Genomic DNA, 57014 nt, shown 5'->3' on the forward strand with positions numbered 1-57014 from the left:
CCTGACCAAATTGCCGGGCTCGCATGTAGGCTATAAAACGCGGCATCAATATGAACACAATAAGGGCGGAAGTAAAGATGGCACAAATAGTCCTAAAAGTAATGTAGCGAAAAACATTAAAAATAAAGTGCCATTCATGTAATGAATAAAGTAAGTGGTAAAGCATCTAAGTTTTTTCCTCCAAGAGCCAATCGACAATTTTTTCCATAGCCATGGCGCGCGAGCCTTTCACAAAAACAAGGCTCCCCTGATTAACGACTGACCTTAAAGCTGAAAAAAGGGCCTCTTTATCAGAAAAGATGTTAACCTTTTCGCCACCTCCGCGGGCAATGTCTCTGGCATATTCGCCTACGGCCAGTATTTGGTCACAAACCTGGGCCAGCACCCGCCCCACCTCTTCATGATAAAAAGGAGCTTTCTCGCCAAGCTCTTTCATGTCTCCTACCACGGCCACTACCCGAGAAAATTCCTGCCGAATAGCTTTTAAGACCTCGGCCGCGGCCTTAAAAGAAGCGGGGTTGGCGTTGTAGGTATCGTCTAAGATGATAATACCTCCCGCTTGCTTAACTTCCATGCGGTGAGGAGCAGGTTTTAATTTTTCAAGTTTGGGCAAAAGTTCTGGCAAGCTCAGGCCTGCGGCTAAAGCCCCGGCCAAGGCCGCCAGGGTATCAAAGACAAAAGGTCTTCCAAGAAGAGGAATTTCTACATCGTAATCCTCTCCCTCAAAAGAAATTTTTACTCGAGTGCCTTTTAAACTAACCGAGAGAATCCTTCCCCTTAGGTCAGATCCTTCTTCAAAACCAAAAGAAATCTCACGGCCTTTATGTTTAAGCGAGTAAACATGTTCCTTTACTTCTTTCTGGTCATAAGGATAGACCCACACTGCTTGTGGCGCTTTAACAAAAACGTCTATCTCTTCTTTGAAGACATTTTCCGGCGTGCCCAGACCTTCCAGATGAGAAGGTGCAGAGCCCAGAAAAATGGCTACCTCAGGTGAGGCTATCTCCGTTAACCTCGCAATTTCTCCAGGAAGATTGGTGCCAAGCTCAAGTACCAAAAATTCAGCCTCGGGTAGGGTATTCAAAATGGTCAAAGGGAGCCCGATAAGGTTATTCCAGTTCCAGGGAGTCTTAAAAGTTTGATAGTCTTCAAGCAAAGTAGCCAGAATTTCTTTGGTGGTGGTTTTACCGCAGGTGCCACTTATGGCTATTACCTTGGCTTTGAGCTTTTTACGCCAGTAAGCCGCAAGATCTTCCAGAGCTTTTACAGTATCAGAAACTTTTATTACCGAGATAGCCTTATGCAGTTTAAAAATATTTATCTCCTCGGGCCAATGAGAAACCAGCAGACCCCTAGCACCATTTTCAATAGCTTCAAGCACAAAGTCGTGTCCGTCAAAACGTGGACCTTTTATGGCCACGAAAAGCTCTCCCGGCTTTATAGTCCTGGTATCATGGCTAACCCCGGTAAAAGACACACCCATATCCCCATTAAGGAGTATTCCACCAGTAGCCCTAACCACGTCTTCAGTAGAAATCATGCTTCCTCCTCAGTGAGCAGTTCCCGCAGGACCTCGCGGTCGGAAAAAGGAATACGTTTGCCAGAAATTTCCTGATAGTCTTCGTGGCCTTTGCCGGCCACTAAAAGCACATCGCCTTTTTCCAAGGCAGAAACGGCTTTGACCATAGCCTGGTAACGATCAGGTTCCACTAAAAAGGGAGTCTTTTTCATCCCTGCCATGATGTCGTTTATTATGTCTTCTGGCTTCTCGGAACGAGGATTATCAGAAGTAAGAATGACGATATCTGCCAGGTCTTCAGCCACCTGTCCCATAAGTGGCCGTTTTCCTTTATCTCTATCGCCTCCACAGCCGAAAAGAACTATAAGCCTCCTGGCCATGGGTTTAAGGCTCTTTAAGGCCACGGCCAGGGCCTCTGGGGTATGGGCGTAGTCAACAAATATCAGGGCCCCGTTCTTCTGGCCGACGGGCTCAAGCCGCCCTGGAGGAGGCTTAAGCTCACGAGAACAGGAAAGGAGGTCTTCAAAAGAAAAGCCGAGGGCCAGGCCGCATCCTATAGCTATGAGGAGATTTTCCAGTTGAAAATCTCCGTAGAGGGTCGTCGCCAAGGGATACTTTTGGTGGCCGTATTCCAAAAGAAAGGAGTAGCCCGCTTGAGAACGCTCTGTCACCATCCCCCTAAGATCCTCCCCTATCTTAATAACGGGCGCAGAGATTTCCTCAGCGAGCCTCCTTCCCCATGGGTTGGCCACGTTTATCACGGCCTGGCCCGAAGCTCTCAAGTATTCGGTAAAAAGTTTTTTCTTGGCCTGGTAATAGGCCTCCATGGTGCCGTGGTAATCAAGATGGTCGCGGCTAAGGTTGGTAAAACCCGCCACGTGATAGGCAAGACCGGCCACTCTATCCTGATCAAGGGCGTGGGAAGAAACCTCCATGACCACGTGCCGATAATCAGCCTGGCGCATAGCCGCCAAAAGGGCTCTTAGTTTTACCGGGCCTGGCGTGGTAAGCGAGGCCCTTGAAAGCCCTAGCCCGGTATCATAAAAAATCGTACCAATGAGCCCTACCCCGCCGGTGAGCTTGACCAAAATCTGGTAAAGAAAATAAGTAACCGAGGTCTTGCCGTTGGTTCCAGTAACCCCTATAAAAATAAGGTCTTTTTCCGGGTAATCGTAAAAAGCGCTGGCCAGCTCAGGAAGGGCCTTACGTGTGTCAGGTAAAACCACCTGGGCAATGTTGTCTGGCAAATCGAGCTTTCTTTCCGCCAAGATGGCCACGGCCCCGGCCTCAAGGGCTTGCGGGATAAATTTATGCCCATCAGCCGAGGTGCCCCGGCAGGCTACAAAGGCATACCCCGGCTTTACTTCGCGAGAATCATCAGTTAAGCCAGCTATCGGCGTCTCTGGCCGATGCAAAAACTCGGGCCTTAAATTTTTTATAAGCTCTTCAAGACGCTTCATCTAAGAACCAGCCTGCATTTGGTAATTTTTTTAAGAGGAGTGCCAGGAGCAGGCCACTGGCTAACTGTAACTCCAAAACCCTGAAACTCAGCCTCAAGCCCAAGAGCTGAAAGCGTCTCCAGGGCCTCTTTTAAAGTCAGGCCTCTGAGGTCTGGCATCCTGTTTTCGGGAATTTTTCGGGGAGGTTTCTTTTCATTAGCAACCTTATAAAACCGGCTATCTTTCACCGCCTGAGGAATAAAACGGGTGTAGTAACACGGAAGCCCGTAAGCCTTAACACCTTCCAGATAAACCAAGAAGGCCTCTTTAGGATTTTTCCGCGGCCAGAGCCCGGCTATCACAAAAGAGCCCACTTTGTAACTTCCGCCCCACCACCACACACCGCCTCTTTCAAGAGGCGTAATCTTATCAAGGTTTTTGGTTTCTACCGAAATAGTTTCTTCTTCCTTGCCAATCCTGATTTCTTTGGCAAGTTTAGGTGAAAAAAGTTTTCCTGTGGAAAGCGCCGCCAAAGCCCTTACCAGCTGAACTCCAGAAGCCCTAACGTCTTCTAAAGAAGAGATAGCAGGAGGCAAAAGCCCCGGCTCTTCGTTAGGCAGGTCAATACCAGTGGCCTCACCAAAACCCAAATCCCTCAAGAACGAGGCCATATCTTCATAAGAGCTTTTTTCAAAATTACCTTCAAATACCTTGCCTAAAACCTCCAAAGGGATGCGAGGTTTAAACAAGATTTCTTTGTCTCCTTTACTTACCAGAGCCTTTATCCTTCCTGTTTCTAAATCAAGGATAATGGCTCCGCCCCTTTTAGCCCTAAGTCTTTTTAGGCTACGGTTCAGGTCTTCAAAAAGGGCTTTTTGCTTTTCTATTTCTATGGAGGTTACGAGGTAAGACCCTTTACGTCTCAAAAGCTTGTAATAATAAGCCTCAACTCCTGAAAGCCCATCATCGCCAAGAAAAGCACTGCATATATCTTTATATGGATAACTTCTTTCAAAATAATTTTTAGGGAAAACCCCTTCTATTTCAGGCACGAACTTCACCCTTTGAAACAAAACCGGCTCTTTGTGGGTAGCCAGAAACAGAGAGAGTTCCTCTTCTTTTTTACCAAGGGCCTTGGCTAAAGTTTCTATATTTTTAGGCGAGGGCGAAAAGGCCCCTGGCACCAGAAGTAATCCGGTACGGGTTATTGACTCGGCAAGAGTACGTCTCTCAAGGTCATAAACCGGTCCAAGGGATCTTACACCACTTTTTTCAGGAAGAATTGGCTCAGGGGACGAAAAAAGATAGGCCTTTTCTCCTGCCAAAATAAGTAAAGCTATTCCTATCAGGCCCAAAAGCCAGACTTTTTTCATTTTACCTCAACCTAACCACCTGTTCTTTTTTAGGAGGATGGAGGCCAAACTCTTTGGCCTTTTTCAAAACTACTTCTTTTGAAGTAAGGGTTTGGTATTCGCGGTCAAGCATAGTTACTTGATGCGAAAGAAGGGCTACTTCTTTTTTCAAACTCCTGTATTGAAAGTACTTTTGCCCTAGTAAGGCCCCTCCCACCAAAAACAAAACAGCAAGCATCCCTAAAACAAATTTTTTAGCCCAGACTCCCCATAGAGAGAGGGTTGTGGCCTGGCTTTTTCTGGTTTTATGGTTAAGCACATAGGCTGTTCTTGCTCCCATTTTTCCCTCCTAAATCCTTTCAGCGGCCCGAAGTTTGGCACTCCGAGCCCTGGGGTTTCGTCTAATTTCTTCTGGCGACGGGGCAATCGGCTTCTTGGTGAGCACTTTTAACCTCTCGTCAGCTTTAAAGGCCTGTTTGACCAAACGGTCCTCAAGAGAGTGGAAAGAAATAATCACTAACCTTCCGCCTGATTTAAGAAGGTCCGGAGCTTCTCGCAAAAACTTGGCCAGATTATCAAGCTCTTTATTCACGGCAATGCGCAGAGCCTGAAAAGTCTTGGTGGCCGGATGCGTCTTTCCACGTCTGGCCTTTGGCGGATAAGCCCGCCAGACAATATCTGCCAGTTGCTTGGTGGTCTTTATAGAATCTTTTTTCCTTTCTTCACAAATAGCCCGGGCAATACGGCTGGCAAAACGCTCCTCACCAAAAGATTTAAGAAGTTCTTCTAACTGAATAACACTGAGCTGATTTACTAAATCTTTAGCGGTTTGAATAATTCTTTTATCCATACGCATATCAAGGGGTTCGTCGAGCTTGAAACTAAAACCACCGCCGCTTCCTTCAAGCAAATAAGACGAAATACCCAGGTCTAAAAGAATGCCATCAACAGGGAGGCGCGAAAGGTCTTCAAGTACCTTCCTAAGATTGGCAAAATTTTCACGCACAAGCACATAGCGGCCCTTAAAAGCTTTGAGCCTTTCTTCGGCAAGGGTCAGGGAGTCTTCATGCCAGTCAAGCCCAATAAGAAAGCCATCAGGCGCACTACGCTCCAAGATTGCCAGACTGTGCCCCCCCAGCCCCACCGTGCCATCTACGTAAGTGCCACCTGGGGCTACTTTTAACCACTCAAGCGCCTCGTCAAGCAAAACGCTCTCATGCCGGGTTTTTGGGCACAAAGTAGCCGGCGACTGAGGCGCTGATTTCTGGGTAATTTTCGCGCACCCGGTTAAACTCATTTTCAAGACGCCCTGGACTCCAGATTTCAAAGTAGTTAATCATGCCAAGGAGGACGACTTCTTTGTCTATACCGACCTCCTGCCTCAAGTGCTGAGGAATCAAGATTCGCCCCTGGCGGTCTGGCTGGCACTCTTCCGCTGAACCAAGAAAATACCTCTTGTAAAGCCTAAGCTCTGGCGGATCAAAAGGCGAAATCAAAAGCTGCTCTTCAAGTTTTTGCCACTCAGGCCAGGGATACACCTGCAAACACTCCGGAGTATTGGTAACAATAAGGGCAGCGTTCCCATATTTTTGTTTAAGCACCTCCCGAAAGCGCGCCGGAATACTCAAGCGCCCCTTCGGGTCAAGGTTATGGGTGGAACGCCCCCGAAAACTCAAAACCACCTCCGACCACTTTTTACCACTTTATACCACTCAAGCTAGTAAAAATTTATCGGAAATGTCAAGAGAAACTTTAAACACAAAATATATGGCTTATTTTTATCGAATAACACACTATTTTGTGGTTATCTGGAGGTAATAGGTGGTAAAAAGTGGGGATAAAAATGAAACGTCACTACAATGACAAAATAAAGGGCTCGGCTCGCAATGACACCCCCACCCGTCACTGCAATGACACCCCTCACCGGTCACTGCAAGGAGCCGGTCCCTACTGTCACGGTGAGCGCAGCGAAGCAGTCTCAGAGATTACTTCGTCGGCGCTACGCGCCTCCTCGTAATGATCCGGGTCCGTAATGACCCGGTTGGGCCACATCGTCGGCTCTACGGGTATCCTCGCGTGCATAAGTAAGTAAGAAGTAATAATTATTTACCATCAGCCACCACCCATCAGCCATCAGCCATCAACCAGCCTGTCACTGCGAGGAGCCGAAGGGAGATCCCTTCGCTGGCGCTCGGGACAGGCGAAGCAGTCTCAGAAAACCTTTGCCCTGAAAAAGCTCAGTAATAATTTATGAAATCTGTTATAATGTTCGTATGAAAAGGCTCCCTGTAGGCATCCAGAGTTTTGAAAATATTCGCACGGAAAATTATTACTACGTTGACAAAACCCAGTTCGTAAAAAAACTGGTTGACGAAGGAAAATATTACTTCCTGTCCCGCCCGCGGCGTTTTGGAAAAAGTCTTTTCCTCGACACTCTTCGCCAAGCCTTCCTGGCCAAAAAAGAGCTCTTCCAAGGCCTTTATCTGGAAAATAACTGGGACTGGGCAATAAAATACCCGGTTATTTACATTTCGTTTGGCAGTGGAGTGCACAGGAGTGTTCAGGAACTCCAGGAAACTGAAAATGTCATTCTTAAAAAACATGAAGAAAAATACCAAATTCAATCGGACTTTTCTTCCATTAAAGACAGATTTGCAGACATTATAGAAAAAATTTACCAAAAATACGGCCAAAAAGTAGTAGTTCTCATTGACGAATACGACAAACCCATCCTTGACAACATAAACAAAATAGAAATTGCTACCGAAATACGTGAAGAACTTAAAAACTTTTACTCCGTCTTAAAAGACGCTGACCCGTTTCTCAAGTTCGTCTTCATCACCGGTGTTACCAAGTTCAGCAAGGTCTCTCTCTTCTCTGGCCTGAACAACCTTGAAGACATAACCATTTCGCCGTCTTTTGCCGCCATTTGCGGTTATACGCAAAAGGAATTTGAGATCGTTTTTGCCGACCGCCTTGACGGCGTTGACCTGGACGAAGTCCGCCGCTGGTATAACGGCTACTCCTGGCTTGGCGAGCCTGTTTACAATCCTTTTGACATCTTGCTCTTTCTGCGGGACAAAATCTTTAGGCCTTACTGGTTTGAGACGGGCACGCCAAGTTTTCTCATAAAGCTGATTATTGAAAAGCGTCTTAGTGTGCCAGCTTTTGAAAACCTTGAGCTTGGTGACGAGATTATTGAAAGCTTTGATGTGGATAGAATTTATCCTGAAAGCCTTCTTTTTCAGACAGGCTATCTCACCATAAAGGAAGTTAAAAAACGAAGGGCTATTTTGAAGTACCGCCTTGGCTGGCCAAACCTTGAGGTCAAAGTAAGCTTTAACAATTATCTCTTGAATACCTTTCTTGACCTTATAGAAAAAGAAAAGAATCTAGACCGTGTTTACGAGGCGCTTGAGAAAAACGACATCGAAGGCCTAAAGGAAGCTTTCCGGGCCTTTTTCGCCTCCATACCCCATGATTGGTACAGGAAGACCGAACTTCACCATTACGAAGGCTTTTACGCCAGCGTGTTTTACGCCTACTTTGCGGCGCTAGGGGTTGAGGTGAGAGTAGAAGATGCCACCAGCCACGGCCGTTTAGACATGGCCGTATTGTTTGACGGAATATGTTATCTTTTTGAATTCAAAGTAGTTGAGCTTGAGGGAGAAAGCAAAGCCCTTTCGCAGTTAAAAGCCAAAAAGTATCACGAAAAATACCTTGGCAGGTGCCAGAAAGTTTATCTCATAGGCGTTGAGTTCAGCAAGAAAGAGCGAAACATCGTCGGCTTTGAGTGGGAAGAAGTTTCTTCGTAAATAGCTTTGCCTGTCCCTGAGATTGCTTCGCTCGCTAACGCTCGCTCGCAATGACGAATTAGAAAATCGGGCTCGCAATGACTCACTTCTGGTGTCACTGCGAGCGCAGCGAGCAGTCTTTAGTACCATCAGCCATCAGCCATCGGCCATCAGCCAGCAGCCATCAACCAGCCCGTCACTGCAAGGAGCACTCCCCCTTCTGTCACTGCGAGGAGCCGAAGGCGACGAAGCAGTCTCCTGCACCATCAGCCACCAGCCATTAGCCATCAGCCAATTTGCCTGTCCCCAAAACCTGGTACCCAAATTGCAAATAAAAATGCACAAAAACTGTGGGAGAGTGTTATGGAGTTTTACTTCGTTGAAAAGGACCAGGTGCTAGAGTTAAACATTGACGGCGAGCAAGTAACTTACGTATTCCTCAAAAACGAGCCAGGCAAAATAACCTCTGATAGACTTTATTTTGCCCCTTCAGACGAAATCAAACGCGTTATAGACCGCTTCCGCGAGGCAGGCTATAAAGACTTTTCCGTCAAAGTCTTCACCGATAAGAGTCAAATTTTTGGCATTTCAAGTAAAGACCGCAACATAGCTTTTTTTGAGGGGGGCAAACTGTGCTAGACGACAAAGTGATTCTTATCACAGGCGGTACTGGTTCTTTCGGGTATAAGTTTACGGAACTAACCTTTAAAAAATTCAAACCAAAAAAGATTATTATTTTTAGCCGTGATGAATACAAACAATTTGAAATGGCTAAAGTTTTTCCAGAAAAAAAATATCCCATTCGTTTTTTTATAGGAGATGTAAGAGATAAAGAACGCCTTTACCGCGCTTTTGACGGCGTAGATATCGTTATTCACGCGGCAGCTCTTAAACAAGTACCCACGGCAGAATATAACCCATTTGAAGCTGTAAAGACGAACATTCTAGGAGCAGAAAACGTTATCAACGCTGCCATAGACAGAGGTGTGAAAAAAGTAATAACATTATCCACAGATAAAGCAGTAAGTCCCGTAAATCTTTACGGAGCAACAAAACTCGTAATGGAACGCTTATTTGTAGCTGGTAATGCTTACGCAGGATCTAAAGAAACCAGTTTTTGTGTAGTACGTTACGGAAACGTAGTGGGTAGTAGAGGAAGTGTAGTTCCGTTTTTTTTGAAATTAGCTAAAGAAGGAAAAAAAGAATTCCCTATCACGGACGAAAGAATGACCAGATTCTGGATAACATTAGAAGAGGGAGTAAAGCTAGTTTGGAAAGTAATAGAAACTGCTAAAGGAGGAGAGGTATTTGTTCCCAGAATACCTTCTATGAAAATAGTTGACCTTGCTAGAGCAATATCTCCAGAATGTAAATTTAAAATTATAGGTATTCGTCCAGGCGAAAAAGTTCACGAAACTTTAATTTGTGAAGAAGAAGGGCGTAAAACTAAAAAATTGGATGATAACACTTTTGTTATTCTTCCTCAATTTCAGTGGAGAGCAAACCTTTTAAAACAATATGAAAAACTACCATCCGTACCGGAAAAATTCATTTATAGAAGCGATAAAAATGATTGGTGGCTTTCCGTAGACGAACTCAAAGAAATGTTAAAAGGGGTAAAGGTTGATTAAGTATATTCCTTACGGAAAGCAATACATAGATCAAGACGATATTAAAGCCGTTGAGGAAGTTTTAAAAGCAGACTTTATTACTCAGGGGCCAAAAGTTCCTGAGTTTGAAAAAAAACTTGCTGAATACTGTGACGCAAAGTACGCAGTAGTTTTTAATTCTGGAACCTCGGCTCTTCATGCAGCTTACTTTGCCGTCGGCCTAAAAGAAGATGATGAGTTTATTACTACTCCCATTACCTTTGTAGCCACAGCTAACGCTGGACTTTTTTTAAGAGCTAAACCCATTTTTATAGATGTGGAAGCTAATACGGGAAACATAGATGCATCCAAAATAGAAGGAAAAATAAGTTCACAAACAAAACTAATAGTTCCTGTTCATTATGCAGGGCATCCTTGCGACATGGAGAAAATTAAAGAAATAGCTGATAGATATGGTCTTTCTATAGTTGAAGATGCTTGTCATGCATTAGGAGCAAAGTATAAAGGATCCAAAATAGGAAGTTGTAAATATTCTGATGCTACTGTTTTTAGCTTTCATCCCGTTAAACACATAACAACCGGTGAAGGTGGAGCTGTTTTAACTAATAGAGATGATATTTATGAAAAACTTTTAATGTTTAGAAATCATGGAGTAACAAAAGAGGAAGAAAAATTCGTTAAAATGAAAGAAGGTGATTGGTATTACGAAATGCAGTTTTTAGGTTTTAACTACCGTATGACCGATATTCAGGCAGCTTTAGGGATTTCTCAGTTAAAGAAACTTGATAAATTTGTAGAAAGAAGAAGAAAAATTGTAGAAATTTATAATAAGGCTTTTGATTATAATCCATATTTTGATATTCCAGTTGAAAAAGATTATGCTTATCACTCTTATCATTTATATCCTATAAGATTAAAAAACAACTATAAGGACAAGAAAAAAGAAATATTTCAGCTTCTAAGAAGGAAGGAATTGGGTGTTCAGGTTCATTACATACCGGTTTATATGCATCCATACTATCAGCAGTTAGAATACAGAGAAGGAGAGAGTCCAGTAGCAGAGGAGTTTTATAAAAGAGAGATAAGTTTGCCTTTATATCCTGCTATGACGGAAGAGAATGTAAACTTCGTTATAGAAACTGTTTTTAATATGTTTAAAGAGGCAACTAAATGAAAATAGGAGCAATTATTCAAGCAAGGACGACATCTACAAGATTACCAAAAAAGGTTTTAAAGGAACTTCCATATGGTAGTGGTATTACTGTTTTGGAACAGGTTATACGTAGAGTAAAAAGATCAAAACTACTTGATGAAGTAATAATAGCAACTACAATCAATTCTGAAGATGACCCAATAGTTGAGATTTCAAAGAGAGAGGGAATAAAATGCTTCAGGGGAAGCGAAAAAAATGTTCTTGAAAGGTACTATTTGTGTGCCAAGGAGAACAAAGTTGATGTAGTAGTAAGGATAACAAGTGATTGTCCTTGCATTGATTGGGAAGTTATAGATAAAGTGGTAGATAGATTACTTGAAAAAGGTTTAGACTATGTAGGAGTGGAGAGAAGCTATCCTCATGGATGTGGGGATGTAGAAGCGTTTACCTTTAAGACTTTAGAAATAACATATAAAGAAGCAAATAATGATTTTGAAAAAGAGCATGTTTGTCCTTATATTTACTTTACTAACAAAGATAAATTTAAAATTAATTTTTTAAAAGCACCTTCGTATTTAACTGCTCCAGATATAAGAGTAACTCTTGATACAGAAGAAGATTACGCTTTACTCTGTGCAGTTTTTGATTATTTATATTCTCGAAACAACTACTTTCAAGCAGTTGACATAATTAACCTTTTCAAAGAGAAGTCTTGGCTTAAACTAATAAACAGGAAAGTTTTACAGAAAAAGATTTTCCATTCCTTAGAAGAAGAACTTGAAGAAGCTAGAAAACTGTTAGAACTACAGGAATTAAACAAAGCAAAAGAAGCAATAGAAAAGTGGATGGTTTGAGGGTCTATATCCTTACAGAAGGTAGCAGTAGTATAGGTTTTGGCCACGTCACAAGATGCTTATCTTTATACCAAGCTTTTGAGGAAAGAGGTATAAAACCAAAGTTTATTGTAAATGGCGATAAATCTATAGTAGAACTTCTAAAAGGCACAAATTATGAAATAGTTAACTGGTTAAAAGAACAACAAAAAATCTTTAAAATAGTGAAAGATTCGGATATAGTCGTTGTTGATAGCTATTTGACAGATAAAAACTTTCATGAAAATTTATCTAAACTCGTAAAACTTCCTGTCTATATAGATGACAACAAGCGAATAGATTATCCAAAAGGCGTAGTTGTTAATGGAAATATTCATGCAGAGGGCTTAAACTATCCCAGAAGAAAAGAGGTAATATACTTACTTGGGACTAAATACATTCCTTTAAGAAAGGAATTCTGGGAAGTTCCAGAAAAAGAGATAAGAAAAACAATACAAAGTGTTATGGTAACCTTTGGAGGAGATGATATAAAAAAGATGACCCCAAAGGTCTTAAAATTACTAAATGAAAATTATCCTGAACTAAAAAAGAATGTCATTATAGGAAAAGGATTTCATAATGTTGATGAAATAAAAACTGTAGCTGATGAAAATACGAACTTAATATACTATCCTAATGCAGAAGAGATAAAACAAGCAATGCTTGACTATGATATTGCCATTTCAGCAGGTGGTCAAACACTATACGAGCTTGCAAGGGTTGGCGTTCCTACGATTGCAGTTGCTGTTGCTGATAATCAACTTAAAAATGTAAAAGGGTGGGAAAAAACAGGTTTTATAGAATATACTGGATGGTGGAAAGATAAATATGTGTTAGACAATATTATTTTTTCAATAGAAAAGTTGAAAGGGTTTGATGTTAGACTAAATAGATATATTATAGGAAGGAGACTTGTAGACGGTATCGGAAGCCTAAGAAATATAAGTAAAGTTCTAAAAATTCTAATAAATAAAGAATTAATCTTTAGAGAGGTAAAAGAAAGAGATATTTGGGACATATATGAGATTTCTAATGATAATACTGTAAGGCAAGTATCGTTTAATTCTAATCATATAGATAAAGAAGAACACAAAAGATGGTTTGCAAATAACTATAGGAACAACTTTTATGTAATTGTGTTTCGAAGGAAAGTAATAGGTCAAATAAGATTTTCCGTTAAGAGTGAAAACAATGAAGCAATAGTCAGTATTAGTTTACATAGAAATTATAGACAATTGGGATTAGGAAAATTTCTTTTGAAAAAAGGTCTTAAGAAATTCCTAGAAGGAAATAAAAGTATAACTAAGATTATAGCTCTTATAAAGAAGTCAAATTACAAATCTAAATCTTTATTTGAAAGTGTAGGTTTTGAGAAAGCAGAAAATAACGGTGAGTGGTTTAGATATGAACTTACGAGGGATAAACATGAAGGAATTTAAAATTGCTAATAGGAAAGTGGGAAATAATGACTCTGTATTAATAATCGCTGAGCTTTCAGCAAACCACAAACAGGATATTGAACTTGCCAAAGATACGATCCATGCTATGAAAGAATCAGGAGTTGATGCTGTAAAACTTCAAACTTATACACCGGATACTATTACTATTGATTGTAGTAGTGAATATTTCCAGATTAAAGGTGGAACTCTATGGGATGGAAAAACTCTATATGAACTTTATAAAGAAGCTTATACTCCATGGGAATGGCACTATGAGTTAAAAGAACTTGCTGAAAAGTTAGGACTTATTTTTTTCTCCACGCCCTTTGATAAAACAGCAGTTGACTTTTTAGAAAAGTTAAATGTCCCTGCTTATAAAATAGCTTCTTTTGAGATAACAGATATTCCACTTATAGAGTATGCAGCTTCAAAAGGAAAACCGATGATAATTTCTACTGGGATAGCAACTCTTTGTGATATTCAAGAAGCAGTTGAAGCTTGTAAAAGAGTTGGAAATGAACAAATAATACTCTTAAAATGTACTTCTGCTTATCCTGCACCTTTAGAAGAAGTAAACTTGAAAACAATTCCAAACATGGCAGAAACCTTCAACTGCATAGTGGGACTGTCAGACCACACTCTTGGAATTTCTGTTCCAATTGCAGCCGTGGCTCTTGGAGCGAAGGTTATAGAAAAACACTTTATCTTATACAAAGAAATAGAGACACCAGACAAAGAATTTTCTCTGACTCCAGACGAATTCAAAGATATGGTAAATGCCATAAGAGAAGTTGAAAAAGCCCTGGGCCAGGGATCTTACGAAATTACAGAAAAAGTAAAAAAAGCTAAAGAGTTTGCAAGGTCTTTATTTGTCGTAAAAGACATTAAAGAGGGAGAAACTTTCACAGGAGAAAATATTCGTTCCATACGTCCTGGTTACGGTTTACATCCAAAATATTTAAAAAACGTTATTGGTAAAAAAGCTAAGAAATTTCTTAAGAAAGGCACACCTTTAAAGTGGGAACACATTGATTTTTAATTGAAACCTTTGCAAATTATGACAAAAAGGCTTGCAATAATAGGGCAAGCTGGCACTGTTTAATTATCCCCCTTAACTAAGCCAAAACGTAGAACACCGGTTCTACTTTTGACGGAGGTAGCACGTTTGGTTTTATTTCTTCTAGCTCGCCAGCGGCTATTTTATCTCTCAAAACTTCAAGGTTTGCCAGAGCCTTGTCAGCAAATTCGATAAAAACCTTTTTGGCCCCTTCCACAAAGCCCTGAAACTTTTCCGGCGGAAGTTTAAAACTACAGGTTAAAAGCAAGTGCTGAAAGTGCTTAACACTACCCCCAAACATTATGTGGCTAATTTCGTTTTCTTTTTCCCAATTTTTCTGAATCTCCCAAAGGTTGTCTATCAAAACGAACAGATCGTGTGGTGTTTTAAGCTCGGTTGAAAAAGCCTCTTTCATTAACTTAAGGTTTCTCGCCGAAGAGGCTAGAACAAGCTCAGCTATTTCTAAAGGTTTAATTTTGGCCTGATACCGATTGCTGGCAAGCTCTTCTAGCGGAATAAGGTCTTTTCGGCCGTTTGGGCAGGCCTTATCAATAGAAACAGGAATGGTACCTTCAATGGGTAAGGTATCGCTGAGATTATAAACCTTGACGGGATATTGCTTCAAAAGGAACTCCATCACCTGCTTGGTATAAAGGAAAATGCCTGTAGTATAAACGATTTTCCCGTCTTTGCGCTCATAAGGGATGGTATCTTCAAGTTTTTTGATGTTAAAACGGCTCTTTTCGTCGTAATAAATGGTTTTGGTGGAGTGGTGCCTTTCAGGCTCAATAAAACCTAAGTCAACTCCTGCCAGGTAAATCTCTTTAAAACCCATATTTATGGCCAAAGCCAAACCGGTATTGGTCACCGTAGGATTACAAAAGGCAAGCTCTTCAAACTTGCCGTAACGGTAAAGTATCTTTCCGCCAACATCGTTATACTTGGGAAACATGATTGGCTCTCTGGTAAGGGAAAAAATCCGCGAATCCACATTACAGGAAGCTATTATCGGAATCTCCTCCAAAAATTCCTTTTTAACTAAATTAAGAGCGGTGTAATTAACAGCCGTTCTTTCAAGCTCTACGTGAAAATCAGGTTTAATATCTGCCTTTTCCAAGGCTTTGGTGGCGGTGCCGCAGGAAAAAATAACCAGAGAGTTTCTCTTTTCTCTAAGCCATTCAAGCTGAGCGTCAAGCGAAGGCCCAGAACCTACTATACAGGCCGAGCAATTAGGAACCAGCTTCTTTTTGAGATTGATAACGGGAACCTGCTGGCTAATGTTCTTCAAGGTGTGTATTAGAGAGACTACCTCGTCGTCGTAAAATCCCCAACCCCTGAAAAACGCCTGCAGAAAATAGAGAAACTTTTCTTCAAACTTCTCCCAGAAAGGGCTCCTGAACATGCTAAAATTGTAAGCAAAAGAGAAATACAAAAAGCTGACGTCTTCTATAAAAAGCCGAATAAGGGCCTTGGCCAGGTTTTCAGGGTCGTCTTCAATGAGGATGTCGAGCCGGCGGCCAGGTTCTTTAAAGTATCTGGCTATTTTGGGCCAATCAAGTACATAAAGGCTCGGTTTGAAAAGCTCCACGTCCATCTCAAGGATAACGAGATTTTTAATGTTAAGCCTATCTAGCAGGAACTCAAGTTGATAACCAAAAAGGAGCCCTTCCATCAAGAGGCATTGCATATTTTGCCCGTCAAAGGAAAAATCATTTTCTTCCTTGCCTCCCAAAGAGGCAAAGCTATCACAGAGCTTCCGTAAATAGGTATGAACAATGGTTTCTAATTCGGGAACACTTAAAGACGCGGGAGACTTGAGGCTCCGCGGACTTTTTAAAAAATTTTCAACCTGCGTTAGAGAAAAGTGTTTAGGGCTTACGGGGTAAACATAAGCGTTATCCACTATCAGGTTGATCTGGGTGGTTGAAATAATATCAATTTCAACCTTGGGCTTACCTTTAGTGAGTAGCTTTTCGTAAATTTCAGGAAATTCTTTTTCAAAAAATGCCAGATTTTTTTTAAACTTTTCTTCAAGTTGTTTTTGGATATTCATAGGCGGATTCAATTATAACCCGGAAAATTTTATAGAATAAAACTTCATTATAAAGCTATGTAGCCAACAGTAATAAGAATTTAAAATTTTTACTCACTCTTAACCTTTTGCATCTTTAGTTAAATTACTTAGCCCTTCACTGTGGCAGTCCCATTATTGGCACGGCTCATCCGTAAGAGCAAAAGCAATCATTTAAAATGGAAGACTTTTAGTTTTATAGGAGATTACCACTCTTGAACGGAAATGCAATAAAATTAAGGGCCGGGTACACCCGGCCCTAAGATAAACGGCGGGCTAAAGCCCGCCTCGTTTTATCTACCCTGCAGGAGCTGGACTGCCATCTGCGGGATGGTGTTGGACTGGGCCAGAGCAAACATACCCGCCTGCATGAGCACCTGCATCTTGCTAAAGTTTGAGCTTTCTGCCGAGAAATCAACTTCGCGGATACCCGCTTCAGCGGCTTTCAAGTTCACCTGAGTTACGGATATGTTAGCCACCGTGGATTGTAGCTGATTCTGAGCAGAACCGAGTTCCGCCCGAATGCCGTCTATGTCAGCAATAGCTGCATCAACGATGGTAAGTGCGACCTGCGCCCCTTCGTAAGTAAGTACATTTATATCTGAAAGCTTTTTAGTCTCAACCTGCCCTATTTCTCCTGTAGATTTAAGAACTACACTTGAATTTATACCAGCTGAAGTATCTGTATTTAACATGCTCCCTGCTTTGAGCACCATGTCGTTTGTAAGGGTTACTTCATCACTACTAGTAGATACGACATATTGAGAGTTAACTGTATCTAAAGTATAATTAGTACCAACTACATACATGTCCTGCTCAAGCACTGTACCTGCTGTAACCTTTACTACAGAGCCGTCACCAGTATTAAGCTCCCATCTAGTATCATTTGAATCATAAGTAAATTCAGCCGTTGAAAGATACATATCCTGATTCACAACTGTTCCCGCCGCAAGCTTAGTTCCGGTGATTAACTTAGAGCCAGCACCTATAACGGTATCCTGGTTAAGAGTGGTGTCTGAAGCTACTTCCACCTCATCGGCGTCGTTAATAACCGAGCCCTGCGCCAGAACAGAACCTGCTTTTAACGTAGAACCCTGTACTAACCTTGATTCCTGCGTGGTATTTATTGTTGCACCTGTAGCTACTGTAACATCTCCACCAATAATGGAACCGGCTTTAAGGGTAGAACCATCTGCAATAGTAGAGCCGGCCAGAAGCTCCATGTCGGCATTAAAAGTAGCATCAGCTGTTATTTCAAAATCTGCCCCCAAGATACTTCCAGCCGCTATTTTACTGCCACTTGCAATTTGAGTGTTAGTCACAGAGCTGTATTTTAAAACTATGTCTGTATTAAGGGTTACGTCATTTGCTAGGACAGCGCCTCCATCACCTATGACCGTACCGTCAGCCACGTTAAGGGCCTCTGCCAAAGTACCGTAAACCACCGTCCCCGCACCAATAGTTGTGCCAGCCTTAAGCTGGCTTCCAGCTTTAACTAGCATGTCGGAATTAAGAGAGGCCTCACTTACGGTAATATCTCCAGTAATCTGAGTGCCTTCAGCAATTATTGAACCTGTTTTAAGCGTTGAACCAGCTTTTACCAGGGTTACCTGGGTAGTAGTGGAAGCTCCACTTATAGTGAGATCTCCTCCAACCAGAGAGCCTGCCTTTAAAGTTGAACCACTTAATATGGTAGAACCCGCAGCCAGCACGGAATCGTCGTCAAGGGTTACATCTCCGTTGAGCTCAATGTTGGCCCCGATACCTAAGCCCCCTGCACCCTTAATCTGAAAGTCAGCCACACCCTTTTGAATCAAGCGAATGTGGCCTAGAGTGGAAAGATCTTGCCCACTTTTACCGAGAACAGTTGAAAGGCCACTGTCAGCTTCTACCTTTATGGCCCGTCCGTCAACCGAATTTAACACCAGTTTACCATCTTCAGTAACGGTGGCTTCAACTCCAGTTTGAAGGCTTTTGGCATTGATAGCCGAAACCAAAGCACCATCGGCATCAGCCGCTTGAACCGTAATATCCCCAATATCTACGCCGTTTATTTTGAGACCGGAAATAGTGCCTGCCTGAATGACATCAGACTGAGATTCCACCACCGCCACCGCGGTAACTCCAGTAACACCGGAATAGCGGTTAATCTCATTGGCCAGAGCTCCCGCACCGTTGGCAGGATTGTTGTTGTAGTTTAGCTCTATGGTTTCCGTAGTAACAGAAAGACCTGAGGCCGCGTTGGTAATGGTAAGCTGCATAGGGCCGATAGTGTTAAGATTCATTATAGCGGTTTTGGTTCCGCCAACGGCATTTGTTTCCGCACTGCGGATGCTGAGTGAGGCCGTAACGTAAGAAGCCGAACCGATCTGAAACTTCTTGTTCACGAAAGAACCGGAAAGGAGCTTCTGCCCGTTAAACTCCGTGGTGCGGGCAATGTTGTTTAGCTCGGTAAGCAACTTGTTAATGTCACGCTGGATGGACTTGCGGGTCTCAGCGTTCTGAGTGGCGTTAGCCGCCTGGGTAACCTTTTCTTTCAAGGTGTTCAAGATGTTACCGTACTCAATAAGCGCACCGTCAGCCACCTTGATGAGCGAGATACCCTCGTTGGCGTTACGAATGGCTTGCCCCAAACCTGTGGCCGTCATCTTAAGGCCGTCAGCAATAGCGAGCCCTGCGGCGTCGTCCGCCGCCCAGTTAATACGAAGACCTGAAGACAAACGCTCAAGAGACTTCTGCAAGGACTGCGAAGTTTTGTTGAGCTGGTTTCTGGCCCTTAGGGCCGCAATGTTAGTGTTGATGTTGAGTGCCATAACTCTACCTCCTTGTAGTTTTTTTATTTTTGTTTGGGCTTCCCTGCCCTTCTGTATTTACTTTTCGGCACCTGTTCGGAGAACTTTAAAAAATTTTTTAGGGTGTGAGACTGCTTCGCTGCGCTCGCAGTGACAGGCTGGTTGATGGCTGATGACCGATGGCTGGTGGTGCTTGAGACTGCTTCGCTACGCTCGCAGTGACAGGTGGGGGTGCTCCTCGCAGTGAAGGGATGGAGACGGCCTCGCCTTAGGGACGGCTCCTCGCCGTGACAGGATGGAGGTAACACAGTAATCAAATCTGAAAAGAACTGTAGTTTTTAAAGGCTTTAGATTTTTGCGAAAATTCTTTGATGTAACTAGAAATTTTATCACGTAACGCCAAAAGGAGTTCCCGACTCTTTTCTTCCTGTTTCAAAATGACTTCCAAATAATCTATAAACTCCCGTTGCCAGGGCAGATTACGCAAAATAGCACTATATTTTCTTCTTTCGTAGAGAAAAGCATTCAAGGCTTCAAGGTCTTTGGTAGAAAATTGCCGCTGACCCAAAAGTCTTTCCAAAAAAGAGGCCTCTTCTTTCTGGAAAGAAATAAATGCCTCAAGGTTTTGCACATCTTTGAAATTTTTCATAATATCAATCCAAGTATTTAATCGCTAGTCCACAATCGCCGCTACTATTAATCCGAGTGTTTTTTTACACGACAAAGTATCGCCGCTGACATAATCGCTAAAGCAAAGTAACCTTCGCTGTCACTGCGAGGCCTCGTTAGAGGTCGAAGCAGTCTCAGGGATTGCTTCGCTTCGCTCGCCACAACCAGACGTATTTCGCGACGATAACTCAAAATTGCCACTTATCTTACTCCTATAATAACTCCGGGAGCAAAAACCCCCGGAAATTAGCCAGCATTTACAGCCAACCTTTCAGAAGCTTGAGATGGCTTAGTCTTTTCCTGGGAGGGCAGGTTTAATACTTGCTCTACCCAAATACGCTTTAATTCAGAAAGATAGCGAATGCTCCTCTCTATAACCTCCTCGGCTTGTTTGTAGTTACCGTTAAGTTGAGATAACTCGCGTATAATGGCACCATAAAGACCATAAAGAAATTCGGCGGCTTCGCCACCCTTTTCAAGGTTTACACCGGCCTGCAACTCGCCAACAAGCGCAATGGCTCGACCTAAATGCTTACCTCTTTTAAGGGGTTCATCAAAAAAATTTTTAGTCAAACTAAGTTCCTTAATGGCCTCCTCAAAAAGGAGTTTAACAATCTTTTGAGGGTCCTCTACTGTAGTTACCGCATTCTTACGATAAGCATTTAAAGCAGCGTTATACATAAACAACCTCCTTGTTTTTTTAACGTCCTTCCCTGAACGTTTATTTTCGTAGTAACCTCTCCAAACTTATTTATTAATCCGAGTGTTTTTTTACACGACAAAGTATCGCCGCTGACATAATCGCTAAAGCAAAGTAACCTTCGCTGTTACTGCGAGGCCTCGTTAGAGGTCGAAGCAGTCTCAGGGATTGCTTCGCTGCGCTCGCAATGACTCAATTGTCGCCTATTTAGTGATACCATTAATAATTAACGTTTTATTTAACGAACTGCTCCCCCCCGGCTGGCTCGCCGTGACAACGTAGAAAAGCCATTGCGAGGGGCGAAGCGCCGAAGCAATCCCTATTTTCTAAGTTTTGCAAAGAACTCATATTATTTCTTCTGGTTCAGCCCCATCATGCTCTTAAATTGAACGTCTAAATAAGAAGAAAGATTATTTAACTGCTGAACATACTCATCAAGGGCCATAAACTGGCGCTGAAGCGTAGCTATATAACGGTCTACTCTTTCCTGAGACATAGCAATATTACGCTTAACATCTTCTATATTTCTTTCAGTGGTTTTCTGCTCAAGCGCAATAAACCCTGTTGGCCCTATATATTTTTGTAAAGTATCATTTATTTTTTCGGCAATTCCTTGAAAATTATTATCGTCATCACCAAGAAAAAGCTTTTTAATCTCTTCAGGGTGTTCGGCAAAAGCCTTTTCTAACTTTTTCTCATCAAGAGTAATACTACCATCACGATTAAAATTTAGACCCAGGTCAAAAAGAGATCTTATGTGTTCATTACCACTAAAAGAAACCGTTAATACGTTTCTAATGTCTCTCATTAAGCTTTCTGCTGCATTACTACGATAAAGAGGCCCTTCTTCGCCAGTCTCCACATCAAAAGACATTTTATCTCCAAGCTCCTTAACAAAGGAGCTTATTTCATCTATAAAAGACTTAAACTTTTCTTTTATATCGTCATAATTTGCTGAAACACTTAAAGAAGAAGTTCCTATTTCTTTTAAATTAATAGTTACTCCGGGAATTATATCATTAATGGAATTGCTATTTCGTTGGTAAGAAATACCATCTACTGTTAAAAAGGCATTTAAACTTTCTCCGTTACTATTAACCTCAGAAAAGAGAGTCGGTGTGTCAGGGCTTTGAGTAACAGAAATAGCATCAGGAGAACGCAATTGAACAGTATAATTGCCGTCTGAGTTCCTCATAAGGTAAGCCTTAAGAGAAGAGTTATCACTGGCATTGTTTATCAGATCCACCAGGCCACTCAGGGTGGTCCCGTCAGGGACATCTACAGTAATAGATGCTTCCCCTACGTTTATGTTTAAAGTGATTGTACTGCCGGTGTTATTAATAACATCTTCGGGATTGGTATATTGAGCTGAACTCCAGATATTCGGTGTTCCGGTAATTTCTTCAAAACTCACGCCTGAAAGTTCCTGAGTAACCACTATGCGGTGGTCTTCGCCTGCATCTTTGGCTTTAAGAACCAGACGATAGGGATTGGTGGCCGCTCCGGTATTTACTACCTTGGCTTCTACGCCAGGATTATCTTCGGAGTTATTTATAAGATCAGCCAGGCCTTCTAGAGTTGTTCCCTGGGGGACTAATACCGAAAAGTTCTTATCACCTACTTGAATTTGTAAGACGTCGTCTCCTGAGGGAGTAATAACGCTACTGCTCTCAGCAAAACCTTGAGACTGCCACAAGCTCTTTCTGGCCAGTTGATTAACTTCTACGGTATAATTCCCTTCTAAAGCACCGACATCGGCTTCAGCGGTAATAGCGCTACCAGATACAGAAACCTGCCGGGTTAGATAAGTGCTTTCCAGCGAAAAATCGAGGCTTTTAGACTTCAGGGAAAGCACTTTAGTATTAAGCCAGTCAAACTCGGTGAGCCGTTTTTCATAAAAGTCTTTCTTGGCCTCGAGGGCTTTGATGGGCTTTTCTTCAATAGTGCGTAGGTTGTCTAAAAGGCCCTGCAAGTCAAGGCCTGAACCTAAGCCTAAAACATTTATTTTTCCAAAAACTTCATCTGCCATCGTTGCCCTCCCTTATACCTTCATCGGCACGCACCACGGATAAGTTTAAAATTCCGCCTCTGCCTGAGCGGGGTTTTCTTCCCCAGATTTATTAAAACGGCTCAAATGTGGCCTAAGAGGCTCTTTTAGAGGATATCGCCTGGCATCAAGAACCACCTGTTTGGCCAGCTTTCGTGGAATATTAACGGCAATGGGCCCTAACAAATTGACGGTTATGTCTGCGGGATTCTCTTTAGGTATGGTAACAATAGTTAAAAAACCGAGTTCATCGTTGCTTTTTATGTGCAGTTCCTTGCGAGCTTCTTCGGGTATCTCCGGCCGATAATCCGGGAAAAACAATTCAGGATTTATAACCACAAAGGCAAGTTCAGGCACATCAACCGCCTGTAACCACAAAAAGGGAGAGTCTTCCCTGTGCGGAATCAAAACGTAGCGTTTGGCTTCGGGAAACCCCAAAATGCCGCTGGTAAAAAATATTATCTTATCTTCTTCTATTTTTATTTTCCCAAACCTGGTGGTTTCAATTTCCATGTTTCCTCCTAATCAAAACATTTTTACACGACAAAACATCAAGTGAGGCGACCTAGCCGCAGCGAAATATTTGCTCTCTGTCACTGCGAGAAGGCCGTTTGGCCGACGAAGTAGTCTCTTTGCCAAGATTACTTCGCTCGCCGTGACAGCCCAAAATTATCATCTGTTTTATGCTCCCAGTAACAACCTACTTTTTCCCTTCACTAAAAAAATCAAGATCATCAAGGCCTACTGAAATATGAGCCGCCCTAACGTTTTCGTCTTGTATTTTCTGATAGACTTCCATACGATGTACTGGTACGTGAGAAGGGGCCTTTATGCCTAGTTTTACCTGTTTGCCTTTGACCTCTAGAACCACTATTTCTACCTCATGCCCAATAGCTATGGACTCTCCTGTTTTGCGAGTTAATACCAGCAAGTCGGACTCCTTTAGCTCAGATAGTTAACCAGACTTAGGTTCATAACCTTGGCGGTAGCGGCCAAGGCCGCCTGGTAAGCCGTTTCCTTGGCTTTAAGCCTGGTGGCCACTTCTAGTAGATCAGCGTCTTGAGCATCGCTTAGGTTCTCTTTGATGGTAGTTTTCAAGTCATCATAAAGGTTACTTTTTAAATCAAGATGATCCATCCGCGCCCCTAAAGCCGCTCGTTCGTTGGTCAGGTGAGTTAATACCTTGTCAAGTCGGTCTATATGAACCCCGAGTTCTTCTAACTCCCTGTGGGGGTCCGATTGATTGTCAGCCTCAAGGGTCTTTTTAAGGCCTATGAGGGTATCAAAAATACCTGAAGTCATAATGGCCTCTCTTCCGTTTCGGCCAATTAAAAGCTTGCCATCGGGAGAATACGAAAAATCCATATCTTCTTCGCCACCGCGGTATACTACATATTCTTTCACTTCTCCGTTTGGTAAGGCCTCCTTTATCAACTCAAAAGGAGGATGCCCGTCCTCATAACCCGTAGGCTTATCGCCGCCAAAAACGTAGCGGTTACCGTGGCGGGTGTTAGCCAGGGCTAGGGCCTCAGAAAGTAAGCTGTCAACCTCTTTGGCTATGGCCTCTCGGTTGGCCGGAGACATGGTGCTATTTCGGGCCTGAATGGCCAGTTGTTTAGCCCTGGTAACTATGTCTTCAAGCCCCTGATATGCCCCTTCCATGGTCCTTAAGTAGGCCTTCCCTTCCCTGATAGAAGTCTGATAGCGGTCTATTTCCTCAAGGGATTTGCGATAACCAAGGGCCCTTACCAAGTCCACCGGGGCATCCGAAGGCTTTTCGTACTTGACTCCAGAGGCTATCTGCGTCTGAAGCTTACGGGTACTTTCAGTCAGGTTGTTTAACTGATACAACATGCTGTCATACATGGTTTTCATGCCAACTCTGAGAGGCATCTTTTACCCTCCCGCTTATCTCTTGCTCTGTATTAACGTATCGAGCATTTCGTCAGCCACCGTTAATATTTTGGCCGAGGCCGAAAAGGCCTGTTGATACTTGATTAAATTGGCCATCTCCTCGTCAAGGGAGACCCCTGAGATGCTATCGCGCATCATCTTTAGTTGGTTAATCAGGTCTTCCATAAAGGTCTTTGAGTTTTTAACGGTCTTCGTGGCAATGCCCACTTCGCCTACAATAGCCGTGTAGTAGTCAGAAATAGAAGCCTCACCAAGCTTTTCGCGACTGGCGTCGGAAAGGGCAGAAAGCCTCAAGGCATTGCGATTGTCTCCCGGCTGGGGCGCAAAACCCTGAAGGTCGTCTGTCATTGTGCGTGTTTTTATAATGTTCTTCCTAGCGAGATAGGTGGTCAGGTTACCTTCCGGTGTATTTAAAGAACTTGTCAGCTTAAAAGATACCCAATCATTCTCACCGTCGTTGTCAAGATCCGGGTCGTTTACTCGAATGAAAAGTCTGCCAGAATCGTCTATTTCGTAAGAAAAATCAGCTATGCCATCGCTATCATAATCAAGACTGGTTAAATTGTTTAAAAAATCTTCTAAGGTAAAACTATTGCTAAACGAAATGGTTTCAGTGTGATAAGAAGTTCCATTGGGCTTAAGATAATCTACGGTTATATCTTGAGCCGGAAAAGTAGCGTTTTTGTCTACCGAAAAGTCCGTAGAAAATAGATAAAGCCCTGTGTTGGAATCAAACCTGTTGGCTTGAAGGGTGGTATCAAAAAGCCCGGAAATACCGGCGTCGTCTAAAACAAAGCTTCTGGTGTCGTAAAGGCCTGAAGTGTTTACCACCAGCCTTCCTTGACTATCGAACTCAGAGGTAAGCCCGAACTTGGCATTGGCCTCACTGTTGTATTTTTGAAGAATCTGAACCACACCTGCTGAAGCGTCTAGGTAAAGACGAAAAGGATCTATTGTTTCATTAGCTTGGTCGGCGTCTATGGGCTTGCCATTTTCGTCGTAAAGCCAGTTTTCAATAATCCCTACGGGAAAGACCAGATCCTGATAACTATCGTCTTTCTGGTCGGTAGTTCCCTGAGTGTTTAGAAAGGTCAATCGCCCCCAGGAGTGCAGGGGGTCATTTCCTTCTATTACGAAATAGCTGGTACCTGCCGGGGCTCCACTATCAAGACTTACTACCAGCTCGTCGTTATTCACATAGGCCTTGAGTTCAGGACTAGCGTCAAAAGCAGCTGCCAGATCATCAAGGTCAATTTGTCCGTTCCCGTTGGTATCAGTTATATTTGGACTGGTGCCCAAAGTCTTAAAGTTTATACTTTTGAGTTCGTTTCCCTGGGCGTCAAAAAAACGCACCGTAGTCTGACCAGAAAAAATTAGATTTTGGGGGTCAGCTCCGTTCAACTTAACCACGTATCCACCAGGATGCGTAAAGGGCTCTAGCCCTGAAAAAATCTGTCTATCAGCGATATTTTGTAAAGATAGTTTAGTTCCGTCCGAAAGATTAAGCTCACCGTCACCGTCCCCTCCGGAAACAGACATTTTAAAAGAAACCGATCCCTCTGGCGGGTTTTCAAGAGAAATAAAAAGTTTTCCGTGATCTCCTTCGGTAAACCCGGCCCTTAACTCGCTGGTCGCATTAATTAGCGAAACCATGTCTTTTAGGCTTTTGCCGTTAGGAATAGTTATTGATGTTCGGCCGGTTTCTTTCCCTTCGGCGTCGTAAAACACAAAATTTAAGCTAACATTGGCTACTTCGTTTATCGTGGTATTTTCGGGATCAGTAAACCAAGTCTCACTTTCCTGACGTCCTCTAGCGGAAACATAAGTAGGTACCCAGACTCCCTGGTCTCTTAAGTAAGCCAAGAAGTTGTCAACCGGAGGGGGGGCTTCTACGCCCAGCTCAAAGTAGGCGTAATTTTTAGACGAATTAGGGTCAAGCTGTAAAACCAGACGGCCGTCACCATCAAAATAGGCCCTCAACCCCTGAATACCGTCAAGTTTATTGATTATGTCTCTTAAGGTATCGCCTGAAGAAATATCAATGGAAAGCTCCCTTTCTTTGAAACCGTTTTCTGTGTCGTGGAGTATCTGCTGGCCTTTGTTATCAAAAAAGCGTATGTAAAGCTTATGCGGCGGATCATTAAAAACGATAGAGTCTGGATTTTGAATGGGAAGACGGCTTTTGTAAGTGCCAACGAGGCTATTTTCACTACGCCAGGCCTCACGATCAAGACGGGCCGCGGCCAGATACTCAGGGTTTACCGAAAGCTTCTCGTTAAGGCCAATGCTTCCCGCGTCAAACCCGGTAAAAAAGGTGTTTAGGCCCGTGGCCGCTAAAATACCCGCGGTGTCATTTGAAAAGGCAAAACCATAGCCTTCCTTGGCCTGAAAAACAAGGCGCCCTCCCCGCACCAAAGCCTTAACGGAACTATCGGGATCAAAGCCAAGCCCTTTTAACGAGTCGTTTATCTGGCTGGCTACGTCGTCCATCGTAGCCGTGGAAGGCAAAGCAAAGTCTACTTTAACCGGCGTAATTTTTCCGTTAGGACTTTTTACCCAGACGAAAAGCGAGCCGTCGCCTTTTATGTCCTGAAAAAAGGGAAGGCTTTTTAAAGTGCCGTCGCTCTGAAAAGTCCCTTCAAGTTCACCCTCGTAAAACTTAAGCCCCACGCCCTCGGTGTGAATCTCATTTACCGCTCGAATAAGCTCCTTGGCAAAGAGCTGAAATTTGCCCGTAAGGTTTAGTTCTTCCACCCGGTGGTTGGCGGCCTCGTCGTCAAAACGGCCAAAGTTTAGAGGGCCGGAAGTAATTTCAAAGCTAAGTTTGCCGCCATCCTGCACCGCGTCTTTCACCACCAGCCGGCCATCCTCGGTAAGATAGGCCTGGACTTTGTAGTGATAAGCCTTCTCTATGGCGTTTAAAAAGTCGCGTACGGTCTGGGTATCGTCATTGGTGGAGTAACTCCCGGTTATTTCTTCGCCGAAGTGGTCCGTGCCGCGAAAGGTGATATTAACACTACCCGTAAGGCCAAGCTCTTTCCAGGTGGTGTTTTCTTTAACCAGCTTGCCGTCAGGGGTAAAAACATTGCGCGTTGAAATAACGTACTCGTAGTTCCAGTCATTAGAAATTTGCTCTACAATGCGAAGCCAGCCACCGAGTTTGCCCTGAGAGACTTCTTTGCTGGTAAGCTTTACTTTTTCGCCACTGTGGCCAAGCCAGTAAACCTCACCGCCGGCCATTTCAAGCTGCCAGTAAGAGTCAATATCTACCAGGTTATAGCCGTTTCCGAGGATTACCGCGTAAGCACCTTGATTATTCTCAAAGTAACGCACCTGCGTAAGCTCAGAGAGCTTGGCCACCAGTTTATCGCGCTGGTCACGTAGGTCGTTGGCCTGGTGAAGACCTGACTCTGCCGCGGTTATCTGACGGTTGATCTCGGCAATTTGTTTGGCAAGCTCGTTTATCTCGTTTACTACATCTCGTAGTTTAAGCCTTACATTTTGCTCAAGGTTAACGATGTTCTGATATTTGTCGCTTATGGCCTCGGCCAGCACTCTTCCCTTCTCAAGCACCACCCGTCGTTCAGGGATGCCTTCGGCCCGGTTTGAAAGCCCCTGCCAGGAGGTAAAAAAGTCATCAAGCATCTTTGAAAGCCCCAGGGGGTTAGTTTCGTTAAAAAGGCCCTGAATAAGGTCAAGCCCGGTTTCTTCGGCAGAAAGTAGGCCAAGGTCACTGCGTTTGAGATTTAAGTTGGCTTCAAGAAAAGCGTCAAAATAGCGTTTTATCTGTTCTACCTTAACGCCACTTCCCATAGGGCCAGCTGGCCCGGGTGTTGGCGGATAAGGGACGTTAACTACCTTCTGGCGCGAGTAGCCTTCGGTATCCACGTTGGCCACATTGTGGCCGGTTACCTGAACGCCCATCTGAAAGGCAAGGAGCGAATTTTTGGCAATGTTTAACGCACTATAAAGGCCTGCCATTTTACACCTCTACGCTTAAGAGCTGCGCTCCTTTTAAGTTTCTGGCCTTGCCCTGGGGTGAATAAGAACCTTTGGGTGAAAGCTGGGCCCCTAAAAAACGGTAGGCCTCTTCAATAAAGGCCAGCCCGGCTTTAAGGAGCATCTGGTTATGCTCACTCAGGCGGGTAATCTCTTGCCGCAGTTCGCGGGAAAGCGGAGCCTTTTTAAGGCCTGGGTCTTTCAGGAGCACTTCTTTTTCTTTCAGACAATCAAGAAGTTTTTCTATGTCGCCAGAAATTATGGCCTTGCGTTCTTTTTCTAAGATTTCCACAAGCCTTTGCCAGGGATTTTTCATGGCCTACCTCCTGTTTGTATTGTGACCTCGGTCTATGAGACTGCTTCGCTCCGCTCGCAGTGACAGAGAAAGGATGTCATTGCGAGCCCTTTTTTCTAATTCGTCATTGCGAGCGAGCGTTAGCGAGCGAAGCAATCTCTTGCAAAGTAGAAAGGCATCTCTCATCATTTACTCCCGGCCATTTTCCCGTATTTACGGCTGAGCTCCCGGTAAAGCATTTTCGAAAGACCGGTACCTCTTTCCGCCATCTTTAAAGAAACTTCCTGATAAAAAAGGTCTTCGTACATATCTCTCTGAAAACTTTTTGGCCAGAACCCGCTCTCAGGTATAGTTTTTTTAAGGCCCTTTAAAATCTGATAAAGGAAAATAGCTTCAAACTCCTGACAGGCCTTACGAAGGGCCTTGTCTTTATGCTTTTGAGCAAGCCTTTCCAGCTGATAAACACTTTTTAGGTCAAAACCTGTAAGCTTCATACCCACCTACATGATGATGAGTTCGGCCTGTAAAGCCCCGGCCCTTTTTATAGCCTGAAAAATGGCAATCAAGTCCCGCGGGGTGGCCCCTACGGCGTTTAGCGCCCGCACAAGCTCCCCAATGCTAACTCCTTCTTCAAGCACCACGAGTCTAGCCTTCTCTTCTTTCACCTGAAGCTGAGTTTGGGGTACCACGGTTGTTTGCCCTGCAGAAAATGGCGGCGGCTGAATAACCTGAGGAGTCTCTTTTATTTGCACCGAGAGATTTCCGTGGGCAATAGCCACTTTGGAAATACGTACGTTTTCACCCATAACCACGGTACCGGTGCGTTCGTCTATTACCACGCGGGCGGGTACATCTGGCTCAACAGAAAGGTCTCCAATGTCCGCTAGAAGAGAAACCACCTTGCCGCGGTAGCTAGGCGGCACGTAAAGAGCCAAAGTGCGCCCGTCAAGGGGTTTGGCGTAAGGGCCATTAAGATAGGCGTTTATGGCCTCAGCCGCCCGGGCTACGGTAGTAAAGTCAGTGTCCCGAAAAGAAAGCCGCAAAACTCCTTTGCCGTTTATGTTTACTTTGACTTCTCTTTCCACAATGGCCCCTGAAGGAATTTTCCCCACCGTAAGAAAATTTTTCTGGGCAGCGGCTCCCGCTCCGGCTGCTCCAAAACCACCCAAAGAAATTGGCCCCTGGGCCAGGGCATAAACCTGGCCGTCAGGGCCACGGAGGGGGGTTAAGAGCAGAGTGCCTCCCTGGAGGCTCTTGGCATCACCAATAGAGGACACTGTTACATCTATACGTTGACCAGCCCGCACAAAAGGTGGAAGCTCAGCGGTAACCATCACCGCGGCTACGTTTTTGAGTTTCACCTGATTGCGGTCCACGTGAACGCCAAAGCGTTCAAGCATATTCACTACCGACTGCACAGCAAACTGGCTCTGGGCCCCATCACCTGTACCCTGGAGCCCCACCATAATGCCGTAGCCAATCAAATTATTGGAGCGCACGCCCTCAATGTTTATCAGGTCTTTGAGGCGGGTGGCGTAAGCGGCGTTCAGACTAAAAAATGTGGCTAACAGCACCATCAGAAAGCGCTTCACAGCTCACCTCCTAAAATGGCCATATCACTTGAAGGGCTCGGGATAACCAGCCTGGGCCTCGAGTAGCCAGTGCGGCTGGCCCCCTGCCACTGTATTCAATACGCGCATCAGCAATTTGGGTAGATAATACGGTGTTATCCGCCGCTATATCCTCCGGACGCACAATGCCTGTAATGGTTATGTATTCGAGATTTTCATCCTGGCGCACAGTGCGCACCCCTTGAATTACAAGGTTCCCATTGGGAAGCACCTGCACCACTCTGGCGGTAATAGTGGCCACAATGTTGGTGGCACGCGAAAGCTGGCCCTGACCATCTGTAGAGGTGTTAATGCCCCCACTAAACATGGGATCTGCCTGGAAGCGGCGATTACTTTCCTCGAGGGCTTTTTCAAAGCCAAGCATAGCCTTGACCCCGGCGTTAGCTTCAGATTTCCTAGCAATTTTGTTGCTCACCTTGCTTGAACTCTGGTAGTTCTCAAGGATTTTAACGGTGATAACGTCTCCTACCCGCCGGGCCCGGTGGTCTTCAAAGAAAAAACTCTGGTTCCCGGCATAAAGTGATCCTTCTTTGGGCTTCTCTTGTTTGGAGACAGGCACGTAAACTTTAGGTGGCGGTGGTGGCTCTATGGCCACATTCTTGGGCGGCCCACAGGCCGAAAGCCCTAAAACCAAAAGCAGCGCACTCAAAATCGTCAATTTTTTGACCATTAGAACTTCACCTCCACGGTGCCCGCGTCAACCACCTGGGCAAAAATTTCTCTTTTGCTGGAAAGATTGCGCACCCGGATTATTTCTCCCGGGCAGCCATCCTGACGAGCTTCTCCCAGAGCAGTAACAGTAAAATTTGGCCCCTTGGCCACAATGCGGACTATTTTTCCGCGCTTAACCACCGGGGGAACCTCAAGGGCGTAAGCCCTGATAACCTGCCCCGGCCGCACACTCACTTTTAGCCTTTTACCAAGGGCATCAGCCAGGGAAGTAAGTGCATCTTGAGGCAGACGGCTCACCGGCCGCTTCTCAAGGGCCACGTCAACAGCGTCAATGACCTCGTGCCGACCAAGAGGCCTTTTAGCCACGAGCACCGGCACATAGGCCTCCACAAAGCCCATCACCCGCACCCGAGCAATAACCCTTTCTTTTCGGTAAAAATCAACAAGCATGGTGTTTAACCCGAGCTTCGGACGGCCTTTTAGACGAACAACAGAAGAGGTTCCATCTGGAAGCTCAACGCGCTCTGGCTCAACGATGAGCCTTTCAAGCTTGATTTCGCCTTTAACCCAGGTAAGCCTTTCGGAGACTTCTTTCAAAAAAAGCTTATGGAAAAAGGCCTGGTCATAAGTTTTGGCCCAGAGGTTAGGGGTCATGAAAAAAAACGTCAAAATTATGACAGGTAAAACTTTTCTCATAGCCCTTTACCGTTTCACGTTATTGGCCATTTCAAGAAGGCTGTCGGCAGTTTGTATGGTCTTGGAGTTGGCTTCATAAGCCCGCTGGGTAACAATCATCTGGACCATCTCTTCCACCACGTCCACGTTTGACATTTCAAGATAGCCCTGAGCAATGGTGCCAAAGCCTTCAGAGCCGGGGGTGCCTTCAATTACATCGCCGGCAGCGTCGGTGGCCTGCAAAAGGTTTCGGCCCATAGCATAAAGGCCGGCTGGATTCGGGAAGTCATAAAGAAGGATCTGGCCAAGATTCTGGGTGGTGCCATCGCCCATGACCGCGGTCACCTGGCCGTCTTGCGTTATTTCAAGGCGCACCGTGCCCTGAGGGACGGTAATCTCTGGCTGGAGTTTGTAACCATCAGGGGTGACGATGTAGCCGTCGCGGTCAATCTTAAATTGCCCGGCCCGGGTATAAAACTCCTCACCGTTAACGATAACTTTGAAAAAGCCTCGGCCCTCTATGGCGAGATCTAGCTCGTTGTTAGTCTGTTCGTATTCACCCTGGGTAAAGATTTTTTCCACGGAAACTGGGCGTACCCCAAGGCCTATCTCCATGCCCACCGGCACCTGTGAACCCTCGCCGTTTAAGGCGCCGGCAAGCTTAAGCTTCTGATACATGAGGTCCTGAAAATCAGGACGACTTTTCTTAAACCCGGCGGTGTTTACGTTAGCCAGGTTGTTGGCAATCACATCAAGCTTTAATTGCTGAGCCTGCATGCCGGTGGCCGCGGACCATAAACTCCTTATCATTTTCTCCTCCTTAGGTTCTTCCGTAGGTCTCAATCATGCGGCTGGTGTTATCCCCAAGCCTCTGGATAGACTTCTGAATGGCTTCAAAGTGCCGCTGGATTTCTATTAGCTTCACCATTTCTACCAGGGGCTCAACATTTGAATCTTCTATATATCCCTGACGCAGATCTGGATTTTCTACAGGTATTTCCTGGGCCCCTTCTTTGGCCACGAAAAGGTTCTCACCGTATTTTTTAAGAACTGAAGGATCGGAAAAAGTGACCACATCAAGGCGGCCGATTTCCGTGCCGTCAATGGCAATGACACCTGAGGCGTCAACCTGAAAGCGAACGTTATCAAGGGTAGCCAGGCCACCTTGGGCAAGCCCCGGGTCAATGACGATAGGCGCTCCATCAGCCAGCACAGGATAGCCCTGCGCGGTTACCAGTCGATGCTCGGCATCCAGGCGAAAGTTGCCGGCCCGGGTGTAGGCAATGCCGTTTGGCGTCTCTACCTTAAAAAAGCCCTCGCCCCCAATGGCGATGTCAAAGGGATTTCCCGTATGCTCAAGCGGGCCCTGTCGAAAATCCGTCTTAGGTGTCACTTCCTTGAACGCGCGCCAGTCATCAGGAGACCTAAAGGGAAACTTACGCATAAGCACTTCGCGAAAACCGAGGACATCTCGCCTGTAACCCGGCGTAGAAACATTGGCCAAGTTGTTGGCCGTAACATCAAGGCGCCTGATAATTAAGCGCCCACCCTCTAAGGCCTCAAGCAAACCAAGCTGGGGATTAACTTTTATCGCCATCATCGGGAAATGCTTATGCAAACCCGGTGCCATATGTTTTGTCAAAATTTCCGCCTGTCCCCAATTTTTTGCTTTCGGCTAGCAGCTAGCTGGCATTTGTTGAATAAGAGAGTGCTTCGTCGCGCATTCGCGCTCTTCGCAGTGACAAAATGGCTGATGGCTAAAGGCTAATGGCTGGAGGGCAAAATTTTTCGCCTGTCCCTAATTTTCTAATTTTTTCGCCTGTCCCCATTTCTGCTAGGAAAAATTTTCCTAGTGGGCAAATATTTCCGACACATTACTTCTTTACTTCTTGAAATTGTTTTTCAGAAGCGTTAGAGTTTAAACAAACCTTAAGGAGGAAAATTTATGAGAATAGCTATCACGGCCCAAGGGCCAACACTTGATTCCCCATTTGACATGCACTTTGGCAGAGCTCCCTACTTTATCCTGTTTGATACCGATACCGGTGAATGGCAAGCAGTAGAAAACCAGGCGGCTATGGCCCCTCAGGGTGCAGGAATTGCTGCCGCTAATTTCCTAGCCGAAAACGGCATAGATACCCTGGTAACCGGCCAGTGTGGCCCCAAGGCCTTTGCGGTCTTAAACGCCGCGGGAATAAAAGTAGCTCAGGCGCAGGCAGGCACGGTAAAAGAGGCTATTGAGGCCTTTAAGCAAGGCAAAGTCTCTTTTTTAGAAACTCCGTCAGTTGAAGCTCACTTTGGAGGCAGAGCCGGCATAGGGCGCGGTATGGGAGGCGGTTTTGGTGGAGGCTTTGGCGGTGGAGGCGCAGGCCGGGGAAGAGGCCAGGGCGGCGGCCGAGGCCAAGGAGGCTGTGGTGGTCGTGGCCAGGGTGGTGGCCGTGGTCTTGGTGGCGGAGCCTGTCGTCGTGGCGGAAAAGGCCGGGGAGGCTTTTAAGAGCGATGGTTATCGCCGTAGCTAGCGGTAAAGGCGGGACAGGCAAAACCACTGTTTCAGTGGCTCTGGCCGAGGCCCTATCAGCCAGGCTCCTTGACGCTGACGTTGAGGAGCCAAATGCCCATCTTTTTCTGCACCCGGAAATCGCCGAAGAAACACCCGTTTATCGCATGGTCCCAAGCGTAGATGAAAAGCGGTGCACCTTCTGTGGCGAATGTAAAAAAATATGCCGCTTTAACGCCATAACCGTCTTTCCAGGGACAGTACTTGTTTTTCCAGAACTCTGCCACGGTTGCTACGGCTGTTTAGAGGTATGCCCTGAAAATTGTATCACTGAAGCGCAGCTACCTTTAGGAAGAATACTTGCCGGAAAGGCCCAAGAAGTATTTTTGGCTTACGGCGAACTAAAACTGGGAGAAGCTATGGCTTCTCCTTTGATAAAGGAACTTAAGGCGCGCTACCTTGTTCCTCAAGGACTAAACATTTTGGACTGCCCTCCAGGGGCGGCCTGCCCTGTACTCACCGCAGTTCACGGATCAGATTTTTGTTTACTTGTTACAGAACCAACGCCTTTTGGCTTACACGATTTAAAGCAGGCCGTCTGTGCCTTTGAAAGTATGAACTTGCCTATGGGTGTGGTGGTGAACCGGGCCCGCGAGCCTTACGGCCCTCTTAATGACTTCCTGAGGAGTAAGAATATTCCGATTTTACTTGAAATCCCCGAAGAAAGGGCCATTGCCGAGGCTTATGCCCGGGGAAAGACCTTAATACAGGCCAAACCAGAAATGCGCGAAGTTTTTAAAAATTTATACACACGGATAGAGGCCCTGTTATGAAAGAAATTCTCGTGCTTAGCGGAAAAGGCGGGACAGGCAAAACTACGGTTTGTGCCGCTTTGGCTGTGTTATTAAAAGGGGAAAAGGTTCTGGCTGACGCCGACGTTGACGCCGCCAACCTGGCTTTGTTTCTGAAAGCTCAAACATTAGAAAAAGAGCCTTTCAAGTCCGGCTGGGAGCCGGTAAAAAACGAAGACCTCTGCACCTCTTGTGGCATATGCCTTGAAAAGTGCCGCTTTGAGGCCGTACGCGAAGACTTTTCTATTGACTCATTTTTATGTGAGGGCTGTGGGGTATGTGCCTGGTTCTGCCCAGAAAAAGCCATCAGCATGGAAGAAAAAGAAGTAGGGGAATTAATGTATTCCGAAACAAAATACGGGCCTCTGGTTCACGCAGAGCTTTATCCAGGTGAAGAAAACTCTGGAAAGCTGGTAATCGGAGTCAAAAGAAAGGCTCAAGAGATAGCCAAACAAGAAAACGCCGATTTAATCCTGATAGATGGCTCACCTGGAGTGGGTTGCCCGGTAATTGCCTCCCTTTCGGGAGTTGATGCGGTGCTTATGGTCGCTGAACCCACCATAGCCGGGCTTCACGACTTAAAAAGGCTCAAAGGACTGCTAGATCACTTTTCCATTCCCGGCTATCTCATTGTCAACAAGGCTGACTTAAATCCCGATATGACCCAAAAGTTACTCTGCGAGGAAACAGGTTTTAAGCCGCTGGGTTCTATTCCTTATGACCCGGATGTTTACGGAGCCATTCACGCGGCCACACCTTTACCTGAATACTCAGAGGGACAGGCAACTCAGGCCCTTAAAAAAATAACTACAAAAATAGAAAACATAATTTTATAGGAGGTAAGAGATGAAAGTAGCCGTACCCATTGAAGGCGAAATGATTGCCGAACATTTTGGCCATGCACCCCAGTTTGCCATTTATACCGTTGATGGTGATGTTTTGAAAAAAGAAATTCTGGTTCCCCCTCCGCATGAGCCAGGAGTAATCCCTCAGTGGCTCTCAAGCCTTGGCGTTGACTGTATCCTCTGCGGTATGTTAGGGCAAAGAGCTGTGGCCTTTTTTGAAGAATTTGGCATCAGAGTGGTATCAGGCGTACCCCCTATGCCCGCTGATGAGGCCGTAGCCCGGTTTCTGGCCGGCTCTTTGAGAGTTACTCCCAGGTTCTGTGGCGGTGGCCATGGCCACGGCTGCGGTGGGCACGGTCACGGACTATAAAAATTAAGGACAGGCAAAAAATGCCTGCCCCTTTTTGATTGTATTTTTGCCCCCAAATTAATAAAATATGGACACCTGTTTAATTTTGGGGGCAAAATGAAGAAATACACGTATCCTTTGGCCCGTTTAGGTATTCTAGGCGGCGGCCAATTGGGCAAGATGATGGCCCAGAAGGCCAAAAAAATGGGCTTTTACGTCACGGTTTTAGACCCAACTCCAGGAGCCCCAGCGGCCCAGGTCTCAGATAAACAAATTATTGGCGATTTTCACGATGCGGAAAAGATTAGAGAGCTCGTTGAACAAAGTGACGTCACCACTTATGACCTGGAACACGTAAACACAAAGGCCCTAAAAGAGCTCCTAAAAGAAGGCCACCGAATTTACCCCAGCCCTCATCTCCTTGAAGTTATCCAGGACAAGTTCAAACAAAAAGAACTGCTTTTGCGCCTTGGCGCCCCGCTTCCTAAATTCAAAAAAGTAAAAACTAAAGAAGAGCTTTCTTCTTTTGGTTTCCCTGTGGTGCAAAAGGCCTGTAGGGGAGGCTATGACGGCCGCGGTGTAGCAGTTTTAAAAAGCCCGGAAGATATAGAAAAAGCCTTACCAGGCGAAACCTATATTGAAGAGTTCGTGGAATTTGAAAAAGAGCTGGCGGTAATCGTGGCTCGGGGAGTGAGCGGCGAACTCAAGGTTTACCCCGTGGTGGAGATGGTCTTTGACGAAAGGGCTAATATCTGCGATTTGGTTATGGCTCCGGCTCGCATAGATAACAGTTTGGCTAAAGAAGCCCAGGAAATAGCCTTGGACCTCGCCCAAAAAATGGAAATAGTAGGCGTTCTGGCGGTAGAGATGTTCTTAACCAAAGATAAGCGTGTTTTGGTAAATGAACTTGCCCCGCGGCCTCACAACTCTGGCCATTACACCATTGAGGCCTGTGCTACCTGCCAGTTTGAACAACATATTCGGGCTATCACCGGTCTCCCCCTCGGCTCCACGAGACTTTTGTCACCAGCGGTAATGATTAACCTTCTTGGCGAAGAAGGCTACGAGGGGCCACCTGTTATTGAAGGGCTAGAAGAAGCCCTATCAATCCCTGGGCTTTCTTTCCACTTTTACGGCAAAAAGATAACCCGGCCTTTCAGGAAAATGGGCCACGTAACTATTGTTGATGATGACCTTGAACGGGCCATTGAAAACGTAGAAAAAGTCAAAAAGTTTTTAAAGATTAAAGCGGAGGAAAAGGCATGAAAAAGGCGCTAGTAGGTATAATCATGGGAAGTGACTCGGACCTCCCGATCATGAAACAGGCCGCTGATATGCTAGAAGATTTTGATATTCCATATGAAATCACCATTGTTTCCGCTCATCGCACCCCGGAAAGGATGTTTCACTACGCCAAAGAAGCCGAAGAACGTGGGCTTGAAGTAATCATCGCCGGTGCCGGAGGAGCAGCCCATTTGCCCGGTATGGTGGCTTCTATCACTCCTTTACCGGTAATCGGCGTGCCGGTTAAAACCTCTTCACTGAGCGGGCTTGATTCTTTACTTTCCATTGTGCAAATGCCAGCGGGGGTACCAGTGGCTACGGTAGCCATAAACAACGCCAAAAACGCAGGGCTTATGGCTGCCGAGATTTTGGGCGTAAAATATCCGGAAATCAGGCAAAAAATTAAAGAATACAAAGAGGGCCTGCGTAAGATGGTGGAAGAAAAGGCCCAAAAACTTGAAGAATCTGGAGCAGAAAAATACTTACAAAGTTATATGAAAAAGGGCTAACCATTTAGACGATCAAGAAATTCGTTTATAGTGAACAGGCTAATTAAAGAAAGGCCCTGGGCCTTAATAGCTTCAAGGCCGCCTTCTTCACGATCAACCAAAGCTACCACGGCAAGAACTTCAAGGCCTGCGTCTCTTGCCCTGGACACAGCCTTTAAGCTCGAACCTCCAGTGGTAACTACATCTTCAAGGATAACCGCCTTCATCCCCTTTTTAACAGCCCCTTCAATGAAATTTTGCGTCCCGTGGCCTTTGGCCTCCTTGCGAACGATAAATCCCTCAAGCGGAGTGCCTTCTAGCCCGGCTTGGAAACAGACAGCAGAAACCAGAGGATCCGCTCCCAAGGTAAGGCCCCCTACGGCCTCGGGAGTAAAGTTTTTAACTTCCTGCCACATAAGTTTACCAATTAAGGGAAGGGCCTCGGCGCAAAGGGTAGTTTTTTTACAGTCAAGGTAGTACGGGCTGATTTTACCTGAGGCCAGGCGAAACCCTTCTGGCCGATATAAAAATGACCTCTCAAAAAGGAGTTCAAATAGTTTTTGCCTTTCGTTTTGCATAAAACCCGCTCCTATTTTATATCATTTGAGTCTCTGCCCCCTGGATGCCAGGAGTACCAAAATCAGAAACTATTTCTGTGCCCACGCCCTGGTCAGTAAAGATTTCAAGTAAAATAGCGTGTGGTACCCGGCCGTCAATGATGTGGGCCTTTTGGGCACCGGCTCTTAAGGCCTTTCGCGCGCTTTTCAGCTTGGGAATCATCCCCCCTTTGGCTATGCCTTTTTCAATTAGTTGCCCGACCTGAGAGATGGAAAGAGTAGAAATAAGTTGGCCATTTTCGTCTTTTACGCCCTCAACATCGGTTAGATAGATGACCTTTTCCGCTTTAAGGGCTCCGGCAATAGCGCCGGCTACTAAGTCAGCGTTGATGTTATAGGCCTCACCGTCAGGCCCCACGCCTACCGGGGCAATTACCGGAAGAAACCCTTTTTCCATAAGGGTTTCTATTACCTCGGGGTTTATCTTTTTTACTTTACCAACGCGGCCAATGTCTATTATTTCTGGAGGGCGATCTTCGCCCGAGTAGCGATATATTTTCATCTTTTCCGCTACTACTAGCTGGCCATCTCTTCCCGAAAGCCCAACAGCCCGGCCGCCGTGACGATTAAGAAGGCCTACGATACTTTTATTGACTGTCCCCACCAGCACCATTTCCACCACACTCATGGTGGCTTCGTCTGTAACACGCTGGCCTTCAATGAAAACGGGCTTTATGCCCATTTTAGCCATCACTTCACTTATTTGAGGACCTCCGCCGTGAACGAGAACAGGGCGCAGACCTACGTATTTCATAAGGACTATGTCTTGAGCAAAAGCCTCTTTTAATTCCTCGCTTACCATGGCGTGCCCGCCATATTTAATGACAATGGTCTTGCCGTAAAAACGCTTGAGATAAGGAAGGGCCTCAATAAGAACCTTCGCCCTTATTTCGTTGGTAACTTCCACTTTCGCCTCTCTCCTTCCTTTTCTTTCTGTTCTGTAATTTCTATTTCCGGAATCCAGCTTCGTAATCCTACCAGATCTAACCGGAAGAGCCAATCAAGATTGGGAGATTGGGGACAGGCGAAATTTTTAAGCCCAGGCAAAATTGTTCCGATAAAAGGGACAGGCGAAAAAATTTTTTAAGGAGGTTTTTAATTATGCCTAGAATTCCTCGCTTGCTTACCAATAATCCTAAAGCCGCTTATCATGTAATTTCGCGCACAGCCTTACCTGGCCACAATGTGCTTGGACCTGAAGAAAAAGACTACCTGCTAAAACTCATCCGCTGGCTCTCACAGGTCTATTTCGTTGAAGTCTACGGCTTTGCCATCATGGGGAACCACTTTCACCTACTCTGCCGTATGCTACCTGAAGACTATTTCTCTGACGAAGAAGTGAAACGCCGCATAAGGCTTTACTATGGTGATAAGCGCAAAATTTTTTTCTACGAAGAGCTGATTGAGAAATGGCGCAAGCGTCTGGCTGGCCTTTCCCGCTATGTTCAAGATATTAAACAACGGTTTTCGCGCTGGTATAATCGGCGCGTTGACCGCAAAGGTTACTTCTGGGCTGACAGATTTAAGTCCGTAATTATAGAAACCGGTGAGGCCTTGCTTAACTGCCTGGCCTACATAGAACTCAACCCAGTACGAGCCGGAATCGTAGAAGAGCCAGAGGATTACCGCTGGTGCTCGCTGGGATACAGGGCAAGATTAGGGACAGGCGAAAAAAGTTTTCTATCATTAGATCTAGGTCTCTCCTCCTATGCTGGCAAGTCCGAGCAAGAAAAATTCAAACTCTATCAGGAATTTGTTCACGGCAAAGGCGGAATCGGAGAACAGGAAAAGTTTAACAAGGCCAAAGAGTTTACCTATCGAACACGATATTTTACAGAAAGTCTCATAATCGGCTCAAAACGTTTTATAAACGAAGCTAGTCAAAAAATCAAAAAACTATTTTCTAAAAAGCGAGAAAAAGCCATTCCAAATAGCGAAATATATTCATTTTGATGGGTATTTTGCCTATAAGTCTTTGGAAATTGTTTTAAGAATCTTTGATTTCCACTTAAGCGAAATCAAGAATTTTCATCTTAAAAGGTGAATAAATAATAATCATTACATATCTTCACAAAATTTAGTTATACTTGGGGCCATGAAGGTTATCTTGGAAGCAGGCCCTTTTAGTTTCAGCTGCCAGCAGCGCAAACTTTACGAAAATGTCAATATAATCCTCTACGAAAACGATTTTGTTCATTTAAAAGGTCCTTCAGGGACAGGCAAAAGCACTCTATTGCGCCAAATAGTGGGACTAGAAAAATATGCCCAAAACGTTAAAAGAATTCTAAGTAACGTCCAATATCCACCTAGAAATCTTACTAAATTTAGAAGTCAGTGTGTTTATCTTGATCCAGAATGCCCGATGCTTGAAGGCTCTCTTCGTGAAAACTTGCTATTTCCTTACCAATTCAAAGTAAACTGTCATCGCCAGCCCACTATGAACCCTGAAATAATTCTAAAGAAACTTGGCCTGTCCCAAAACCTTGATACCGAAACGGTTTATCTTTCCACTGGAGAAAAAGAGCGCCTGTCCCTAGTAAGAGCTCTGCTGTTTAACCCGCAAGTTATCCTTGCTGACGAGCCTTTTTCAGGACTTGACTCCGAAAACTTTGAAATAACCTTTGAGTTGCTCTATGAGTTTTCCCAAAGACCAGGGAAAGCCGTATTATATGTTAGCCACGCCGAGTTACCTAAAAAGACTAAAACTCTGTTCCTAAACAACGGAGAGCTTAAGGAAATTCCATGAGCCAATTTATAAGTCTTACTCCTTTTGACATAGCTTTAGCCTCTGGATTTATTCTTTTAGCTAGCGGCCTGTCCCTGTACTTGCGCCTCGGGGTAGAAAAAAAGCTCTTTATAGCTGCATTCCGTACTATTGTTCAGCTTTCTTTGGTAGGGTTTGTACTAGAGGCTATCTTTTCTTTAAAAAGCCCCATTTTGGTAATCTCGCTCCTCTTTTTTATGGCCCTTGTGGCCGGGCGAGAAGCCGCAGCCCGCAGCCGCAAGCGCTACGCTTATATGTTTTTTGACACTACACTTTCCATGAGCCTCTCGGCATTCATAGTAGGTGTTATTGTCACTCAAATCATTTTAGGCGTAAAACCCTGGTATCATCCCCAGTATGTCATTCCTTTAATTGGTTTGATTCTGGGAAATTCCTTGAATGGTATATCTCTTGCCCTTGATACTTTTGTTGATTACCTGCTATCTCGAAAAAGCGAGATAGAACTTTTCTTAGCGTATGGCGCTAGTCGCCAAGAGGCTATGAACCGGGCCTTTAGGGCTGCCGTGACCAAAGGCCTGGTACCAATTATAAACGCCATGTCAGTAGCCGGCATAGTATCTCTTCCCGGTATGATGACTGGCCAAATCCTTGCCGGAGCCCCTCCTCTTCAGGCCGTGGCCTATCAAATACTCGTGATGTTCATGCTTGCTGGTGCCTACGCCATCGGTGCAATATGCGTAGTTTGGTTGGCTGGAAGAAGGCTATTTTCTTCTGAGCCCCGTTTCAAAAAAGAAATTTTAAAAAATTGAAATTTCGCCTGTCCCCTTAACTTTTTTTCGCCTGTCCCTAATTTTTTACTAATTTTTTAGCAAGTTCTTCGCCTTCTGGGGGGAAACAGTTCAAAAGCTTTCTAAGAGAAGCCAAAGCTATAGGAATATAGCGGCTAAACCAGGTCTTACCCTCTCGGCTCAACTTGGCAAAGGCCCCCAGGGCCTGAAAATTTCTAAAAAGAGCGAGCGCCCAAAACGCCTTTTCGGTAACTAAACCTGGAAATCCATTTTGAAATTTACTAAGCCAAATGGAAATCTCTTCAAAAGTAAGCCCCTGGTACGGATCAATCAAAAAAGAAGCTAGGTCATAGGCTGTTGGCCCGATTCTCATTCCTTGAAAATCTATCATCCAAATGGTCCCGTTTTTCACCATTAGATTACGTGACTGAAAATCCCTATGAAGTAAAGAAAAAAAATTTACATACCTTTTGGCTTTCTCCCATAAACCTCTGAGCAGAGGTTCTATCTCTTCGTCATCAAGGCCCATATATCCCTTTACAAAAGAATCCTGGAAATAAAGGGCCTCCTTTTCCCACATTAAGGTCTCATCGTAAAAAAGGGTATCTAAAACGTATTCCCGAGGGAAAGCCGGCTTAATTTCCCTTAGCTGGGCAAGAATTTCAAAAACTTGTGGGAAAAGACTAAAGCGCTTCTCTTTGGTTAAATCTTCAAGTCGAATATCACCAAGGTCTTCTACCAGTATAAAACCTCTGGCCTCATCGTAATCATAAATAGCTGGCACAGGAAGGCCATTTTCCCTCAAGAATTCGCCAATCTTTACATAAGAACGGGATTCTTTTAGGCCAAATTTTCCTGGCTGAGGGCAAATAAGTATCAAAGAATCATTTTTCCGTAAAAGTCGATAAAAATTTCTGGCCGAACCATCTCCAGTGAGGGGGATAATCTGGTCGCAAGAAATCCCCTTTCTTCGCAAATAGTCAACTACTTCTGACATGGCCCTTTCTCAGGGATAAAAAGCGTATCAGAAAAACTTCCTGAAGGAATAATTGCTCCCTGCCAGGCTACCACTCGCTTCAACTTGGCTGGCAAAGCAATTTTTACCCTTTGTTCAATAAAAACCCAGTCTTCTAAAAGGAGATCTCGAGTCTTAATTTCTTCTGGTAGCACAAACGGAGAAATTGGCATAGGGAGTCCGTAAAATGAAGCCCTTTTTTTGAGAAGATCCTCGTGAACCTCTAGATAAGAAGACAAACTCCCGATATCGCGCCAGTAAAAGCCAGCCACTACCTGACAGTTGATTTGGCTACCCTCAGCTAACAAACGTGTATAAGTGGGGACTAAATCCCGGTCTCCTTCTCGCAAACGGGCTACCAATTCCGGAGTAATTACCTGAAGCCCGGTAAAAGTATAGCCTCCTTCTCCAAAGCCTTTAAGCCTTTCTCCCTCAACTAGCACATTGGCCAAAGATTTTCCCGCCATTAGCAAAAGAGTAGCCTCACCGCCAAATCTTTTATGGGCGCTAAGAAGAGTATTAAATGGAAAATTCGTAACTATATCAGCGTTTATCACCAGGGTAGGTTCACTAAAAAAACCTCTCGCTCCGTAAAGGGCACCAGTTGGCCCCAGGACCTCTGGCTCACGATAAACTTTAAAAGTTACTTCTGGATGGGATTTAGCGTATTTTTTAACAAAATTTTCAATTTGAGAGGCAAGATGATGGGTATTTAACCCGATGACAGAAAAAGCAGCCCGTCTGAGTTCATCAAAAATGAGGCCAAGAATGGGTTTACCGAGAACATGGAAAAGAGGCTTGGGGACAAAACGGGTATAAGGGAGAAGGCGCGTGCCCAGCCCTGCGGCCAAAACAAAGGCCCGTCTCCCCATTTAGGCTTACGCCTTTTTCTTTTCAATCTCTTCTTTAGCTTCAGCTTCTATGTTTTCACCTTCGCGGAGCCCCTCTTTAAAGGCCCTTATACCTTTACCAAGGCCTGCACCAATTTCAGGAAGCCTTTTGGCTCCAAAAAGGACCAAAGCAATAAGAAGAATAATTAAAAGTTCTTGAGAGCCAAGTCCAAACATAAGCCCCTCCTTTAATTTATCTTCCCACTAAAGTTACCAGAAGAATACTGAACTCGTAAAGGAGTATCAAAGGAATTGCCAAAAAAAGCTGATTAACTACATCGGGAGTTGGTGTAAGAATAGCCGCCAGCACAAAAGCCAGCAAAATAGCATAACGCCTGAAACTCTTTAATTGAGCCGCTGAGACAATTCCCAAGCGCGAAGCTATGGTTAAGGCCACTGGCACTTGAAAGGCTACTCCAAAAATTAACATGAGCCGTATGGTAAAACTCAAATATTCCTGAAGGGTGGGTACGAGGGTAAGTTCTGGCCCGGCAAAATGGGCCAAAAAAGCAAAGGCCTTTGGAAAAACTAAAAAATAAGCAAAAGCCGCTCCACCCAGAAAGGCTGTACACGAAAAAAGGACCATAGGCAAAGCAAAGCGGCGCTCATGTTCGTAAAGCCCTGGAGCCACAAAACGCCAGATCTGAAAGATAATAAAAGGGCTCATGAGCATGGCTCCGCTTATCAAAGAAAGCTTAAGATAACTAAAAAAGGCCTCTTGATAGGCCTTAAAAATTACCTTCTGATGTTCTTCTTGAAGAATTGGCCACAAAGGAGCCAAAAGAAAATTGAGCAGGCGGTCTATCTGACAGTAGCAGATAACCGCCCCTACCACCACGGCTAAGAGACTCTTGATAATTCTGTCTCTCAGCTCAGCTAAGTGTTCAGTTAAAGGAAGCTCGCGGTCATGGGTTAGCTCAGCACTCAAGCTAAAAGCTCCTTCATATCTTTTACGATGGAATCAGCATCAAGCCCCTGTTCCCGATAAAGATCAGCAGGTTTGCCAGAAGTTCCGTAACGGGTGACACCTTTGAGGCACAACTTAGCGGATTGGCCATGCTTAGCCAGCGTCTTAGCCACTAGAGAGCCTAACCCCGTCTCAACCACGTGGTCTTCCACTACCATGATGGGCCCTTGCTCAGCAGCGTTAAGAATGGCTTTTTCATCAAGAGGTCTTAAACTGGCCATGTTAAGCACCGAAACTGAAACACCTTCACTTTTTAGTTTTTCCCAGGCCGAAAGAACCTGAGGCATCACCGAACCAAAGGCAATAATGGTGCCTTCTTCACCCTCCCGTAAGAGATCAGCCTTCCCCGGTGTAAAAACATAGTCTTTCCCGAAAAATGGTTCACCCGCTTCATTGAGAATCACTGGAAGCTTGGAGCGCCCCATACCCACAAAGACATTGCCTTTACTTTTGGCTACATAACGGATAATGCGGTCAGTCTGGTTCGGGTCAGCTGGAAAGTATATCTCAAGGCCAATAAGATTCAGCAAAAGCCCGAGATAATCTACACATTGGTGCGTAGGCCCGTCTTCACCTACATCAAGACCGCAGTGGGTGGCCACAATTTTAAGCGCAGTCTCGTTAAGAACATTTAGCCTGTGCTGATTAATAGTTTCGTCCACGGCAAAAACACCAAAAGTGGAAAAAAAGGTGAGAAATCCTTCTTTAGAAAGGACTCCAGCCACTGTAGCCGCGTGATGTTCCTGGATACCTACTTCATGAAAGGCCAAAGGGCTTATCTTGCGAAAGGCTGTCATCTTGACCGAGCCTTCAAGGTCACATGAAACACCTAAGACCTTTGGAGGCTCTCCTTTTTTATTATTAAGCTCAGCCAGAGAGGCAAGGGCTTTGCCGTAAGCTGAACGGCAATCAGTTTTAACCTCTGGCCCGTAAAGAATAGGCTCACCTACCTCTACTTCCACTGGCTCTGGCTCATGAGGGAACACCGGAAAAGAGATTTCATAGCTTTTTCTTTTTTCAAGGAGCACGTCAACTTCTGAAGGATCAAAACCTAGTTCCTCAAGGGCCTTTTTAGCTAAGTCTGGAGGAAGGGCCATACCGTGCCATTTTTCATCGTCTTCCATAAAAGATATGCCTTTACCCATGGTGGTTTGGGCCAGGATGGCTGTTGGTTTTTCCGGACAAAGGACCTCTCCGGTAACAAAACGGCGAAGCGCCTGGTAAAGATCATTAAAATCATGGCCATTGGCCTCTATTACGTTCCAGAAAGTGGCTTTTATCTCATGGGCAATGTCCTGGGGCATGACCCGATAAATGCGGCCACCAATTTGCAAGCGGTTATAATCAATCAAGGCACAAAGATTATTCAAGCCAAACTTTACCGCAAAGCGCCTGGCCTCAATGACCTGGCCTTTTTGCTGCTCACCATCGCCCATTACGCAGAAAACCCGACGCGGAATCTCTTTGAGCTTTAAGGCCCGCGCCATACCGCAGGCCGCCGAAAGCCCCTGGCCGAGGTTTCCGGTATTCCATTCCACCCCGGGGACAGACTGCTCAACATGGCCCCCAAAAGCTGAACCAGCCCGCCTGAACTCCATAAGAAAAGGCTCTTCAGGGAAATAGCCGTACTCACAGAGCACGCTATAAACCCCCGGACTTATGTGCCCGTGGCTTATGACCACTCGATCCCTTTCGGGGAACCGCGGGTTTTTAGGGTCATGCTCAATAAGGGCGTAGAGCAAAATAAGCATGTGAAGCGAGGAAAGAGAACCACCCGGATGGCCGCAGCCAGCAAGGGTAGTGGAGAGAATAATACGCCGCGCACAACGGCGCCACATTTCTTCCAGCGTTTTAATTTCTTCCTGAGAAAGCCTTTCCTTTGAAAGATCTATTTTGAACATAGCTCAACTCCTTTTTTGTTTTCTTATTTTCCTGTTCCAGTTTCTGGTCCTATAGCGCAGCTGGCCAAGAATTCAAGATTGAAATTTACGCTTTGGGACAGGCAAAAAATTTTGCCTGTCCCAAACGTCACCTCGCGACCGTCGCACAGGGATTGCTTCGGCTGAGGACAGCCTCGCAAAAGCTTGCAATATAGGCAATATAGGTGAAGAGTGAAGGAAAGAATTATTTACTACCGACCATCAGCCATTAGCCATCCCGTCACTGCGAGCGGAGCGAAACAATCTCTGAGATTACTTCGTCGGTCCTAGCGGACCTCCTCGTAATGACTCGGTTGGGCCACATCGTCGGCTCTACTGGTATCCTCGCGTGTATAAGTAAGTGAGAAGTGATAATTATTTACCATCAGCCATCTACCACCAGCCACCGGCCATCAACCACCAGCCATCGGCCAACGGCTATTAGCCATCGGGTTACTGCGAGCGTAGCGAAACAATCTCTAGCACCATCAGCCACCAACCATTAGCCATCTACCATCTTGTGGGCGATGCAGTCTCGAGGGAATTAGCCTTAGATAAGGCGGTCTTTGAGAAGCTCTTTGGGAAAAGAAAGTAAAAATCTTGTTCCTTTGGAATCTGAATAGAGGGAAATTTGGCCACCTAAGCCTTTTACCAGGCTAAAGACAACCGCCAGTCCCAGACCTGTACCCTGCTCTTTGGTAGTAAAAAATGGCTCAAAGATACGCCCTTTCACTTCCTCAGGGATACCACCAGCTTGGTCGGCCACTTCTATAAAAAATTTGTCTTCTTTTTTAAAGCAAGCAATTTTTACAAAAGGCTTTTTCCCATTATAAGCCTCAATAGCGTTGGCACAAAGATTAAGTAATACCTGCTTGAACCGACCCGGTTCTACTTTGAGAAAGACATTTCCAGGAACGGAAAGCTCCCAATCAATATTTGGGCCAAATTTTAAAACCAACTCTTCTTGAATTTCGTCAATCAGTCTTAAAAGATTTATTTCTTTGGCTTCTCCAGAGCCGGGTTTGGCAAATAACAAAAAATCTGAAACGAGTTTGTCTAACCTTTGGGTTTCGCGGAAAATAATGTCAAAGAGCCTTTTACCTTCTGGTTTAATAAGATCCTCTTCTTTTAAAAACTGAACGGCTCCACAGATAGAAGCCAGTGGATTTTTTATTTCGTGAGCAAGGCCTGAAGCCATCGTTCCCAAGGCTGCCAAATGTTCCGCTCTCCTGAGACGTTCTTCGCTCTCTTTTATAGGCGTAATATCCTGAAAGATAAGCCCATAGCCAAAAACTTCCTTCTTTTCATCGTGTAAAGGGAAAAAAGTATAACCTATGTATATTTTTTGGCCGTCTTTCTCAAAAATAAGCTCAGAACGAGGGTTTTCTTGTTGAAACTTAAGCTCAGGGAAAATTTCATCTAATTTAGCCCCGATCAGTTCTTTTTGGCCAATTATGTTTTCCGCCGCTTTATTGGCTGTAACAATGCGCTTTTCAAGATCAGTTACAATTAATCCCGAAGATAAGGACGAAAGTATATGGCGATGTAGCTCCTCTGCCTTAAAAAGGGCCTCGTGGGTTTCTTTTATTTTTTCTTTAGTACGTTGAAGTTCTTCTACATAGCGCAAGGCTAAAAGGCCTGAAAGGCCCATCGCTCCAAGAGGAACAAAAAATTGCAGGATAGTTTGAGGATTTAACGGCGGGCTTTCAATAAGCCAAAAAATAGAGGCAAAACAACAAAGGGCCAAAAAAGTAAATATATCCGCCCCTCTACGCCCTAAATGAAAAGCAGCTACAAAAATCAGCAGGGGATAAAGAAAAAGGAAAGGGCTCTCTCGTCCATCAGTAACCCATATCAGAGAAGTAATAAGCAAAAGATCTATTAAAAGAGAAGTCCATAATCTCTTTTTAAAAGAAAGGGTTCTTGCTGAGGCGTAAAAAAAAGCCGTATTTGCCCAAAAACCCAGAAAAACCAAAACTGCTGACGAAGGCAAAAGGTGTATAAACCCTACAAAAGAAAAAAGAGCAGCTAAGCTCCCCAGAAAAAGAAGAATTAAACGCAAATATTCAAAAATTTTAGAGGAAGGAGCTTCAAGAAAGACCATATTTCGCCAACCGATAACGCAAAGACCTGAAGTTTAAGCCCAAAAGCTTGGCCGCTTCGGTCTTGTTTCCTCCTGTGCGGGCGAGAGCCTGCTTAAGAAGAGAGACTTCTATACGGGCCAATAGATCTTCTAAATCAAGGCCCTCTTCAGGGAGTTCTATTTCAAAGGCTCCATTTGAATTTTCTCTATTTTTCCGCGAAAGGACAAGACTTTCCGGTAAAATAAGAGGACCTGATTCAAGGGCTACCGAACGTTCTATTATGTTTTCAAGCTCACGCACATTTCCTGGAAAGTCATATTCCATGAGGGCCTTAAGGGCAAAATCAGAAATACCTTCAATCTTTTTACCCATTTTTTCGGCATATTTTTTGAGAAAATAATCCACTAAAAGGGGAATATCTTCTTTGCGCTCTCTTAGCGGAGGCAACTCGAGGGAAATTACATTTAAGCGATAAAAGAGGTCTTCCCTGAAATTGCCTGCCAGAACTTCCTTTTCAAGGTCTCGGTTAGTAGCTGAAATTATTCTCACGTCAACTTTTATTTCCTTAGCCGAACCAAGAGGCATAACGGCCTTTTCTTGAACAACCCTCAAGAGTTTAACCTGCATCTCAAGGGGGAGTTCGCCTATTTCGTCAAGAAAGATAGTGCCTTTGTGGGCCTTGAGAAAAAGGCCTTCTTTGTCCCGCGAGGCCCCGGTAAAGGCCCCGGCTTTATAGCCAAAAAGCTCGCTCTCCAGGAGATTTGGTGGGATACCACCACAGTTCACTACCACAAAAGGCCTATCACGACGGGGTGAAAGCTGATGAATAGCCCTGGCTATAAGCTCCTTACCAGTACCCGATTCACCGGTAATAAGCACATTTGAAGGCGCGTTGGCAATACGCGGCAAAACCTCAAAAACCCGCCTCATGGCCGGGCTTTTCCCTATTATGCCCATGAAAGAAGTTTCACTGACCGTGGCCTCAATGGAAACCCTTTCTTGAGCTAGCGCCTTTTTTATTAAATCGCGCAACTGATCAAGTTTAAAAGGCTTGGGCACATAATCAAAAGCCCCCTCTTGTTTGGCGGTTACCGCGGTATCAAGAGAGGCGTAAGCCGTAATCATTATCACCGGAATACGTAAAGCTCTTTCGCGCAAGGCTTTCAGAAAAGAAATCCCATCAAGGCGGGGCATGCGAATGTCAGCCAATATCAAGTCCGCCGGGTTTTTAGATAAATAAGAAAGGGCCTCTTCGCCGTCTCCAGCAACAGCTACTCGGTAGCCCTCCTTGGCCAGAAAAAGCTCTAAAAATTCTTGTAAACTTTTGTCGTCGTCAACAATAAGGATAGTAGGCGTAGACATGACTTCCAATCACAATATGGCTTTTTTATTTGTGTCGGCAAAAAGACAAGAAAACTTTAAGAAAACAGGGACAGGCTAGAATCAATTTGGCACAATATTACAGCGTTTCTAAGGGCTTAGTCATTATAAGGAGGCGCTGACGAAGTACTCCAGGGAGAGCTTCGGTCCTTGCCATCAGCAAGGCAAAAATCTAGAGATATAGCAATATCAGAAAAGATAAGACTTATCAGAACAATGACAAGACTTGAATATGAAAATTAAGAAGGCAGGGTTTCTTTAACTTTTAATAAAAGTTCAGCCGCCTGGCGTAATTTTTCAGCACTTTCTTTTTCACCCTCTTCCTCCAAATTATTAGCCCATTTTTGAAATTCTTCAGCATGTTCTTGAAGATGTTCCTCCCAATGATGTTTGATTTTAACTAGCTTCTCCTTCCAGGTAGCCATAAACACCCCCTTAGTGTTATTTTTTTAATTTTAGTATTGCTGAGATAAGATATCAATAAAAAATCAGTGACACCTATTTTCTGTTTTGCACTTTCTTAAGTCACAAGGTTGACGACAGGGGCGGCCACAAAGAGGATGTAAGGCTTCAGGGCTAAAACAAATCCATACATTTTCTCCAGGCACCAATAAAGACACTTGTTCTTTAGGTACTAAAGCTTCTAACTCTACATTTTCCATCCCTATTAAAACCCTAAAGTACATCCCCAAAAACTTAACATCTATTATCTCACCCAAAAAATGATTCTCTTCTTTAGGAACTGTACTTAAACTAACCTTTTCAGGATGCAAGCATAAAGAAATTTCTTTTTTTTCCTTAAAAATAGGATAATTTTTGACAGTAAATATCAGATTAGAATCGTCTAGTTTGAATTTTGCCCTTTCTCCAGCAATTTCTATTATGCACCCCTTAAAAATATTAGTAGCGCCTACAAATCGAGCTACAAAACTGGTTTTAGGTTGATAAAAAATTTCTTTAGGAGGTTCTGTTTGTTCTATTCTACCCTGATGTAAGACTGAAACTTTATCTGCAAGAAGAATGGCCTCCAGGCGATCATGTGTTACATAAATAGTAGTAATTCCTGTTTTTTGTTGAATTGTTTTTAAATCTTCACGAAGTTTTTCTCTTTGCCAGGCATCAACGTGGCTTAACGGTTCGTCTAAAAGTAGAACTTTAGGCTCTATAACTAAAGCCCTGGCTAAAGCGACTCGCTGCTTTTGTCCTCCGCTTAATTCTGAAGGAAATTTATCTTTATGTTTTTCTAGACCTACCATTTCCAAATAAAAAGTTACTTTATCTTCTATCTCTTTATTAGATAGGCTTCTAATTTTTAGACCATAAGCTACATTTTCAAAAACCGTAAGATGTGGAAACAAAGCAAAATCTTGAAAAACAAAACCAATACCCCGTTTCTGAGGAGGAAGATCATTTACAATATCACCATCAATCAATATTTTTCCTGCGTCAGGCTTTATCAAGCCAGAAATAATTGATAAAAGAGTACTTTTACCTTCTCCACTCGGGCCTAAAATTACATGAAACTCTCCTTTTTTAACTTCTAAATTTAAGTTATCTAAAACTTTCTGCTTATTAAAGGATTTAGTTATATTTTCTAAAATCACACTCATTATATCCACTTACTTCTAAATCTAATTTTAAAAGTCAGCAAAGATATAAAAGCAAAAATTGTTAAAATAAAAGCTATAGCAGTTGAAGAAGACAAATCACCAGACATCGATTGCATATAAATAGCAATGGTCATAGTTTCAGTTTTCCCGGGGATACAACCAGCTACCATAGCTGTGGCGCCAAACTCTCCCATAGCCCTAGCCCATGTCATTACCAAACCAGCCAAGATTCCACTTTTACTTAAAGGCAATATTATCTTCCTAAATGTATAAAAAGAAGAGGCACCCAAAGTAGCTGAAGCTGCTATCAAATTCTTAGGTATCGACTGAATAGACTCTTTAGCCGTTTTAATAAAAAAGGGAGAAGCAACAAAAAACTGGGCTATAATTATACCTTTTTTTGTAAAAATAATTTTAAAGCCTATCTCATTTAACAATTTACTTAAATAACTAGTTCCACCGAATAAAATTAACAAAGCAAGACCAGAAACTAAAGGAGGCAAAACAATAGGAATATCTAACAAGGTATCAAGTAAAGACTTACCATTAAAGTCCTTTAAGGCCAAAAAATAAGCAACAGGTAACCCTAAAAAAAAGGTTAACATTACTATCACTAAAGATGTTTCCAAGCTAATTTTAATAGCCGAAAATACAACGGGAGAACGAAGCTGATACCATAAACTTTGCAAAGAAGTGGTAGTAAACAAACTAAATAAAACCACAACTATAAAAACAAAGAAAATAGCAACAAAAAAAGAAACAAAAAAGTCAAAAAAACAATCAACACTTTTTGCTTGAAATTTCATAGGAGTCATAAAATAGGCCCTAACTTCACTTTAATATCAGCTGGTTTTCCGAAATAGGCACAGGTTAAGACGATGATATCTACTCCAGTAGCAGCATAGTCTGCTATATTCGACTCATTGATACCACCAGCAGCGGCAACTTTTATATTAACTTGTTTTTGCCTAACAGCATTAACTACTTTTTGGACTTCTTCTATACTAAATTTATCAAGTTGTAAGATATCTACTCCGGCCTCAATGGCCTTCAAAGCAAGTTCCATATCTTTTACTTCTACTGTTATCTTTTTTTCTACGGCTCTTTTTTTTATTTTTTCCAAATCTTGAAAAAATCTTTCATAACCTCCGTAAAAATTTAAATGTTCGCCAAATACTAAAATAGTTTCTGATAAGCCTAAACGATGAGGCAAAGCTCCTCCGGCCAAAATTGCTTTTATACAAATTTTCTTTCCTAAAGGAAAAGTTTTTCTAGTAGTTACTACAGAAACATCTGGATTAACTTTTCTTGCTAAAGAAACCAATTTATACGTCTTGGTAGCGATGCCACAGGCATATTCAAGCAAACTTTGCGTTGCTTTCCATATTTTATGTAAGCTTTCGGCCTTTCCTTTTCCAAGCAAAAAAGTTTCTCCTCGACTTATCTTTATGCCAGATGGTTTAAATATTTCTGTCTCAATATCAAACTTTTTAAAAATTCTTTTAACTTCTTCAGTACAACAGATAATCATTTCATGACGAGCTGTATAAGTTATAATTCCCTCTTTGTCTCCAATATCCAAAATAGTCGTTGTTAAATCAAAATAAGGGACATCATCAGTAACAATTTTTTCTATTTCTTCTTCAGTAAAGACAATCATATTTCCTCCATAATTATTCGGCTACTTTAAAACCAAAATCTGCAAATATTTTTTTACCCTCTTTTAAGACAAAATCTACATATTTTTTGGCTATTTCAGGATGTGATGTTTTAGTCATAGTACATATAGGAATTAAGGCTATAGCATTTACTTCTTTGGGAATTTCAACAATTCTTACTTTACCCGACTGGACTGCATCGGCATGCCACACAATACTGGCATCAGCGTTATTCCCTTCTATCCAGTGTACTAACTGTTTTACGGTAACCCCTCTGGCCACAATATTCATTTTGTCTTCACGAAGACCTGCCTTTTTAAAAATTTTTTGACTTACTTTACCGATAGCACAAGCCTTAGGATCTCCCAAAACCAAAGTAACATCATGTCTTAAAAAGTCTTTTAAACTCTTAACTTTTTCATTATTTAAAGGAGTAACAATAACTGGAATATGATAAGCTATAGGAAAATAATCTTTCACATAATCCTTCTTCTTAAGAATCTTTGCCCATCTTTCAGAACCAGGAATATATACATCCGGCGTTTGCCCAGCTAGAATTTTATTCCCTAAACGTCCACTACCTTCATAATCATAAATAACTTGAACATGATATTTTTCTTCAAACTTTTTGCCTATTACGTCTAAAGGTAAACGCATTCCTGCCCCAGCAAACACCAATAAAGAATCAGCAGCTAACAAAACCGAAGGGAATAAAATAAAAACTACCAACAGCAATAAAATCCTTTTCATAGCTATCCTTCTCGCATATAATAGTAATTCAAGTGTTTTTTACACACTAAGTATCATACATTAACCCCTATTGTTACTGCTAAAATTATTAATCCGAGTGTTTTTTACACGACAAAGTATCGCCGCTGACATAATCGCTAAAGCAAAGTAACCTTCGCTGTCACTGCGAGGCCTCGTTAGAGGTCGAAGCAGTCTCAGGGATTGCTTCGCTTCGCTCGCAATGACTCAATTGTCGCCTATTTTGTGACCCCATTAATACAAAGGCGCCGCTTGCACCTCTGCGAAAGATTCTCAACTGATTATCCTCTATTTATGACCTGATATTTTTTAATGCAAAAAATATTCCTGAGCCCTAGCCAACAAAGATATTTTCTAAAGCCCTCAACTGGTATATGACCTTACCTAAAGATTATGTAAGCGTTCCCTAAAAATTTCACTCATAAACTCGTTATATTCAATAAGATATAACGATAATGTAGTAAAAATAACCTGAGGAGAAGCACCTGACAAGAAAATAGGCATAAAAAATTCCAGATTTAAATTTTACAAAAAACGTTTCTAAAAGTAACTTTTGTAATTTTGTAATATTGATGACATCTTAGGCCTAGTCTTTATACCCCAAAGAAGTCATAGCCTCAGGTGAGAGAACCCAGTCAAGCTTTTCTTCATCCATGAGCCCTTTAGCCAGCACTATTTCGCGCACACTTTTCCCTGTTTCTTTAACTTCTTTGGCTACTTCAGTAGCGGCTTCATAGCCAATATAAGGAACTAATGCCGTGACCGTAGCCCAACTGTGGTGGGCATAGTAGTAACACATTCCCTCATTGGCCTTAACTTCAAGAACGCACTTATCCCTAAAAATACGGTCCGCGTTAATCAGGAGAGTTAGGCTTTCAAGCAAAGCATGGGCTAGTAGAGGCAAAAAGGCGTTCAGTTCAAGCTGGCCATTCTGACATACTTGCGTAATGATAAAATCATTGGCCATTACTTTTATAGCCACCTGATTTACCGCCTCACAAATTACGGGATTAACCTTACCAGGCATTATAGAAGAGCCTGCCTGAACCTCAGGGAGCTTTATTTCTTTTAGGCCTGCCAAGGGCCCTGAAGAAAGAAGCCTTAAGTCCGAAGCGATTTTAAAAAGGTTTACCGCATGTGCCTTAAGAATCCCTGAGACTTCCACGAAGGGATCCATATTTTGGGTAGCGTCCACCATATTTTCAGCCCGAGCCAGGCCAAGGCCTGTTTCTTCTCTTAACTTTTCAATCACCAAAAATATGTATTTTCTCGGAGCACAGAGGCCAGTACCAATTGCTGTGCCGCCAAGATTCACCACCCTTAGTCTCTCTTCACACTTAAAAACCCGCCATCTATCTCTGGCCAGGGCCTCGGCATAGGCGGAAAATTCTGCTCCTAAGGTCATGGGCACGGCGTCCTGGAGTTGCGTGCGCCCTATTTTTACCACTCGCGCAAATTCTTTTTCCTTTTCCTGAAAAGTGGCTTGAAGCTTGGCAATAACTTCTTCAAGCTCTCTCAAAAGAAAAATAGCGGCTACTTTTATAGCCGTGGGATAAACATCGTTAGTGGATTGATGAAGGTTTACATGGTCAAGAGGATGAACCAGATGATAATCCCCTTTTTGGCCACCTAAAAGTTCAATAGCCCGGTTAGCAATAACTTCGTTTAAGTTCATGTTAGCGGAAGTCCCTGCTCCTCCCTGAAGAGGGTCAACTACTATTTCTTGGTGAAGATTTCCAGAGATGATTTCATCACAAGCCGAAATAATGGCCTTGCCTATTTTTTCCGAAAGATAGCCGAGCTCAAGATTCGCTCTGGCACAGGCCTTCTTAACCATAGCCAGGGCCTGAATAAGCCTTGGGTGTATGCGATAAGGAGAAAGAGGAAAGTTTTCCATTGCCCTTAAAGAGTGAATACCCCAGTAAGCCTCAGCCGGAACTTCTCTTTCTCCCAAGAGATCCCGCTCTAAGCGATATTTTTTCATTTCATCTGGCCCTTCCTCAGAAATTTCAAAAAGACATCTTTGTTTTTTAACTCTCCTTCCCAAAAAACTACTAAATCTCCAGAAAGCTTTGCGCTTTGCGGAGGCTCAAAGGTCACTTCGCCAGCGCCAGCCAAAAAGTGCCTGCGCTTTCCCAAGACTTCGGCAAAATAAACCCGCTTAAGCCCAAATTCCCGGCAAGCTTCTTCGGCTAACATTTTTAAAAATTTTTTATCCTTCCTCACCTTTTACCTTTCTTTATTCACTACAAATGGCAGTCTCTTTCTCCTTTTTCTTCACGTTTTAAGAGTTCTTTCACTCTTTCAGCGGCTCGAGGGATATTATCCTCAAGCCACTTAAGATACTCTGGAATAATCACCTTTTCTCCCAGTTCTTTCACCTCTGGTGAGGCATAATCAAGAAGATACTCTTTAAAAGTGAGAATACCATTAGCAATACAGAAGTTTTTTACAGTGGCGTGCTTGGCAAGCGGCATAAAATTGTCCCCGGTGCGTCCTTCCCGATAACAGGCCGTACAAAAAGACGGTAGGTAACCCTCCCTGCAAAGGTCTAAGATAAACTCATCAAGACTTCTGGT

General features: G+C 43.9%; 56 protein-coding genes (2 of these 56 cut by a window edge). 16 read left to right on the forward strand and 40 right to left on the reverse strand.

Annotated elements, in window-relative coordinates:
* The 7 genes in view from mraY to mraZ are tightly spaced (at most 9 nt apart) and all read right to left on the reverse strand, a layout consistent with a single transcriptional unit that may run on beyond the window.
* Positions 1 to 166: the 5' end (the start) of a phospho-N-acetylmuramoyl-pentapeptide-transferase gene (gene mraY / locus THEIN_RS02190; RefSeq protein WP_013907063.1), read on the reverse strand. The gene continues 911 nt to the left of window position 1, outside the view; 166 of the gene's 1077 nt are visible here — the first part of the coding sequence; its start codon is at positions 164 to 166; the stop codon falls past the left edge of the window.
* Positions 167 to 1540 carry a UDP-N-acetylmuramoyl-tripeptide--D-alanyl-D-alanine ligase gene (locus THEIN_RS02195; RefSeq protein WP_013907064.1) on the reverse strand — a complete coding sequence of 458 codons (1374 nt, stop codon included), beginning with the start codon at positions 1538 to 1540 and terminating at the stop codon, positions 167 to 169.
* Positions 1537 to 2979, reverse strand: a complete 1443-nt coding sequence (locus THEIN_RS02200; RefSeq protein ID WP_013907065.1) for a UDP-N-acetylmuramoyl-L-alanyl-D-glutamate--2,6-diaminopimelate ligase — start codon at positions 2977 to 2979, stop codon at positions 1537 to 1539. The genes THEIN_RS02195 and THEIN_RS02200 overlap by 4 nt, the downstream gene beginning before the upstream one ends.
* Entirely contained in the window at positions 2976 to 4331 is a 1356-nt protein-coding gene (locus tag THEIN_RS02205; protein WP_013907066.1) for a PASTA domain-containing protein, read from the reverse strand. Before THEIN_RS02205 ends, THEIN_RS02200 begins: the two co-directional genes overlap by 4 nt.
* 1 nt (position 4332) lies before the next feature.
* Entirely contained in the window at positions 4333 to 4650 is a 318-nt protein-coding gene (locus tag THEIN_RS02210) for a hypothetical protein (protein ID WP_013907067.1), read from the reverse strand.
* Positions 4651 to 4659: 9 nt separating this feature from the next.
* Positions 4660 to 5547, reverse strand: coding sequence for a 16S rRNA (cytosine(1402)-N(4))-methyltransferase RsmH (rsmH, locus tag THEIN_RS02215; protein WP_013907068.1), 888 nt, complete (start codon positions 5545 to 5547; stop codon positions 4660 to 4662).
* Entirely contained in the window at positions 5525 to 5986 is a 462-nt protein-coding gene (gene mraZ / locus THEIN_RS02220; RefSeq protein ID WP_013907069.1) for a division/cell wall cluster transcriptional repressor MraZ, read from the reverse strand. The genes rsmH and mraZ overlap by 23 nt, the downstream gene beginning before the upstream one ends.
* Before the next feature lie 597 nt (positions 5987 to 6583).
* On the opposite strand from mraZ, the gene THEIN_RS02225 reads away from it, so the two are divergent.
* The 7 genes from THEIN_RS02225 (at position 6584) to pseI (ending at position 14217) form a co-directional block, all read left to right on the forward strand.
* Positions 6584 to 8125 (forward strand): ATP-binding protein, encoded by a 1542-nt coding sequence (locus tag THEIN_RS02225; RefSeq protein WP_013907070.1) that lies wholly within the window; start codon positions 6584 to 6586, stop codon positions 8123 to 8125.
* A 342-nt stretch (positions 8126 to 8467) separates the two neighbouring features.
* Positions 8468 to 8743 (forward strand): hypothetical protein, encoded by a 276-nt coding sequence (locus THEIN_RS02230; RefSeq protein WP_013907071.1) that lies wholly within the window; start codon positions 8468 to 8470, stop codon positions 8741 to 8743.
* On the forward strand, positions 8737 to 9735 hold the full coding sequence (pseB, locus tag THEIN_RS02235) for a UDP-N-acetylglucosamine 4,6-dehydratase (inverting) (RefSeq protein ID WP_013907072.1): 999 nt from the start codon (positions 8737 to 8739) through the stop codon (positions 9733 to 9735). The genes THEIN_RS02230 and pseB overlap by 7 nt, the downstream gene beginning before the upstream one ends.
* Positions 9728 to 10888 (forward strand): UDP-4-amino-4,6-dideoxy-N-acetyl-beta-L-altrosamine transaminase, encoded by a 1161-nt coding sequence (gene pseC / locus THEIN_RS02240; RefSeq protein WP_013907073.1) that lies wholly within the window; start codon positions 9728 to 9730, stop codon positions 10886 to 10888. Before pseB ends, pseC begins: the two co-directional genes overlap by 8 nt.
* A complete protein-coding gene (locus tag THEIN_RS02245; protein ID WP_013907074.1) occupies positions 10885 to 11721 on the forward strand; it encodes a cytidylyltransferase domain-containing protein in 837 nt (278 codons plus the stop codon). Before pseC ends, THEIN_RS02245 begins: the two co-directional genes overlap by 4 nt.
* Entirely contained in the window at positions 11718 to 13178 is a 1461-nt protein-coding gene (gene pseG / locus THEIN_RS02250; protein ID WP_217125050.1) for a UDP-2,4-diacetamido-2,4,6-trideoxy-beta-L-altropyranose hydrolase, read from the forward strand. Before THEIN_RS02245 ends, pseG begins: the two co-directional genes overlap by 4 nt.
* On the forward strand, positions 13165 to 14217 hold the full coding sequence (gene pseI, locus THEIN_RS02255; protein ID WP_013907076.1) for a pseudaminic acid synthase: 1053 nt from the start codon (positions 13165 to 13167) through the stop codon (positions 14215 to 14217). The genes pseG and pseI overlap by 14 nt, the downstream gene beginning before the upstream one ends.
* A gap of 76 nt (positions 14218 to 14293) precedes the next feature.
* On the opposite strand, the gene THEIN_RS02260 is transcribed toward pseI, so the two are convergent.
* The 16 genes from THEIN_RS02260 to flgF form a co-directional block, all read right to left on the reverse strand.
* On the reverse strand, positions 14294 to 16288 hold the full coding sequence (locus THEIN_RS02260; protein ID WP_013907077.1) for a motility associated factor glycosyltransferase family protein: 1995 nt from the start codon (positions 16286 to 16288) through the stop codon (positions 14294 to 14296).
* A 311-nt stretch (positions 16289 to 16599) separates the two neighbouring features.
* Positions 16600 to 19119 (reverse strand): flagellin N-terminal helical domain-containing protein, encoded by a 2520-nt coding sequence (locus THEIN_RS02265; RefSeq protein WP_013907078.1) that lies wholly within the window; start codon positions 19117 to 19119, stop codon positions 16600 to 16602.
* A 292-nt stretch (positions 19120 to 19411) separates the two neighbouring features.
* Positions 19412 to 19747, reverse strand: a complete 336-nt coding sequence (locus THEIN_RS02270; protein WP_013907079.1) for a hypothetical protein — start codon at positions 19745 to 19747, stop codon at positions 19412 to 19414.
* 266 nt (positions 19748 to 20013) lie between these two features.
* Entirely contained in the window at positions 20014 to 20448 is a 435-nt protein-coding gene (locus THEIN_RS02275; protein WP_013907080.1) for a flagellar export chaperone FliS, read from the reverse strand.
* A gap of 368 nt (positions 20449 to 20816) precedes the next feature.
* Positions 20817 to 22496 (reverse strand): flagellar filament capping protein FliD, encoded by a 1680-nt coding sequence (gene fliD / locus THEIN_RS11485; protein WP_013907081.1) that lies wholly within the window; start codon positions 22494 to 22496, stop codon positions 20817 to 20819.
* A gap of 45 nt (positions 22497 to 22541) precedes the next feature.
* Positions 22542 to 23027, reverse strand: coding sequence for a flagellar assembly protein FliW (gene fliW / locus THEIN_RS02285; RefSeq protein ID WP_013907082.1), 486 nt, complete (start codon positions 23025 to 23027; stop codon positions 22542 to 22544).
* A gap of 187 nt (positions 23028 to 23214) precedes the next feature.
* Positions 23215 to 23445 (reverse strand): carbon storage regulator CsrA, encoded by a 231-nt coding sequence (gene csrA, locus THEIN_RS02290; RefSeq protein WP_013907083.1) that lies wholly within the window; start codon positions 23443 to 23445, stop codon positions 23215 to 23217.
* Positions 23446 to 23456: 11 nt separating this feature from the next.
* Positions 23457 to 24407 carry a flagellar hook-associated protein FlgL gene (gene flgL, locus THEIN_RS02295; protein WP_013907084.1) on the reverse strand — a complete coding sequence of 317 codons (951 nt, stop codon included), beginning with the start codon at positions 24405 to 24407 and terminating at the stop codon, positions 23457 to 23459.
* A 15-nt stretch (positions 24408 to 24422) separates the two neighbouring features.
* Positions 24423 to 28409 carry a flagellar hook-associated protein FlgK gene (flgK, locus tag THEIN_RS02300; protein WP_013907085.1) on the reverse strand — a complete coding sequence of 1329 codons (3987 nt, stop codon included), beginning with the start codon at positions 28407 to 28409 and terminating at the stop codon, positions 24423 to 24425.
* A gap of 1 nt (position 28410) precedes the next feature.
* A complete protein-coding gene (locus THEIN_RS02305; RefSeq protein ID WP_013907086.1) occupies positions 28411 to 28743 on the reverse strand; it encodes a FlgN family protein in 333 nt (110 codons plus the stop codon).
* Positions 28744 to 28907: 164 nt separating this feature from the next.
* Positions 28908 to 29216 (reverse strand): rod-binding protein, encoded by a 309-nt coding sequence (locus tag THEIN_RS02310; protein WP_013907088.1) that lies wholly within the window; start codon positions 29214 to 29216, stop codon positions 28908 to 28910.
* A 6-nt stretch (positions 29217 to 29222) separates the two neighbouring features.
* On the reverse strand, positions 29223 to 30299 hold the full coding sequence (locus tag THEIN_RS02315; protein ID WP_041434910.1) for a flagellar basal body P-ring protein FlgI: 1077 nt from the start codon (positions 30297 to 30299) through the stop codon (positions 29223 to 29225).
* Between the two features lie 25 nt (positions 30300 to 30324).
* The gene (locus tag THEIN_RS02320; RefSeq protein ID WP_013907090.1) at positions 30325 to 31023 is read right to left on the reverse strand and encodes a flagellar basal body L-ring protein FlgH; all 699 of its coding nucleotides are present in this window, start codon (positions 31021 to 31023) and stop codon (positions 30325 to 30327) included.
* Positions 31023 to 31721 carry a flagellar basal body P-ring formation chaperone FlgA gene (gene flgA / locus THEIN_RS11490; protein ID WP_052299026.1) on the reverse strand — a complete coding sequence of 233 codons (699 nt, stop codon included), beginning with the start codon at positions 31719 to 31721 and terminating at the stop codon, positions 31023 to 31025. The genes THEIN_RS02320 and flgA overlap by 1 nt, the downstream gene beginning before the upstream one ends.
* A 6-nt stretch (positions 31722 to 31727) precedes the next feature.
* Positions 31728 to 32510 (reverse strand): flagellar basal-body rod protein FlgG, encoded by a 783-nt coding sequence (gene flgG, locus THEIN_RS02330; protein WP_013907092.1) that lies wholly within the window; start codon positions 32508 to 32510, stop codon positions 31728 to 31730.
* Positions 32511 to 32520: 10 nt separating this feature from the next.
* On the reverse strand, positions 32521 to 33330 hold the full coding sequence (flgF, locus tag THEIN_RS02335; protein WP_013907093.1) for a flagellar basal-body rod protein FlgF: 810 nt from the start codon (positions 33328 to 33330) through the stop codon (positions 32521 to 32523).
* Positions 33331 to 33645: 315 nt separating this feature from the next.
* Between flgF and THEIN_RS02340 the strand changes: the two genes are divergently transcribed.
* From THEIN_RS02340 to purE, 6 genes are all read left to right on the forward strand, one after another.
* Positions 33646 to 34194 (forward strand): NifB/NifX family molybdenum-iron cluster-binding protein, encoded by a 549-nt coding sequence (locus tag THEIN_RS02340; RefSeq protein WP_013907094.1) that lies wholly within the window; start codon positions 33646 to 33648, stop codon positions 34192 to 34194.
* Between the two features lie 5 nt (positions 34195 to 34199).
* Positions 34200 to 35030 (forward strand): nucleotide-binding protein, encoded by an 831-nt coding sequence (locus tag THEIN_RS02345; RefSeq protein ID WP_013907095.1) that lies wholly within the window; start codon positions 34200 to 34202, stop codon positions 35028 to 35030.
* Positions 35027 to 35884 carry an ATP-binding protein gene (locus THEIN_RS02350; protein WP_013907096.1) on the forward strand — a complete coding sequence of 286 codons (858 nt, stop codon included), beginning with the start codon at positions 35027 to 35029 and terminating at the stop codon, positions 35882 to 35884. Before THEIN_RS02345 ends, THEIN_RS02350 begins: the two co-directional genes overlap by 4 nt.
* A 10-nt stretch (positions 35885 to 35894) precedes the next feature.
* Entirely contained in the window at positions 35895 to 36263 is a 369-nt protein-coding gene (locus THEIN_RS02355) for a NifB/NifX family molybdenum-iron cluster-binding protein (RefSeq protein ID WP_013907097.1), read from the forward strand.
* Positions 36264 to 36359: 96 nt separating this feature from the next.
* On the forward strand, positions 36360 to 37508 hold the full coding sequence (locus THEIN_RS02360) for a 5-(carboxyamino)imidazole ribonucleotide synthase (RefSeq protein WP_013907098.1): 1149 nt from the start codon (positions 36360 to 36362) through the stop codon (positions 37506 to 37508).
* Positions 37505 to 38035: a 5-(carboxyamino)imidazole ribonucleotide mutase gene (gene purE / locus THEIN_RS02365; RefSeq protein ID WP_013907099.1), complete on the forward strand. Its 531-nt coding sequence runs from the start codon at positions 37505 to 37507 to the stop codon at positions 38033 to 38035. The genes THEIN_RS02360 and purE overlap by 4 nt, the downstream gene beginning before the upstream one ends.
* Here purE and pyrE read toward each other — a convergent pair.
* Positions 38032 to 38592, reverse strand: coding sequence for an orotate phosphoribosyltransferase (pyrE, locus tag THEIN_RS02370; protein ID WP_013907100.1), 561 nt, complete (start codon positions 38590 to 38592; stop codon positions 38032 to 38034). The genes purE and pyrE overlap by 4 nt on opposite strands.
* 16 nt (positions 38593 to 38608) lie before the next feature.
* Positions 38609 to 39538, reverse strand: coding sequence for an acetylglutamate kinase (argB, locus tag THEIN_RS02375; protein ID WP_013907101.1), 930 nt, complete (start codon positions 39536 to 39538; stop codon positions 38609 to 38611).
* Between the two features lie 194 nt (positions 39539 to 39732).
* Between argB and THEIN_RS02380 the strand changes: the two genes are divergently transcribed.
* From THEIN_RS02380 to THEIN_RS02390, 3 genes are all read left to right on the forward strand, one after another.
* Complete coding sequence (locus THEIN_RS02380) at positions 39733 to 40584, forward strand: transposase (protein ID WP_013907102.1); 852 nt, start codon at positions 39733 to 39735, stop codon at positions 40582 to 40584.
* A gap of 142 nt (positions 40585 to 40726) precedes the next feature.
* Positions 40727 to 41377 (forward strand): ABC transporter ATP-binding protein, encoded by a 651-nt coding sequence (locus THEIN_RS02385; protein WP_013907103.1) that lies wholly within the window; start codon positions 40727 to 40729, stop codon positions 41375 to 41377.
* Positions 41374 to 42165, forward strand: coding sequence for an ABC transporter permease (locus THEIN_RS02390; protein WP_013907104.1), 792 nt, complete (start codon positions 41374 to 41376; stop codon positions 42163 to 42165). Before THEIN_RS02385 ends, THEIN_RS02390 begins: the two co-directional genes overlap by 4 nt.
* A gap of 37 nt (positions 42166 to 42202) precedes the next feature.
* Here THEIN_RS02390 and THEIN_RS02395 read toward each other — a convergent pair whose 3' ends face one another.
* The 15 genes from THEIN_RS02395 to hydG form a co-directional block, all read right to left on the reverse strand.
* Positions 42203 to 43141: an aminoglycoside phosphotransferase family protein gene (locus tag THEIN_RS02395; RefSeq protein WP_013907105.1), complete on the reverse strand. Its 939-nt coding sequence runs from the start codon at positions 43139 to 43141 to the stop codon at positions 42203 to 42205.
* On the reverse strand, positions 43129 to 44031 hold the full coding sequence (locus THEIN_RS02400; protein WP_013907106.1) for a nucleotidyltransferase family protein: 903 nt from the start codon (positions 44029 to 44031) through the stop codon (positions 43129 to 43131). Before THEIN_RS02400 ends, THEIN_RS02395 begins: the two co-directional genes overlap by 13 nt.
* Positions 44032 to 44037: 6 nt before the next feature.
* A complete protein-coding gene (gene tatA / locus THEIN_RS02405; protein WP_013907107.1) occupies positions 44038 to 44226 on the reverse strand; it encodes a twin-arginine translocase TatA/TatE family subunit in 189 nt (62 codons plus the stop codon).
* Between the two features lie 16 nt (positions 44227 to 44242).
* Complete coding sequence (gene tatC / locus THEIN_RS02410; RefSeq protein ID WP_013907108.1) at positions 44243 to 44977, reverse strand: twin-arginine translocase subunit TatC; 735 nt, start codon at positions 44975 to 44977, stop codon at positions 44243 to 44245.
* Positions 44974 to 46917, reverse strand: a complete 1944-nt coding sequence (locus THEIN_RS02415; protein ID WP_013907109.1) for a transketolase — start codon at positions 46915 to 46917, stop codon at positions 44974 to 44976. The genes tatC and THEIN_RS02415 overlap by 4 nt, the downstream gene beginning before the upstream one ends.
* Before the next feature lie 568 nt (positions 46918 to 47485).
* Positions 47486 to 49039 (reverse strand): two-component system sensor histidine kinase NtrB, encoded by a 1554-nt coding sequence (locus tag THEIN_RS02420; protein ID WP_013907110.1) that lies wholly within the window; start codon positions 49037 to 49039, stop codon positions 47486 to 47488.
* Positions 49026 to 50381, reverse strand: coding sequence for a sigma-54-dependent transcriptional regulator (locus THEIN_RS02425; RefSeq protein ID WP_013907111.1), 1356 nt, complete (start codon positions 50379 to 50381; stop codon positions 49026 to 49028). Before THEIN_RS02425 ends, THEIN_RS02420 begins: the two co-directional genes overlap by 14 nt.
* Positions 50382 to 50638: 257 nt before the next feature.
* On the reverse strand, positions 50639 to 50824 hold the full coding sequence (locus THEIN_RS02430; RefSeq protein WP_013907112.1) for a DUF8180 domain-containing protein: 186 nt from the start codon (positions 50822 to 50824) through the stop codon (positions 50639 to 50641).
* Positions 50825 to 50887: 63 nt separating this feature from the next.
* Positions 50888 to 52009, reverse strand: a complete 1122-nt coding sequence (locus THEIN_RS02435; protein WP_013907113.1) for an ABC transporter ATP-binding protein — start codon at positions 52007 to 52009, stop codon at positions 50888 to 50890.
* The gene (locus THEIN_RS02440; protein WP_041434918.1) at positions 52009 to 52815 is read right to left on the reverse strand and encodes an ABC transporter permease; all 807 of its coding nucleotides are present in this window, start codon (positions 52813 to 52815) and stop codon (positions 52009 to 52011) included. Before THEIN_RS02440 ends, THEIN_RS02435 begins: the two co-directional genes overlap by 1 nt.
* A 5-nt stretch (positions 52816 to 52820) precedes the next feature.
* On the reverse strand, positions 52821 to 53669 hold the full coding sequence (modD, locus tag THEIN_RS02445; RefSeq protein WP_013907115.1) for a ModD protein: 849 nt from the start codon (positions 53667 to 53669) through the stop codon (positions 52821 to 52823).
* Positions 53670 to 53682: 13 nt separating this feature from the next.
* Positions 53683 to 54417: a molybdate ABC transporter substrate-binding protein gene (gene modA, locus THEIN_RS02450; RefSeq protein WP_013907116.1), complete on the reverse strand. Its 735-nt coding sequence runs from the start codon at positions 54415 to 54417 to the stop codon at positions 53683 to 53685.
* Between the two features lie 604 nt (positions 54418 to 55021).
* A complete protein-coding gene (locus THEIN_RS02455) occupies positions 55022 to 56419 on the reverse strand; it encodes an aspartate ammonia-lyase (RefSeq protein ID WP_013907118.1) in 1398 nt (465 codons plus the stop codon).
* Positions 56416 to 56634, reverse strand: coding sequence for a hypothetical protein (locus tag THEIN_RS02460; protein ID WP_013907119.1), 219 nt, complete (start codon positions 56632 to 56634; stop codon positions 56416 to 56418). The genes THEIN_RS02455 and THEIN_RS02460 overlap by 4 nt, the downstream gene beginning before the upstream one ends.
* A 47-nt stretch (positions 56635 to 56681) precedes the next feature.
* Positions 56682 to 57014, reverse strand: the 3' end of a protein-coding gene (hydG, locus tag THEIN_RS02465; protein WP_013907120.1) for a [FeFe] hydrogenase H-cluster radical SAM maturase HydG. Its footprint extends 1161 nt past the window's final position; 333 of the gene's 1494 nt are visible here — the last part of the coding sequence; the start codon falls outside the window, past its right edge; it ends in the stop codon at positions 56682 to 56684.

Origin of the sequence: Thermodesulfatator indicus DSM 15286 (assembly GCF_000217795.1) — a bacterium.
Taxonomy (GTDB): Bacteria; Desulfobacterota; Thermodesulfobacteria; order Thermodesulfobacteriales; family Thermodesulfatatoraceae; genus Thermodesulfatator; species Thermodesulfatator indicus.

What these genes read in the sequence shown, in the direction of transcription:
- THEIN_RS02195 (WP_013907064.1), bottom strand. Translation starts at nt 1,540, where the DNA reads ATGATTTCTACTGAAGACGTGGTTAGGGCTACTGGTGGAATACTCCTT.
- THEIN_RS02200 (WP_013907065.1), bottom strand. Translation starts at nt 2,979, where the DNA reads ATGAAGCGTCTTGAAGAGCTTATAAAAAATTTAAGGCCCGAGTTTTTG.
- THEIN_RS02205 (WP_013907066.1), bottom strand. Translation starts at nt 4,331, where the DNA reads ATGAAAAAAGTCTGGCTTTTGGGCCTGATAGGAATAGCTTTACTTATT.
- THEIN_RS02210 (WP_013907067.1), bottom strand. Translation starts at nt 4,650, where the DNA reads ATGGGAGCAAGAACAGCCTATGTGCTTAACCATAAAACCAGAAAAAGC.
- THEIN_RS02225 (WP_013907070.1), top strand. Translation starts at nt 6,584, where the DNA reads ATGAAAAGGCTCCCTGTAGGCATCCAGAGTTTTGAAAATATTCGCACG.
- THEIN_RS02230 (WP_013907071.1), top strand. Translation starts at nt 8,468, where the DNA reads ATGGAGTTTTACTTCGTTGAAAAGGACCAGGTGCTAGAGTTAAACATT.
- THEIN_RS02245 (WP_013907074.1), top strand. Translation starts at nt 10,885, where the DNA reads ATGAAAATAGGAGCAATTATTCAAGCAAGGACGACATCTACAAGATTA.
- pseI (WP_013907076.1), top strand. Translation starts at nt 13,165, where the DNA reads ATGAAGGAATTTAAAATTGCTAATAGGAAAGTGGGAAATAATGACTCT.
- THEIN_RS02260 (WP_013907077.1), bottom strand. Translation starts at nt 16,288, where the DNA reads ATGAATATCCAAAAACAACTTGAAGAAAAGTTTAAAAAAAATCTGGCA.
- THEIN_RS02265 (WP_013907078.1), bottom strand. Translation starts at nt 19,119, where the DNA reads ATGGCACTCAACATCAACACTAACATTGCGGCCCTAAGGGCCAGAAAC.
- THEIN_RS02270 (WP_013907079.1), bottom strand. Translation starts at nt 19,747, where the DNA reads ATGAAAAATTTCAAAGATGTGCAAAACCTTGAGGCATTTATTTCTTTC.
- THEIN_RS02275 (WP_013907080.1), bottom strand. Translation starts at nt 20,448, where the DNA reads ATGTATAACGCTGCTTTAAATGCTTATCGTAAGAATGCGGTAACTACA.
- fliD (WP_013907081.1), bottom strand. Translation starts at nt 22,496, where the DNA reads ATGGCAGATGAAGTTTTTGGAAAAATAAATGTTTTAGGCTTAGGTTCA.
- fliW (WP_013907082.1), bottom strand. Translation starts at nt 23,027, where the DNA reads ATGGAAATTGAAACCACCAGGTTTGGGAAAATAAAAATAGAAGAAGAT.
- flgL (WP_013907084.1), bottom strand. Translation starts at nt 24,407, where the DNA reads ATGCCTCTCAGAGTTGGCATGAAAACCATGTATGACAGCATGTTGTAT.
- flgK (WP_013907085.1), bottom strand. Translation starts at nt 28,409, where the DNA reads ATGGCAGGCCTTTATAGTGCGTTAAACATTGCCAAAAATTCGCTCCTT.
- THEIN_RS02305 (WP_013907086.1), bottom strand. Translation starts at nt 28,743, where the DNA reads ATGAAAAATCCCTGGCAAAGGCTTGTGGAAATCTTAGAAAAAGAACGC.
- THEIN_RS02310 (WP_013907088.1), bottom strand. Translation starts at nt 29,216, where the DNA reads ATGAAGCTTACAGGTTTTGACCTAAAAAGTGTTTATCAGCTGGAAAGG.
- THEIN_RS02315 (WP_041434910.1), bottom strand. Translation starts at nt 30,299, where the DNA reads ATGGTGCTGTTAGCCACATTTTTTAGTCTGAACGCCGCTTACGCCACC.
- THEIN_RS02320 (WP_013907090.1), bottom strand. Translation starts at nt 31,023, where the DNA reads ATGGTCAAAAAATTGACGATTTTGAGTGCGCTGCTTTTGGTTTTAGGG.
- flgA (WP_052299026.1), bottom strand. Translation starts at nt 31,721, where the DNA reads ATGAGAAAAGTTTTACCTGTCATAATTTTGACGTTTTTTTTCATGACC.
- flgG (WP_013907092.1), bottom strand. Translation starts at nt 32,510, where the DNA reads ATGATAAGGAGTTTATGGTCCGCGGCCACCGGCATGCAGGCTCAGCAA.
- flgF (WP_013907093.1), bottom strand. Translation starts at nt 33,330, where the DNA reads ATGGCACCGGGTTTGCATAAGCATTTCCCGATGATGGCGATAAAAGTT.
- THEIN_RS02340 (WP_013907094.1), top strand. Translation starts at nt 33,646, where the DNA reads ATGAGAATAGCTATCACGGCCCAAGGGCCAACACTTGATTCCCCATTT.
- THEIN_RS02345 (WP_013907095.1), top strand. Translation starts at nt 34,200, where the DNA reads ATGGTTATCGCCGTAGCTAGCGGTAAAGGCGGGACAGGCAAAACCACT.
- THEIN_RS02350 (WP_013907096.1), top strand. Translation starts at nt 35,027, where the DNA reads ATGAAAGAAATTCTCGTGCTTAGCGGAAAAGGCGGGACAGGCAAAACT.
- THEIN_RS02355 (WP_013907097.1), top strand. Translation starts at nt 35,895, where the DNA reads ATGAAAGTAGCCGTACCCATTGAAGGCGAAATGATTGCCGAACATTTT.
- THEIN_RS02360 (WP_013907098.1), top strand. Translation starts at nt 36,360, where the DNA reads ATGAAGAAATACACGTATCCTTTGGCCCGTTTAGGTATTCTAGGCGGC.
- purE (WP_013907099.1), top strand. Translation starts at nt 37,505, where the DNA reads ATGAAAAAGGCGCTAGTAGGTATAATCATGGGAAGTGACTCGGACCTC.
- pyrE (WP_013907100.1), bottom strand. Translation starts at nt 38,592, where the DNA reads ATGCAAAACGAAAGGCAAAAACTATTTGAACTCCTTTTTGAGAGGTCA.
- THEIN_RS02380 (WP_013907102.1), top strand. Translation starts at nt 39,733, where the DNA reads ATGCCTAGAATTCCTCGCTTGCTTACCAATAATCCTAAAGCCGCTTAT.
- THEIN_RS02385 (WP_013907103.1), top strand. Translation starts at nt 40,727, where the DNA reads ATGAAGGTTATCTTGGAAGCAGGCCCTTTTAGTTTCAGCTGCCAGCAG.
- THEIN_RS02390 (WP_013907104.1), top strand. Translation starts at nt 41,374, where the DNA reads ATGAGCCAATTTATAAGTCTTACTCCTTTTGACATAGCTTTAGCCTCT.
- THEIN_RS02395 (WP_013907105.1), bottom strand. Translation starts at nt 43,141, where the DNA reads ATGTCAGAAGTAGTTGACTATTTGCGAAGAAAGGGGATTTCTTGCGAC.
- THEIN_RS02400 (WP_013907106.1), bottom strand. Translation starts at nt 44,031, where the DNA reads ATGGGGAGACGGGCCTTTGTTTTGGCCGCAGGGCTGGGCACGCGCCTT.
- tatA (WP_013907107.1), bottom strand. Translation starts at nt 44,226, where the DNA reads ATGTTTGGACTTGGCTCTCAAGAACTTTTAATTATTCTTCTTATTGCT.
- THEIN_RS02415 (WP_013907109.1), bottom strand. Translation starts at nt 46,917, where the DNA reads ATGTTCAAAATAGATCTTTCAAAGGAAAGGCTTTCTCAGGAAGAAATT.
- THEIN_RS02420 (WP_013907110.1), bottom strand. Translation starts at nt 49,039, where the DNA reads ATGGTCTTTCTTGAAGCTCCTTCCTCTAAAATTTTTGAATATTTGCGT.
- THEIN_RS02425 (WP_013907111.1), bottom strand. Translation starts at nt 50,381, where the DNA reads ATGTCTACGCCTACTATCCTTATTGTTGACGACGACAAAAGTTTACAA.
- THEIN_RS02430 (WP_013907112.1), bottom strand. Translation starts at nt 50,824, where the DNA reads ATGGCTACCTGGAAGGAGAAGCTAGTTAAAATCAAACATCATTGGGAG.
- THEIN_RS02435 (WP_013907113.1), bottom strand. Translation starts at nt 52,009, where the DNA reads ATGAGTGTGATTTTAGAAAATATAACTAAATCCTTTAATAAGCAGAAA.
- THEIN_RS02440 (WP_041434918.1), bottom strand. Translation starts at nt 52,815, where the DNA reads ATGAAATTTCAAGCAAAAAGTGTTGATTGTTTTTTTGACTTTTTTGTT.
- modD (WP_013907115.1), bottom strand. Translation starts at nt 53,669, where the DNA reads ATGATTGTCTTTACTGAAGAAGAAATAGAAAAAATTGTTACTGATGAT.
- modA (WP_013907116.1), bottom strand. Translation starts at nt 54,417, where the DNA reads ATGAAAAGGATTTTATTGCTGTTGGTAGTTTTTATTTTATTCCCTTCG.
- THEIN_RS02455 (WP_013907118.1), bottom strand. Translation starts at nt 56,419, where the DNA reads ATGAAAAAATATCGCTTAGAGCGGGATCTCTTGGGAGAAAGAGAAGTT.
- THEIN_RS02460 (WP_013907119.1), bottom strand. Translation starts at nt 56,634, where the DNA reads ATGTTAGCCGAAGAAGCTTGCCGGGAATTTGGGCTTAAGCGGGTTTAT.